Annotated in this window: 44 protein-coding genes (2 of these 44 running past the window's edge); 25 read left to right on the top strand and 19 right to left on the bottom strand. The window is 54.6% G+C overall.

Going from position 1 to position 57,671, the window contains the following annotated elements; genetic code table 11:
• The 3 genes in view from A3709_RS09650 to idi are tightly spaced (each overlapping or abutting the next) and all read left to right on the top strand, a layout consistent with a single transcriptional unit that may run on beyond the window.
• Nucleotides 1–1,113: the 3' portion of a lycopene cyclase family protein gene (locus A3709_RS09650; RefSeq protein WP_066053612.1), read on the top strand. The gene continues 54 nt to the left of window position 1, outside the view; 1,113 of the gene's 1,167 nt are visible here — the last part of the coding sequence; its start codon lies off the left edge, out of view; its stop codon occupies nt 1,111–1,113.
• Nucleotides 1,110–1,976 carry a Brp/Blh family beta-carotene 15,15'-dioxygenase gene (locus tag A3709_RS09645; protein WP_066053609.1) on the top strand — a complete coding sequence of 289 codons (867 nt, stop codon included), beginning with the start codon at nt 1,110–1,112 and terminating at the stop codon, nt 1,974–1,976. Before A3709_RS09650 ends, A3709_RS09645 begins: the two co-directional genes overlap by 4 nt.
• Nucleotides 1,963–2,550, top strand: coding sequence for an isopentenyl-diphosphate Delta-isomerase (gene idi, locus A3709_RS22590; RefSeq protein WP_197484141.1), 588 nt, complete (start codon nt 1,963–1,965; stop codon nt 2,548–2,550). Before A3709_RS09645 ends, idi begins: the two co-directional genes overlap by 14 nt.
• A gap of 934 nt (nt 2,551–3,484) precedes the next feature.
• On the opposite strand, the gene A3709_RS23155 is transcribed toward idi, so the two are convergent.
• The gene (locus A3709_RS23155) at nt 3,485–3,652 is read right to left on the bottom strand and encodes a hypothetical protein (protein WP_156507650.1); all 168 of its coding nucleotides are present in this window, start codon (nt 3,650–3,652) and stop codon (nt 3,485–3,487) included.
• Between the two features lie 42 nt (nt 3,653–3,694).
• Here A3709_RS23155 and A3709_RS09630 point away from each other — a divergent pair, with 42 nt between their 5' ends.
• Together A3709_RS09630 and A3709_RS09620 are read left to right on the top strand one after the other, a co-directional pair.
• The gene (locus tag A3709_RS09630; RefSeq protein WP_066053601.1) at nt 3,695–5,152 is read left to right on the top strand and encodes an NAD(P)/FAD-dependent oxidoreductase; all 1,458 of its coding nucleotides are present in this window, start codon (nt 3,695–3,697) and stop codon (nt 5,150–5,152) included.
• Between the two features lie 711 nt (nt 5,153–5,863).
• Nucleotides 5,864–6,115, top strand: coding sequence for an efflux RND transporter permease subunit (locus A3709_RS09620; protein ID WP_066053595.1), 252 nt, complete (start codon nt 5,864–5,866; stop codon nt 6,113–6,115).
• Nucleotides 6,116–6,193: 78 nt separating this feature from the next.
• On the opposite strand, the gene A3709_RS09615 is transcribed toward A3709_RS09620, so the two are convergent.
• From A3709_RS09615 to A3709_RS09605, 3 genes are all read right to left on the bottom strand, one after another.
• Complete coding sequence (locus tag A3709_RS09615; RefSeq protein ID WP_066053593.1) at nt 6,194–7,186, bottom strand: cytochrome d ubiquinol oxidase subunit II; 993 nt, start codon at nt 7,184–7,186, stop codon at nt 6,194–6,196.
• Nucleotides 7,183–8,535 (bottom strand): cytochrome ubiquinol oxidase subunit I, encoded by a 1,353-nt coding sequence (locus tag A3709_RS09610; protein ID WP_066053591.1) that lies wholly within the window; start codon nt 8,533–8,535, stop codon nt 7,183–7,185. The genes A3709_RS09615 and A3709_RS09610 overlap by 4 nt, the downstream gene beginning before the upstream one ends.
• A 159-nt stretch (nt 8,536–8,694) precedes the next feature.
• Nucleotides 8,695–9,861 (bottom strand): DUF6607 family protein, encoded by a 1,167-nt coding sequence (locus A3709_RS09605; RefSeq protein ID WP_156507649.1) that lies wholly within the window; start codon nt 9,859–9,861, stop codon nt 8,695–8,697.
• A gap of 1,138 nt (nt 9,862–10,999) precedes the next feature.
• On the opposite strand from A3709_RS09605, the gene A3709_RS09600 reads away from it, so the two are divergent.
• Entirely contained in the window at nt 11,000–11,560 is a 561-nt protein-coding gene (locus A3709_RS09600; RefSeq protein WP_066053585.1) for a demethoxyubiquinone hydroxylase family protein, read from the top strand.
• Nucleotides 11,561–11,929: 369 nt separating this feature from the next.
• Here the strand turns inward: A3709_RS09600 and A3709_RS23150 are convergent, their stop codons facing one another.
• A complete protein-coding gene (locus A3709_RS23150) occupies nt 11,930–12,082 on the bottom strand; it encodes a hypothetical protein (RefSeq protein ID WP_156507648.1) in 153 nt (50 codons plus the stop codon).
• An 897-nt stretch (nt 12,083–12,979) separates the two neighbouring features.
• Between A3709_RS23150 and A3709_RS09595 the strand changes: the two genes are divergently transcribed.
• Both A3709_RS09595 and A3709_RS09590 read left to right on the top strand, forming a co-directional pair.
• Nucleotides 12,980–13,273 (top strand): hypothetical protein, encoded by a 294-nt coding sequence (locus A3709_RS09595; RefSeq protein ID WP_066053583.1) that lies wholly within the window; start codon nt 12,980–12,982, stop codon nt 13,271–13,273.
• A 1,274-nt stretch (nt 13,274–14,547) separates the two neighbouring features.
• Complete coding sequence (locus tag A3709_RS09590) at nt 14,548–16,701, top strand: tetratricopeptide repeat protein (protein ID WP_082850028.1); 2,154 nt, start codon at nt 14,548–14,550, stop codon at nt 16,699–16,701.
• Between the two features lie 457 nt (nt 16,702–17,158).
• Here the strand turns inward: A3709_RS09590 and A3709_RS09580 are convergent, their stop codons facing one another.
• Nucleotides 17,159–17,770 (bottom strand): TetR/AcrR family transcriptional regulator, encoded by a 612-nt coding sequence (locus A3709_RS09580; protein ID WP_066053580.1) that lies wholly within the window; start codon nt 17,768–17,770, stop codon nt 17,159–17,161.
• Nucleotides 17,771–17,905: 135 nt separating this feature from the next.
• Here A3709_RS09580 and A3709_RS09575 point away from each other — a divergent pair, with 135 nt between their 5' ends.
• Complete coding sequence (locus tag A3709_RS09575) at nt 17,906–19,069, top strand: cytochrome P450 (RefSeq protein WP_066053577.1); 1,164 nt, start codon at nt 17,906–17,908, stop codon at nt 19,067–19,069.
• A 712-nt stretch (nt 19,070–19,781) separates the two neighbouring features.
• Here the strand turns inward: A3709_RS09575 and A3709_RS09570 are convergent.
• The 3 genes from A3709_RS09570 to A3709_RS09560 all read right to left on the bottom strand — a co-directional run bounded on the left by A3709_RS09570 (nt 19,782) and on the right by A3709_RS09560 (nt 29,489).
• Nucleotides 19,782–22,142, bottom strand: coding sequence for an arylsulfatase (locus A3709_RS09570; protein WP_231871159.1), 2,361 nt, complete (start codon nt 22,140–22,142; stop codon nt 19,782–19,784).
• Between the two features lie 100 nt (nt 22,143–22,242).
• A complete protein-coding gene (locus tag A3709_RS09565) occupies nt 22,243–27,918 on the bottom strand; it encodes an SdrD B-like domain-containing protein (protein WP_156507647.1) in 5,676 nt (1,891 codons plus the stop codon).
• Between the two features lie 812 nt (nt 27,919–28,730).
• Nucleotides 28,731–29,489, bottom strand: a complete 759-nt coding sequence (locus tag A3709_RS09560) for a glutathione S-transferase family protein (protein WP_066053569.1) — start codon at nt 29,487–29,489, stop codon at nt 28,731–28,733.
• 167 nt (nt 29,490–29,656) lie between these two features.
• Between A3709_RS09560 and A3709_RS09555 the strand changes: the two genes are divergently transcribed.
• The 10 genes from A3709_RS09555 to A3709_RS09500 all read left to right on the top strand — a co-directional run bounded on the left by A3709_RS09555 (nt 29,657) and on the right by A3709_RS09500 (nt 41,501).
• The gene (locus A3709_RS09555) at nt 29,657–30,643 is read left to right on the top strand and encodes an AraC family transcriptional regulator (RefSeq protein WP_066053566.1); all 987 of its coding nucleotides are present in this window, start codon (nt 29,657–29,659) and stop codon (nt 30,641–30,643) included.
• Between the two features lie 117 nt (nt 30,644–30,760).
• Nucleotides 30,761–31,180 carry a thioesterase family protein gene (locus tag A3709_RS09550; RefSeq protein WP_066053563.1) on the top strand — a complete coding sequence of 140 codons (420 nt, stop codon included), beginning with the start codon at nt 30,761–30,763 and terminating at the stop codon, nt 31,178–31,180.
• Nucleotides 31,181–31,335: 155 nt separating this feature from the next.
• On the top strand, nt 31,336–31,533 hold the full coding sequence (locus A3709_RS09545) for a hypothetical protein (protein ID WP_066053558.1): 198 nt from the start codon (nt 31,336–31,338) through the stop codon (nt 31,531–31,533).
• 743 nt (nt 31,534–32,276) lie between these two features.
• Nucleotides 32,277–34,496, top strand: a complete 2,220-nt coding sequence (locus A3709_RS09535) for a fatty acid cis/trans isomerase (RefSeq protein WP_066053553.1) — start codon at nt 32,277–32,279, stop codon at nt 34,494–34,496.
• A gap of 183 nt (nt 34,497–34,679) precedes the next feature.
• Nucleotides 34,680–36,476, top strand: a complete 1,797-nt coding sequence (locus tag A3709_RS09530) for an alpha-L-fucosidase (RefSeq protein ID WP_082850053.1) — start codon at nt 34,680–34,682, stop codon at nt 36,474–36,476.
• 823 nt (nt 36,477–37,299) lie between these two features.
• Nucleotides 37,300–38,397 carry an OmpA family protein gene (locus tag A3709_RS09525; protein ID WP_082850023.1) on the top strand — a complete coding sequence of 366 codons (1,098 nt, stop codon included), beginning with the start codon at nt 37,300–37,302 and terminating at the stop codon, nt 38,395–38,397.
• Nucleotides 38,398–38,550: 153 nt separating this feature from the next.
• Complete coding sequence (locus tag A3709_RS09520; RefSeq protein WP_066053547.1) at nt 38,551–38,910, top strand: cupin domain-containing protein; 360 nt, start codon at nt 38,551–38,553, stop codon at nt 38,908–38,910.
• A gap of 121 nt (nt 38,911–39,031) precedes the next feature.
• Nucleotides 39,032–39,328: a sterol desaturase family protein gene (locus A3709_RS09515; RefSeq protein ID WP_066053544.1), complete on the top strand. Its 297-nt coding sequence runs from the start codon at nt 39,032–39,034 to the stop codon at nt 39,326–39,328.
• Nucleotides 39,329–39,853: 525 nt separating this feature from the next.
• Nucleotides 39,854–41,149, top strand: a complete 1,296-nt coding sequence (locus A3709_RS09505) for a cytochrome P450 (protein WP_156507646.1) — start codon at nt 39,854–39,856, stop codon at nt 41,147–41,149.
• A gap of 31 nt (nt 41,150–41,180) precedes the next feature.
• A complete protein-coding gene (locus A3709_RS09500) occupies nt 41,181–41,501 on the top strand; it encodes a 2Fe-2S iron-sulfur cluster-binding protein (protein WP_066053540.1) in 321 nt (106 codons plus the stop codon).
• Between the two features lie 78 nt (nt 41,502–41,579).
• Here the strand turns inward: A3709_RS09500 and tatA are convergent, their stop codons facing one another.
• The 3 genes from tatA to A3709_RS09485 all read right to left on the bottom strand — a co-directional run bounded on the left by tatA (nt 41,580) and on the right by A3709_RS09485 (nt 44,727).
• On the bottom strand, nt 41,580–41,747 hold the full coding sequence (gene tatA / locus A3709_RS09495) for a twin-arginine translocase TatA/TatE family subunit (RefSeq protein WP_082850052.1): 168 nt from the start codon (nt 41,745–41,747) through the stop codon (nt 41,580–41,582).
• 68 nt (nt 41,748–41,815) lie between these two features.
• A complete protein-coding gene (locus tag A3709_RS09490; RefSeq protein ID WP_066053535.1) occupies nt 41,816–43,693 on the bottom strand; it encodes a PhoX family phosphatase in 1,878 nt (625 codons plus the stop codon).
• 179 nt (nt 43,694–43,872) lie between these two features.
• On the bottom strand, nt 43,873–44,727 hold the full coding sequence (locus tag A3709_RS09485) for an SDR family oxidoreductase (RefSeq protein ID WP_066053949.1): 855 nt from the start codon (nt 44,725–44,727) through the stop codon (nt 43,873–43,875).
• 232 nt (nt 44,728–44,959) lie between these two features.
• On the opposite strand from A3709_RS09485, the gene A3709_RS09480 reads away from it, so the two are divergent.
• Nucleotides 44,960–46,396, top strand: a complete 1,437-nt coding sequence (locus tag A3709_RS09480; protein ID WP_082850021.1) for an MFS transporter — start codon at nt 44,960–44,962, stop codon at nt 46,394–46,396.
• Here the strand turns inward: A3709_RS09480 and A3709_RS09475 are convergent.
• Nucleotides 46,380–47,120, bottom strand: a complete 741-nt coding sequence (locus A3709_RS09475; protein ID WP_066053530.1) for a DUF547 domain-containing protein — start codon at nt 47,118–47,120, stop codon at nt 46,380–46,382. The two genes, A3709_RS09480 and A3709_RS09475, sit on opposite strands and share 17 nt — an antisense overlap.
• Before the next feature lie 48 nt (nt 47,121–47,168).
• Between A3709_RS09475 and A3709_RS09470 the strand changes: the two genes are divergently transcribed.
• Both A3709_RS09470 and A3709_RS22580 read left to right on the top strand, forming a co-directional pair.
• Entirely contained in the window at nt 47,169–47,606 is a 438-nt protein-coding gene (locus A3709_RS09470) for a DUF1499 domain-containing protein (protein ID WP_066053527.1), read from the top strand.
• Entirely contained in the window at nt 47,603–47,920 is a 318-nt protein-coding gene (locus tag A3709_RS22580; RefSeq protein ID WP_082850020.1) for a hypothetical protein, read from the top strand. The genes A3709_RS09470 and A3709_RS22580 overlap by 4 nt, the downstream gene beginning before the upstream one ends.
• Here A3709_RS22580 and A3709_RS09460 read toward each other — a convergent pair.
• The 5 genes from A3709_RS09460 to A3709_RS09440 all read right to left on the bottom strand — a co-directional run bounded on the left by A3709_RS09460 (nt 47,917) and on the right by A3709_RS09440 (nt 53,741).
• On the bottom strand, nt 47,917–49,377 hold the full coding sequence (locus A3709_RS09460; protein WP_066053521.1) for a deoxyribodipyrimidine photo-lyase: 1,461 nt from the start codon (nt 49,375–49,377) through the stop codon (nt 47,917–47,919). The genes A3709_RS22580 and A3709_RS09460 overlap by 4 nt on opposite strands.
• The gene (locus A3709_RS09455) at nt 49,374–50,288 is read right to left on the bottom strand and encodes a GIY-YIG nuclease family protein (protein WP_066053518.1); all 915 of its coding nucleotides are present in this window, start codon (nt 50,286–50,288) and stop codon (nt 49,374–49,376) included. The genes A3709_RS09460 and A3709_RS09455 overlap by 4 nt, the downstream gene beginning before the upstream one ends.
• Nucleotides 50,285–51,115, bottom strand: coding sequence for an endonuclease VIII (gene nei / locus A3709_RS09450; protein ID WP_066053515.1), 831 nt, complete (start codon nt 51,113–51,115; stop codon nt 50,285–50,287). The genes A3709_RS09455 and nei overlap by 4 nt, the downstream gene beginning before the upstream one ends.
• 120 nt (nt 51,116–51,235) lie before the next feature.
• The gene (locus A3709_RS09445; RefSeq protein ID WP_369795139.1) at nt 51,236–52,459 is read right to left on the bottom strand and encodes a trans-acting enoyl reductase family protein; all 1,224 of its coding nucleotides are present in this window, start codon (nt 52,457–52,459) and stop codon (nt 51,236–51,238) included.
• Between the two features lie 28 nt (nt 52,460–52,487).
• Nucleotides 52,488–53,741, bottom strand: coding sequence for an MFS transporter (locus A3709_RS09440; protein ID WP_066053509.1), 1,254 nt, complete (start codon nt 53,739–53,741; stop codon nt 52,488–52,490).
• Between the two features lie 107 nt (nt 53,742–53,848).
• Between A3709_RS09440 and A3709_RS09435 the strand changes: the two genes are divergently transcribed.
• Nucleotides 53,849–54,316 carry a DM13 domain-containing protein gene (locus tag A3709_RS09435; protein WP_066053507.1) on the top strand — a complete coding sequence of 156 codons (468 nt, stop codon included), beginning with the start codon at nt 53,849–53,851 and terminating at the stop codon, nt 54,314–54,316.
• Nucleotides 54,317–54,321: 5 nt separating this feature from the next.
• Here the strand turns inward: A3709_RS09435 and A3709_RS09430 are convergent, their stop codons facing one another.
• Nucleotides 54,322–54,834, bottom strand: a complete 513-nt coding sequence (locus A3709_RS09430; protein WP_066053504.1) for a DUF427 domain-containing protein — start codon at nt 54,832–54,834, stop codon at nt 54,322–54,324.
• 202 nt (nt 54,835–55,036) lie between these two features.
• On the opposite strand from A3709_RS09430, the gene A3709_RS09425 reads away from it, so the two are divergent.
• Complete coding sequence (locus A3709_RS09425; RefSeq protein WP_066053502.1) at nt 55,037–56,962, top strand: NAD(P)/FAD-dependent oxidoreductase; 1,926 nt, start codon at nt 55,037–55,039, stop codon at nt 56,960–56,962.
• A gap of 71 nt (nt 56,963–57,033) precedes the next feature.
• Nucleotides 57,034–57,671: the 5' end (the start) of a hypothetical protein gene (locus tag A3709_RS09420; RefSeq protein ID WP_066053499.1), read on the top strand. 751 nt of this gene lie beyond the right edge of the window; the window shows 638 of its 1,389 coding nt (coding positions 1–638); it begins with the start codon at nt 57,034–57,036; the stop codon falls past the right edge of the window.

Below are 57,671 nucleotides of genomic sequence, written 5' to 3'. Positions count from 1 at the left end.
TCTTTAGCGCGCAATCTAGCCGTCGCCGACCTGGACCAGCGTGTGCTGATTCTTGAGCCGCGGAGCCACTATCGAAACGACCGCACCTGGTGCTTCTGGGAAAGTAAATCGCACGCTCTGCAGCATCTCGTATCGAACCATTGGAACGAGTGGCTAATGGATACTGCTGATGGCGAAGGTGTCTCGCACCGCTCTTACGCTTACTCATACCAAGCCATTCGTAGCTCTGATTTCTATCGGGATGCACAGCTGGCTATAAATAACAGTGGGAGATGTGAGCTGAGACTGGACACCTCGGTAACACATTTCGAGAGAGGTGAGCGGGATATCTTTGTACACACAAACGACTCAGTTATTCGTACGCGAGCAATCGTAGATACCCGCAATGATCCGGCTATACCGCTGCAAAAACCGCACTTGTATCAGTGTTTCAGCGGCGTTGAAATTGAGACAGACAGAGCCATCTTCAAGTCCGCGAGCGCCGGACTGATGACCGATATGTCGACAGACGCCGACGGATTCAGGTTCCGATACATTTTGCCATTTTCGGGGTCGCGTGCATTAGTCGAAACGACACGGTTTAGCCCGTCGCCTCGCACTGTCAGTTCTCTAGATTCAGAGTTAGAGCAGGATCTCAATGCCGTGTGCGGCCACACTCAGTTTCAAATCAAATACCGAGAAGGCGCAATACTGCCCATGGGTTGGCCACAGCCAAAGAAAGTGCCAGACCAAACGGGGCGCATTGTGCAGGCCGGTATTGCTGGTGGCGCACTTCGACCGTCATCAGGCTATGGCTTTGCACGTATCCAAACTTGGGCTGAGCTCTGCACTCGTCACATTCGTCAAACAGGCCTTCCCTGTGGGCATCCGCCCCAGCCAGGGATCGAGCAGTTCATGGATCGTATTTTCTTGCAGGCGCTAGTTGATCGTCCTGATCAAGGAGGTGTGTATTTCTTGCAAATTGCTCGCGCACTAGGCCCCAGGCGCTTTGCAATATTCATGTCTGGAAAAGCAGGCATGTTCGACTGGCTGCGCGTTGCCTGGGCACTGCCCTCGCTTCCCTTCATGCGGGCTGCCCGCAAAACTATGTTATCCCTTGGAAGCGCGTCATGATTCTGCGAGCTGACAATATTTTCTTCATATTCGTAGGCCTAGTCTGCCTTGTAGCGTGGGCAGCTGTTGATCTAAGCCTTTCGTTTCACTCACAGATCGCGCTGGTGGTGATCGTCGTAGCAGTGTTTGGGTTACCTCACGGGGCTTTGGATGTGGTGATCTCGCAGCGTCTCGGCCTATTTAGTACTACCAGGCGCTTACTAGGTTTTCATGTGTTTTACCTCGTCCTAGTAGCTTTAGTTCTCGTTATTTGGTCATTCGCACCGGCTTGGTGCCTAGCCGGCTTTTTGTTGATTTCTTCATGGCACTTCGGCGGCGACTGGTGTGGAGTCACCAATCGTGCAGGTTGCTGGATACTGGGCATCATGGTCTTAAGCCTGCCAGCGGCGTTTAACGCCGAGCAGGTGGTCGTCTTGTATTCGACAATCACGGGCGAGTCTTTGCATAGCTTAGTCGCCGTACAGGGCATGTTGGCCCCGATAGCGCTTGTGGGTGCCGTCGTCGTGAGCTCGGCCGCCTTAGGTCGCAACCCTCATCTTGTTGTAGAGATGGTGATGATCTTCACGCTAGCCTGGACGCTACCGCCTCTGATGTATTTTACAGTTTATTTCTGCGGCCTACATAGCATGCGTCACCTTCTTAGCACCGGGTTTCTTCCAAACTCGCGTACAGTAGTCGTAGCATCTGCGTATACACTGCTTGCTATTGCTATTGGTGTTGCGCTGGCCATTTCGCAATGGGACGCAAATGAGGCGTTAGGTATCCCGCTCAAGGCGACATTCCAGTTACTGGCAGCGTTGACGGTGCCGCATATGATATTGATCGATGGTTTTGTCAGAGACATTCCTTATGCAAGTGAATGACCACTATGAACGCGTTTTACTTGTGGACACAATGGACCGAGTAATTGGTTATGCCGGAAAACTCGATGCACACCGAAACGGTAGCTTGCACAGAGCTTTTTCTGTATTTGGTGTCGATACGGAGGGACGAGTACTAATCCAGCAGCGTGCGCTGTCCAAGTATCACTGTGGCGGTCTGTGGGCAAATACCTGTTGCGGTCATCCCCGTCCCGGTGAAACCGTACAGGCAGGTGCAGTGCGTCGACTCCATGAAGAGTTTGGGCTACGGGCTTGCCTAAGGCCGCTGACGGCTACTCGATATTGCGTCAATGTTGACCCAGGGTTGGTCGAGCACGAAATAGCACATATTTTTGTTTGCCGAATCGACGCAAGCCCTCAGCCAAATCCAAGCGAGATCGCTCAGTACAACTATGTAACATGGGAAGAACTGTTGGAAGATGTACGTGTCCAGCCTGCCAAATATGCACCTTGGCTGCATCACTACCTGACACATCTTTCATCGGAGCTTGAACGGGCTCTACGGGTTTGCGCACAGGAAGATGATCAAACTCAAGGCCTTAGTGCTAACAAATAATCTCTCGGCTACACTGCTGCCGCCGTGAAATTAAAAGCATTCAGAAGTAATAGCAGCGCCGAAACTTATAACTTCTAAGTATTCGTTAGCCTAAATAGATGACCAATATTCAACGCTTCAAATAGAGCTATAGCAAATATAATCACTGGGCAGGGCGTAACTACGTAAGCAAGCACAGCCGATGATGATGGTGATCGCTAAAAGCATACTTTTTATCATCGCTTGTTCTTATCTGAGACTACTTCTCTGTTTGTGGTGTTCCCTGCAAGAGCGTGGCCTTACAGTCCTTCCTTCCACAATGAGCGCTGGCAAATTCGGGGCAGCGACGTTTAAAAGAGTATCTTATGACGACGCGACTTGTTCAGACGCGTTGATCACATTGATGAACCGCCGGCGGTTGACCTTCAGCAATCTCCCTATTAGCTTGCGCTGTAGTAACTTATAACGCAGCCGAGACACTAGGCAACGTGATTTCCGGTGGTGTAGCGCGACTGATAATAAAGTATGAAATCTGGATATAGGATTTAGCAATGAACTTATTCGAAGAAGAAAATACCAGAGTAACCGGTGCTGCTAGCATTACTTGCATGCAAGTAGAAACGGTTTTTGCCTAATCGGCAATGGCTGTCGTACGAGCAAATATTGAACATGACAAACTGGATGAACCGGTGGTAAATATCGCTGCACTCGACGTTGAAGCGATCGTCTCAGTTCTAGGTGACGGCTCTGGCGAGTCATTGGCGACAACGCGATGGGCTGCCAGCGGTCAACTTGATAGTTTACACAAGCTGTGTATCAACGAAACCGTTTACACCAGCGAACAAGTTTAGGAGCAGACCGAGCATGAACATGTGTGGCTACTGCGAGTGAATCATTGGGGCATTGTTCACGGTATAGGTCAGTTCGTACCGCAGACCCTATGCCTCCGAGAGCGCTAGGTGAACGTGTTTTGAAAGCTGACATACACAATAATTTCTATGTCTTCCGCCTGCAGATAATCCTTGGCGCGGGCCAAAAAGTTCGCGGTCATATCAAGCCCATCGGGGCAGAAACTCAGCTTTCGCTGCTCCCGCGAGTTGAGGAATGATACGACGGAACCCATGGAGCGACTTTTGATTACAACTTCAATTATTGTGGGGGCACTATGATAGATAAGCTCAACCTACGTATTGCTGTAATCGGTGCAGGTCCCGCTGGCATTGCCGCAGGGCGAGAGCTATTGCAGCGAGGCTTCAGTGACTTAACAATTTTTGACTCCCTGAGCGCCCCCGGAGGCACTTGGCATCTTCACTCCTACCCCGGTCTAGCTTGCGACGTTTGGGCTCACTCCTACTCGTTTTCGTACGCACCCAACCCAAACTGGTCAGCTAACTTTGTTGAACAGCCCGAAATTCAGGCGTATCTGGCAGAGTGCGCCACGGAGTTCGGGCTAGATCCTCACCTCACCTTGAATACCCATATCGAAAGCGCCGACTATCAAGGAGATGGAACGTGGCAACTGCAAACTAGCACGGGAGAAAGTTACGTTTTTGACATTGTCATCAATGCTATGGGCAATCAACACACACCTCGATTCCCAGACGTACCGGGCCTAGACCTTTTCCTCGGCGACAGCTGGCACGGCACGCGTTGGAACCACGACGTAGATTTAACCGGAAAGCGGGTAGTTGTGGTCGGGTCTGCGGCTAGCGCCGTCCAGATCATTCCCGAGATCGCTCCTAAAGTTGGTCACCTGACCGTATTACAAAGGTCTGCCAACTGGATCATGCCGCGCGGTAGAAAGTTCTACACTCAGAGGCAGATACACAGGGCGAGACGCTACCCTGCACTTATTAAGCTCATTCGGAAATGGCAGCGATTGCTAATGGGACAGGTAGAATATGCAGTCACCAAGGGTCATAAACGTATGGGGCAGTTCGAATCCCGGGTGCTAAGATTTATAGATAGGACTGTGGACGACCCCGTCACTAAAAAAGCGCTCGTCCCATCTACCCCTTATGGCTGTCAGCGCGGTCTGGTGTCTGATGACTTCTACCCAACTTTAAACCGACCCAACGTAGATTTGGTGGCCAGCGCTCTAGAGGAGGTTACTCCGAGCGGTATTGTTACAGCGGAAAAACGCGCCATTGAAGCAGATATTATTATCTACTGTACCGGATACCGCATACTCGATTTCGACCGCATCAAAGTTACCGGGGTTAGCGGTACGTCTATGGCGGACGCAATGGGCGACAATCCAAGGGCCCACAAAGGTATCGCAGTGCCTGACTTTCCAAACTATTTTTTTGCGGTAGGTCCGAATGGTCTGGTACTAAACGTCTCGTATTTTGTAACCGCTGAGCAGAATGCCGAAACGATCGCACGGTTACTGGTCGAGAAGGAAGCGGGGAATGCCAAGGCCATCGAAGTCAAAAAGACAGCGTTTGATGAATACAACGAGTGGATGGCCGATCGTTTTGGTCGGTTTACCTGGGGGGCCAGCGACTGTCACAGTTATTACCGCAATGCGGCCGGTCACGCCCCTTTCCTGTTTCCAGGAAATTTCAAGGAATATAAGGGGCTGCATGAGGAGATCAGCTTGGAAGATTACAACACTACTTAGATTTGTTCTCAACGATGGTCGAGCCTGAATTTCAAATAGCATATGCCTGCTAATAGGAAATGACAGAGATGTCTAACAAGACAGCTCTTCATGACAGGCCCGCAGGCAGAATCAGCAAGGCCATTGCCGAAATTCAGGGTTCTTCGACCAGGATACTCGCCTCAATTGCTAAGAAAGTGACGGCCTACTAGCCTTGCAAAGTTATTCGCTGAGACGTTGTATCAACGCGGCAAGGCTTGCGCCTGTTCCACTGACTCTTGTTTATACGTAATTCACTCATGCACAATCTACGGGGCGCACAGACCTAGACTTTGCTGTCAGAAAACTCGGCTCCGGGGGCTGTGTCCGTGCCCATGCCCGTTTCCTCCCCGATGTTGCTGCTTATTGCGTTTTCCCTGATCCCCAAGGGCTACCGCGCGGTCTGCCCGAGCCGAGTGAGGAAGTTAATAGACGCGATCTTTGTGACCTTCGGTGCAGGGCCGGGTGCAATTGCCAGTGTCCAGGTAGTGAAGGTTATGGCATTGCTCCCTATCCGAGCGCAGGAGCGTTATGCAGTAATCCTTGGATCGCAGCTAGTAGTCCTTATGGCGTGCGAGCATTGCCAGGCGTATTGTTGGGCTTTCTAGCCGCGCTGCCCATGCTGGTTGCAGGCAGCTTCCCCATCAAGGGTCTTACACGTCTGGTTTAGTCACTTGGAAAAGTCTGATCCTGATGGGAACGATCGTCAACAGCCCGACCCTGGTAGATCGTGCAGTACAGAATGTCTCAGAGGCTGGGATGGCGGCCATCGAAGCCATATCAGAAGCGGTGGAGATCTGCCTGAGGCCCACCGCCATGTCAACACTAACAGCCCTGTTTGGACTCGCGTCATTCGTGTTTCTGCCCGGCGCGGGTACCAAGCTCTATCGCGGCGTTGACCTTATCGTCATGTCGGGATTCTCGGGGCTGCCCTCGTCACACTGACCATGCTGCCTGCGCTCGCGGTGAGCGAGCTGCAGCTGCAAGCCCGGCGTAACGCCTCATGACAATCGCGGTACGCGCTCAGTCGTAGCGCAGTTCTGTTGCTTTGCCGCCGAATACGCGGTAGACAAACACAGAGTAGGCTGCGATCAAGGGCAAGGTAATAGCCACCCCCCAGAAAATAATGACCAGCGACCCGGTGGCCGCCGCCGCCTCGTACAAGTTCATCTGTCCAATAATGATATCGGGATAGATACTGTAGGCCAGGCCAATGGCCGCCATCAGGCATATTACCACCAGCGCAACGAACACCAGCCAGCCATAGCCCGCGTGCAGTATCTCGGGGCGCTGCAAAATCCAGCCGATGCCGAAGTAAGCGATGGCGCAACTCACCGGTATCGGTAGCAGCCCGATCACGCTGGGCATAGTGAACCAGCGACTGGCAATGCTCTCACTGACCAGTGGCGTCGCGATAGACACCAGCAACAAAGCCAGACCCATGGGTAACCACGCCCGCCGGCACCATCGCACCGCCTTGTCGAACAATGCATCCTCGGTCTTGATCATCAGCCAGGCGCCTCCCAGCATGATATACAGTGCCGGCAGCGTTAGCGCTATCAGGGTGGAGAACGCGAGACTGGTGCCCGTGTTCTGCAAGCCGGTGATGTAGGCGCCGAGCATCCAGCCCTGAGCCATAGACGCGGTTAACGATCCCGCGCAGAACGCCGCATTCCATAATGAGCGCCGGTCGTCCCCGGCCTTAACGCGGAAATCGAACGCCACTCCGCGCAACGTCAGCCCGAAAAGCATGATCGTCACCGGTATATACAATGCAGTCAGTACAATGCCATGCGCCTTCGGAAAGGCAATCAGGAGCACGCCCACACCCAGAACAATCCACGTCTCGTTGGCATCCCAGAAGGGCCCTATCGAGGCAACCATGATGTCTTTCTCTCGATCATTACCAAAAGGCAACAGGATGCCGATGCCAAGATCAAACCCATCCAGCAACACGTATATCAACAGCGCCAAGCCCATGGCGAACACAAAGAATAGCGGCAGAAGTTCGATCATGTCGCGACACCTTCCACCGGGTTTACCTTGCGTCGCGGCAACAGCGCCAACGATCCAGCAGGTTTAGTCGCGAGGTGACGCAGGGCGTGGATATAGGAGTAAAGCAGGAACACGTAGAGTCCGATATAGCCCAGCAGCGTGCCCATGAGAGTGGCACTGTGGTGAGAAGCCGCGACTTGAGATGTCGACAACAGGCCGTGCACTACCCAGGGCTGCCTGCCAATCTCAGTGACATACCAACCTGCCAGTGTCGCAACCCAGCCGGAAAAGGTCATGATCGACAGCGCGGTAATGAGCGCGGTGCTCGGGGAACGACCGCGGGCAAAAGTCCAAGCACCCCACCAGGACACGAGCAGCATCAACCCGCCCGTCGCCAGCATGATGCGAAACGACCAGAAGACCGGTGCCACCGGGGGATGATGCTCGAAGGCTTCGAGCCCTTCAACTTCACCATCGAGCCGGTGGGTCAGAATCAGGCTTGCTGCGTTGGGAATCTGCAAGGCAAAGTCAGTGCGTTTCTCTTCCTCGTTGGGGATGCCGATAATCGTGAAAGGCGCGCCCTTCTCGGTTTCCCATATCCCCTCCATCGCTGCGATTTTTTCCGGCTGGTGCTCAAGGGTATTCAAACCATGCAGGTCACCGACGAGCACCTGTACGGGGATCAGGACGGCGGCCACGAAGACACCGGTCTTCAGAACTTTCCAGGTTGCAGGCCCATCAACCCCGCGGCGCACTCGCCAGGCCGAGACGCCGGCGACCAAAAATGCACTAGTCAGGAAGCTCGCGAGCATCATATGCGCTAGCCGGTAGGGGAAGGAGGGATTAAACACTATCTGCGCCCAGCTCTCGGCATAAAACTCCCCGTTCTGGATACTGAAACCTGCCGGGGTCTGCATCCAGGAATTGAGTGCGAGAATCCAGAATGCCGACAGAGACGTTCCAACGGCGACAAGGGAAGTCGCAATGAGGTGAACCCGATTGGATACGCGCTGCTTGCCGAACAGCATGATGCCGAGGAAAGAAGCCTCCAAGAAAAAGGCAGTGAGCACCTCATATCCAAGCAGTGGGCCGGCAATGTTCCCCGCACGCTCCATGAACCCCGGCCAATTGGTGCCGAACTGGAAACTCATTGTGATGCCGGAAACAACCCCCAACGCGAAGGTCAATGCGAAGACCTTGACCCAGAACTGATACGCATATTCCCACGCCGCATCACCAGTCAGAGTGAACCGCACCCTAAAAAAGAGTAATAACCACGCTAGACCAATGGTGATCGCCGGGAAGAGAATGTGAAAGCTGATGTTGGCCGCGAACTGGATACGGGCCAAGACAATAGGGTCGAATTCCACGCAACACCTCCAGCACCGTTGTTTAGCCACTATTATACGACGCTACGCCTGTAAGAGTATGGTTTTCATTTATACAGGTCATAGACAGGATTCATAAGACCGGGGATAGACTCCCCGTCCGAGTATGACATGCGTCATAATGGCACCGCACAGAAAACTTTAGGGTGGGAAAGTCACATAGCGAGCCATAACTGCCTCAAGGTTAGCTTGCTCGGAACTCGCACTCCAGTCGATGCCAGGCTCTTCGGCCATTTGGAACAGGGTCATAAACATGTGTGCGCCATCAGCTTGCTTGGCGATCACCATGTGGTCTTCGCGTGCAAAGGTTTCGCTCCAGTACGCCCTGACTTTAGCCCAGAAGGGTTTAGTGCGTTCCCAGTAGTCATCGCCCGGCAGCCAGTTGAACTCAGCGATGCGCTCGTAGCGCGCCAAGCCGTTCTCTCGGGCAAGCACCTCTGCGGCTCCACCCCGGCCATTAAGTACCACCTTTAAGTTCTGTTCTTCCTGTACCCAGCCAGTCGGCGTTATCGTGTGATGGTTAGTGCCAATCAAGACGTCGTAGTCCTGACGCACGCTAAATTCCCTGCGCGGTAATGGTCGCCAAGTCTCATCACTTTTCCAACTGGAGAAGTTGGCCGTGTGCTGCCACTCACCTGCCGCCATGTAGCGAGGTGAGTCATCCACCTGGTAGACGGCCTGTACCCAGTGCCCGCGGCGTTCAGCCCTAACCGCTTGCTTTTTCCACTCACGGTTTCCCTTAAACGTGTGCATCGTGGGCGCCTCGAACATCCAATCCTGGCGCCAGTGTTTGACAACGATTGGATCCATGGCCGAACCGTCCTCTTTCTTCACTTCCATCACGAGGATATGTTGTAGCTGGATTATGTCCGGTTCATCGGTGACCACATAGACGTACTCAGTCCCCCAAGATTGATAGGGATTGCTTGGCGCATAGCCGTGAGTAAAGCCAATAGTCTCAATGAAATCGAAGCTTGTTCGGTAAGGGCCTGCCATGCTCAGGATAGCGCGCCTGTCACGTTCTTTTTTGCTTATCCCAGGCTCCTGCAGACGCAACCACTCTGGTGATGGTTCCGTCACCAAAATTACCTCAGCTCCCTGCGTGGTACCGCCGCGCGGCGCCATGTCGCCCGACACCGCGTACTGCCATGAGAACGTATATTGACGCTCGTTAGGATCTGCTCCGATATCTTCTTTATCAGCTTGGCCGTAACCGCGAACACCGGCGCTCGCCAACAGTGCCAGCGTCGCTCCCAGTGCGGCTGCGAATAGAGCACTCTTGCGCTGCTTACGACGAAATAGATTCAACAAGGTCCCCCCACAAGTTTCATACTCAGACCGATAAAGGCCAGCTCCTAGCATACGCTATCAGCCCTAAGACACGAACTTACAGCCACGAAACCGTAGCTCGAATCAGTTCTCGCTGCTCTTTCTGTCGAGATGCTGTCAGGGATTTATGTGCAGAGGGCTTATTAGTTAACAACACGAATCTACCCTAAAGCCTCAACGTTAAGGCCAACACGTTCAATATGTTCGCGATATTGATAGACAGCTTCTCGCAGGGCTCATCCATCGCCGTGGAGTAAACCGTCCATGGCTCGGCGTGTCGGGTGGCGCAGTGCACCCGGACAGGCGAGCGCAATATTCGAAGCTGTCACCCGTTGCTTCTCGTAAGATCGCAGATCGAAGTCTCAAGCCCCTCTGCGCTCACCATATCTCGCTGTTTTTCGTGCTTTTTCATGGTGCTGCCAAGTTAACTGGGACGAAGCTGTCGAAATATCGAACATCTCCTGGCCATTGCTGTGTAATGATGTAGGTGAAGCAAGGAGGAGCGTAGCTGATAAGAAACGGAGCCATCAGGCTTAATCGCCTGACAAAATCGGCGAAGACCAGGCTATCTCCCCTATCATTGCTGGCATATCTGGGGCGGGCTCGTTGCCCGGTATCGTCCTGGAGCTGAAGATCGCTGTATCCAAGGGTTCCAGATCCATATCAGGGTGATTACCCTCTGCTAGCCGACTCAATGTGGTTCCGCGTTCGCCCTGGCTCCCCGGCTTTAGGAACCAGAGATTTGTCGAGAAAGGGCTCATAGTGGAAGCATACTACGCTCCGTTCTATACGGCATGGGCCTAATACGAATCACTAGTTTTTCACCACCAGGTGAAAACCCACTTCGTCGCGAAGCTCCGACGGACCGGGCGCTTAGTTTCTCAGCCAATATTGAACTCAACATTCATACGGAAGCAGCTCAAGCTATCGCGACACCGTGTAGCAAACAAGCCACAGCGACCGGGGTTATATTGTTAAGGATGCCACTATGACCAGGATTCGTCCGCCTATAGTCACCTAAGTGGCCAACCTGGTTTCGAATTGGACAAATCATCAATCGCCGCAAACCGCATCCGGCGGCTAGTCGTACCTTGTGTAGATGCATAAAGGAAGCGACATGAGACAAAACGTGACCGCCATCGGCGCACTCCCGGACCCTAGAACCCTGCCTACATGGCTCCAGGCCGAACTGCGTTCAGATCACGCAGGTGAAACAGGGGCCGTGTGGATTTACCGCGGTATTCTTCGATGCAGCCGCGACCCAGTGGTGCGCGATTTCGCTGAGCAGCACCTGGAGACCGAACAAGACCACCTAGAGCTTTTCGAGCAGTGGCTTCCTCGATCGATCAAGAGTTTGTTGCTCCCTGCATGGTGCGCTTCCGGCTGGATACTGGGGGCACTCGCGTCGATCGGGGGTCGCAATGGTGTCTTTGCGACCATCGACGCCGTGGAGACTTTCGTGGTGAAACATTATCAGCAGCAAATCGACCGGTTGACGCTCAACGACCTTCACCCGGAGGTGGCGCTAATCCTGACCCAGTTTATGCGCGATGAAGGCCACCACTGCGAGGACGCTCGGACCAGGCGCAGCGGAGACGAAGGGCCTTTCTACATCGGCTGGAGAAAGCTCGTGGAGTGGGGCTCAGCCGCCGCTGTCACAGCTGCGCGCACCATCTGACCATTATACTGCCCAGCGGCCTCCGGAGGGTCAACTCCCCCACGCTTTAAAGAACCCCGGCGTGCACTGCCAAGATCGGCGCCCAATGACCCGAGGCGCTTGTGCCGAACAGAATACTCACGATCATGAGAATAATTAGGACCTGCCAAACTCCGATGCCACTCATATCCATAGCTCATTTACCCGTAGATCGACTAAACCAAAAGGAACGCCCGCGATGGCGCCCTTCGGCTACAATAAGAGGTCAGCCTCCGACCACACAGCCACCGTTGCGCGCGATCACGATGGTGCTGTCATTCGTGTCGTCACCCCATAGGGCTAAGCAGGTAAGTTACTAGCCGCCGTTCGTCGTTACCGGGGTGCCGCTTGTTAATGAACATGGTGCCGGCAATATCGTGTGGTGATAAGGCCGGTAGTTTCATCGCCAATCAGACCCGTGATCAGGCGTTTGATTTCTAGGCTTTGGGCATACCCCATGTCGTAAGCGATATACACCAACATTTGGTTGTTAAGTTCTTTCATGCAGCCATCCGGAACCACCCACAGGCCGTCCGGATCGCTGTAAGCAAGCTAATCTACTCCACACTATGTGTACCGACTAATAGACTGAAGTCGGTGAGTGAAACCTGATTTGCTCGAGTATAACCAAGCTGCTGATGGGCTCGGATGTTCCCCGCCAAGGTTCACTGCCCCACTGTGTTTGACTTCAATCCTGTTGCATTCGACTTAGCATGGTGTCACCAGGCACAGGAATGTCTATGCTCTATCCACGGCCACTCCAGCGTCCACACGGGTAAAAATCAAGTGCATTTAGGTCCCAACTACTCGCGGCAATCTCGGCCCTACGCACCTCAGGTGCCCTCTTCGCGCATAACTCAATCAAGCAACTGGCCGACGACATCCAGCGTCACTTGACAACGTGTGGCCAAGTCGAGGGGACGCTTACATTAAAAACAATTTTTGCGTGTAATTGCGGTTCCGTATCTATATTGAGCGCCTTTCAAAGCTCACATTTACTCCAACTGCACGTCGTACACGCATATTTTATATCTCAGTATTTCTATGTATTGGAGGTGCAACCATGTGACCACGCTCGGCCACCTTTAAAGAGAAATACACATGTGTATCCCAGACTAGCGTGGACTCATATTTCAAGATTGAGTTGTTTGGGCCAGCCGGTTTCAACGCAATCCCAGTTTGATAGATACCCATTTAGCAAATGGCTTTATTGTTAGTTTCACTTGCTCACAGGCATGCGCGATTTCTGCAGGAACGACATACCATCGCAAATGTACTAGGTGAACACTTTTGATTGCATGAAACTACATTGACCACAAGCGTAAAAGCCATTCAGGCCCAAAAATCCAAGCACGAGTGGCGACCGTATCATCTATGAATATTCTCGAATGAGGGTAGACCATGAAGAAAATTGCTCTACGCGTTTATGACGCTTACAACTACGTTTTCGACTCCAGTAAAAATCCACTGCGGCACATACCTGATCCCACTAGCCGAATGTTCATCATGACGATACTCGCGTTTATGTGGAGCGGTGCCTTCGCGGTATATTTCGGTAGTATCATTTATTTTGGGCTCAGCGTGGCTGCGCATATTGTGCTCATTCTCATGTTTTTCTTCACGATGGCGGTGTTTTATGACGCCGAGAAAAACAAGAGTTCCTGGTTGCTCAAGTTACGCGAGAAAGACCTGTAACGGTCATGCCCTGTCGGGCTGCGCTGACTCAGGTGTATAGGTACCTCCGATAGCGGAGGTACTAGCTAGCGACAATCTCTACTTTAAGGTGCGGCATCCAGAGAGAATATGGTTCGGTGCGGGCCTATGTTATTAATTGGTAACTTTGAACAATAGTTACTCAACCACGTGGACCTTTCGCGATAGCAGGGAGAGACGTGTCGGATGTGCACAAGGAATCACATAAATGGTGGTTTCATCACGGTCATGGGGAGCTCGGCCTAGCAGCGTTGTTATGCCACTCCCTAGAGTTCTTGCGACCGGGAGAGCTGTCACTACAGTAATAGCGCTGGACGCAAAAGCCAGCTCCTAATGCAAGTGCGAATTGCAATGACGGTAAGTGCAAGCCGCACTTCCGTGGCTCTCCAAATACGGCGCCCTGGATCACTCATTTTTGGTCGAGATGACGTGTGATCCGCGACGGGGCGAGCGACCAATTCTATATAACCCCCCCCTCTATCGCAAAAAGCCTAAAGCTTATTTGGTTAGAGCACCCGACTCATAATCTGCAGGTCAAAGGTCCTAGTCCTTCTGGGCCAACACTCGGTTTCCTATGATTTTAACAGACTGCACCAGCCGACTATGGCCGCATGGACCAGGTAAACAATCACCTACTAAACCCCATGACAGAACTGAATATCCCGTCCCTGTTTATGCAGGGCATGGCGGCGCTCCGGTAGATGATCCCGCTAGCCATCCTCTGATTCATTACAAACACCTGCTAGTTCAAGCGCAAGCTCGGGAATCTATAACCAGCTCATTAAACAAGTACCTACACCCAGAATGCTTGCACGGTTATGCACAAGGTCAACCTGCCAGTCCGCAGTGCTAACATCAAAATCGACCATAAAGCTGTTCTTTCTTCGGGCATCCGATACAGACAAATCGCTATAAACTTTGAAGCGCGGACGCCTAAAGCAGGAAATGGCCACCAATCGAGCGCAAATAACGAATATAGAAGCCAATCCGGATAAGCCCATTGCTCCAACTGCAGTTAGAAAATAGTAAAGCGGGAAGCTCCTCCCGCAGCCTAGACCATGTCGCCTGTACTGGAAAATATTCAACCGCCTGGCGCTGTGACTGGCGTCCGACATGCAGACAGCTCCCTGCGATAAAACTATACTTAGCACACACAATGCGCCACAGCCGACTCGGAGTGACCTGCATCTGTCTAGGTTCGCCTGCGGTTGTAGGACCGACACAGCGAAGCAGCATACCAGCTCAAGGTCCGATATATGTCCATCAACGTCAACAAGTCCCTGCGCAGAGCCAAAAGCCTGGCCCACAGTGGTAACCTTCATGGTGCCGCCGAAATCTACCACGGCATACTCGAGCGGTTTCCTGGGAACAAGCAGGCCAGAACCGAGCTCGCCTCTCTCGGCCTGCAGAGTGGTAAGAAGGGGGCTGCGAGTGTCGGGGCGCCACGAGAACTGGTATTTAACGCCGTAAAACTTTATGAGGCTGGTCGCCTAAAGGAAGCACTGGCGCAGGCTAAACAGCTGTCTTCCCGCTATGCCAACGACCCGATGATTGATAATTTCCTCGGAGTGGTTAACTCAGCTTTGGGCAATGCTGAAGCAGCGGTTGATTGTTACACACGGGCAATCGATCTCAAGCCGGACTACGCTGAAGTCTATCGCAACCTGGGCGTGGCCTTACAGCAACTAGGAAGACACTCACAAGCCGCTGAAATCTATGCCAAGGCTATTCGCCTGGAACCCGCCAACGCGCAGGCACACTATGGCCTGGCAAGCGCATTGAAAGAAACCGGCGAGTTCGAAAAGGCCGTTACCAGCTACAGCAGGGCCATCAAACTGCAACCAAACTACGCTGCGGCATATAATAATCTCGGCAATACATTGCAATTCCTCAACAGGTACCATGAGGCAATCAGAAGTTTCAGCCGCTCAGTAGAGTTAGATCCGGTCAGCGCTGAGGCTCACGCTAACCTCGGACATGTATACAGTGTTCTAGATCGCCACGAGGAGGCCATCGCCAGCTACACCGCAGCGCTGAAGTACAACCCCCGCTTCGATGACGCCCGAGCGAAATTGCTGCACCGGCAATCGCTGCTATGCGAATGGGGCTCAGAGGGGACCAGGGCCTCACTGATCGCCCAACTGGGGCTGACCAAAGAAGTAGTGGAGCCTTTTTCCATGTTGGCACAGGATGACGACCCGCAGAGACAACGACAACGAGCACGTCTCTATGCAAGGAAAACATTTGGCCAATACCGAGAGTTATCGACGCTCGCCAGACCGAAAGACCAACTGCGGCGGATGAAAATCGGCTATTTTTCCGCAGACTTTCACAACCACGCTACCATGTTCCTAATGGCGAAAATGTTTGAAGTGCACGATAGTGAAAGATTCAGCATTCACGCGTTTTCCTTTGCTCCCGACCATGACGACACCATGGGCAAACGCCTGCAGCAGACGGTGGACGTATTCCACGACGTGCGCCATCTGGGCGAACAAGCCATCGCTGAGCTGGCTCGCGCCGAGGGGATCGATATCGCCGTAGACCTAAAAGGCTACACCAAGCGTGCTCGCACGGGCATCTTTGCCTATCGCGCGGCCCCGGTGCAGATAAGTTATCTGGGCTACCCAGGCACAATGGGCATGCCGAGCATGGACTATCTGGTAGCGGACCCAGTGCTGATTCCTGAGAACGAGCGCACCAGCTACTCGGAAAACATCATCTACCTACCCCACAGTTACCAGGTCAATGATAACGAGCGAGTAATATCCCAGAACATACCAACTCGTGCTGAGGAGGGATTGCCCGAAACTGGCTTTGTATTCTGCTGCTTTAACAACAGCTACAAGATCACCCCTAGAGAGTTCGATATCTGGATGCGACTATTGGGTCGGGTCCCCGGGAGTGTGCTCTGGCTGCTCGACACCGGAAAAACCGCGCGCGAAAATCTTCGTCGCGAAGCGCAGCAGCGAGGTATCGACCCGCAGCGACTCGTCATGGCGCAGAAACTGGACCTCGCGGACCACCTAGCCCGGCACTGCCTGGCCGATCTGTTTTTGGACACCTTCGCGTACAATGCGCACACTACCGCCAGCGATGCACTCTGGGCAGGGCTGCCGGTAATAACTCGGCTCGGCAGGAGCATGGCCGCCCGAGTGGGTGCCAGCCTTCTACAGGCGGTAAACTTGCCAGACCTGGTCACGCATTCCGACGAGGAGTACGAACAACTCGCGCTGACACTGGCGGCAAACCCCGAGCGCCTTGCCGACCTCCGCGGGCGCTTGGCCGACAACCGACTGAGCACTCCTTTATTCGATACTGAGCTGTTCACACGCCACCTGGAACAGGCATACCAACAGGCATACCAGCGCTTCTGTGACGGCAAGGCACCTGCAACTCTGTTCGTGTAAGGTAAATCCACAGCGTAAAACACGCTGTTGTGATCACCACTATGTATTGCCCGGCCGGGCTATTTCTGTTGAAAGTACTACTGGCGTTGTCGTTGTTCCTGATTGCTGCATTCCATAAAGTCGCCGACACGTTGCTCCGGATCGCCAGGCAAGGGTATCCCAAGATAGTCATCGATAGTTGTCGACAGGCTCTTTCAATTTGCGAGGATATGACGCGTGATCCGCGGGTGGGCGAGCGACCAATTCTTTATAAACTCCGCTCCCTCGCAACAAGCCTACAGCTCAGTTGGTTAGAACGTCCGACTCATAATCGGCAGGTCGAAGGTTCAAGTCCTTCTGGGCCCACCATTTTCAGCAAAAATCATTGGCTTATCACTGCGTAGAGCACGCGACTATGGTCACTGTCTCTTTGACTGGTGTCAGCAGATGTAGCGCTGGAGAGCGCAATTCCGGCACCTTAACCAGGCAGTGCCCGCTGCCAGGCTCTTTCCCCGAGCAGCTTTCGAAGAGTAAACGAAATAGTATCCATTGAGATGCTGATGCTATCGCTACCAGAATTCACCATGTACAAGCTACCCAACAGTAGCCGGTGAGTCGCAGCCAGACATTTCTCTTTCTCGACAATCTTGATATCAGCAATCACTGGCTCAACAAGGCCCGGCAATAAACTCCGAATTCCGCTTCGTGAACCAGACATGCTTTCATTTTTAGCAACAAGTACAGGCAAAGCTGCGCGAATAAGGTGTGGGTGAGCGTAAGCCTCCACGAGAATACTGCGTACGGTATAGCAGATCCTTTCGCCAACGGTCACGCCGTCTCGCGGTTGCTCAAAAAGCTTGGCTGAGAAACGCCGCCCCCATTCCAGGGTCAGGTCTCTGATGATGAATTCTTTTGTCTCGTAATAGCGATACAAGGTAGCTCGACCAATACCGGCTCCCTTTGCGATATCCATCATATTCACGCTTTCTTGATCCTCTGTATCCAATAGATTCCATGCTGCATGCAGGATCTTCTCCCGCGTGGCCCGCTGGGTACGGCTCATACTTTCGTGCTGGCGTTGTGCGGTCATGAAGTTCGGCCCAATGTTGATCGTTAGAAGAACCTATTAGTTGGGATAATACCTATTTATGAGACACGCGTCTTGACACCTTTCTCGGCCTCGATAAAAATGAGACACGCGTCTTATTGCGATGGAGGCAAAAAAGTGATTGATTGGTATTACGATAAGTTGCGGGGAGGCGAGTTTGCAGCTGAACTCCACAACTTGCGGCACCAGGCGGATATTGTGCCTGCAATGGCCATGGAGGGCTCCATGTCGATCTTCTATATTGTCGGCCACAAAGCCCTGAGCGATGCCTTCAAGAGCGCTGATTGTTTTCCACCAGGGCATGCCTACCAAATTATTTCCTTACCCTTTATTGGCGAGACCTTCATGTCAATGAATGAGGATCAGCATCGAGAATGGCGCCCTCCAATGACGCCGTCTGTCCGCCGCCATGCCATTGATGAGATAGATGAAGACTTACTGGACTCTATTGGCCATGAATTACTAGATCAGATTGAGCCACAGAACAACGTAGATTTCGTTACCGCATTTACGCGCCTATTTGCATTTCGTGTGATCTGCCGACTGCTAGGCCTGCCGATAGAGAAGGAAGGGGAATACTATCAGTGGTCTATGAATTTAATGTTTGGGGGGCGGGACCTGGAGAAGAGCCAGGCTGCGGATAGGAAACTTACATCCATTGTAAGGGATGTCATTAATGCCTGGCGTAAAGAACGGCAGGAGGACCAAATAAGTCGTTGGTTGGATACCGAAATTCAAGGACAAAAAATTAGTGATGAATCTATGTTTGCTCACGTCCGGTTGTTCTTTACGGCAGGCGCTACCACTACGTCCGACGCCATGAGCAACCTGTTCCATGCATTGCTGACCCATAAGGATGCCTGGCAGCAATGTGTGGAAGAGCCAGAGATGCAGGTTGGTGCCGTCAATGAACTTCTTAGGTGGAACCCTCCTGTCGCGGCGCAACCGCGCTTCACGCCGGCAGATCGCACTATTGAGTTTAGTGGTGTCAATATGTCACCCAATAGCGCGGTTCTGTTTGGGATTGCTGCTGCAAACCGCGACCCTCGTGTTTTTCCCAATCCAGATATCTTCGATATTAGTCGAAAAGCAAAAAACCTTTTGACCTTTGGCCCAGGCTTGCGTACCTGCCCGGGCATGCATCTGGCTCAAAAGAATTTGGCGTCTGCGCTGCGAATAGTGGCTGATCGGTTCCCTAATATTAAGTTGGCAGGTGAGGGAGCAATACCAGAAGGCATCCTTTTGAGAAGTGTTCCAACACTGCCGATATCGTTAAGTTAATAACCTGAGACTGACAATCTAATTCATGCAATCGAATGAGACCTCAAGCCACTGCATGGGCAACCAGGAACTTCGGGGCCTGCCCGGTTGATTTGAATCGCCGCATGCCACTCTCTGTGCGAGGTCGGCTAGAGAGATTGTTCGGCTCAAGTTCGGAGTTCGGTTTTGAAAAGCTGTTAGAAATCCTGGACATAGTGCCAGCAGGCACCGAAACCGACCCTGAGCAAGTTCGGGATAGCTTCGTTCCTAGCTGTGAGTTCGGTATCGGCCAACAAAATCCCGTAACTTTCTTCAGCTTACTGTTCCAGCCTGGCTCTGTTCGAGCTCCTCATAATCGGCAGGTCGAAGGTTCACGTCCTTCTGGGCCCACCATTTATCTTGCCATTCATAGATATAGATTTAGCTAGGGCGCCCGATTATTCCGGAGATATCGGTTACATCTGGTTATCCATAGTCGATGGGTGCAAAGTCTGACCTTGCCCATGGTGCTGTGGTCTGCGGTTACAGGCTTTTGTGATCATAGCTTTGTTTTTTGATCTGGACTTCCAGGGTACAGAATCCAGCTTAAACACCGGCGGCCATCTGGCGTTGTTGTCACCCGATTCCAACGCCAGATAACTGATCTCCATATCACGTGCCAACAACCCCCGGCGCTCCACAAGCCCCACAACTCGGTGACTGATGGCATGCACCAATGCCACCGATGCCGCAGTTACTCAATCGCGATCACCACCTTATTGATGGTACCGGTAAAGCGCGTCTCAACCGGCCCAACGCCGATATCCTCAGCTACGGGGGTTTGGTTATCTAGGCCTACATCAGCGGTCTCATCGGCTGAGAAGATGAGCGGCTGGGTTCGTTCAATACGACCTGAGGCCACTTTCTTGCCATTCACCGTGATCGTCGCATCGCCACCCTGCCCCAAACCGCCACCGTCATAATCGAAGTCCATCACGATAGTGGCCGGCCCCGGGGCGATCGGCTTCTTCCCAGCCACGGTAAATCGCTCAAGACCGAGGAAGTTGTAGGTGTAGATGGGTCTACCATCCTTCATGTAGAGCGACCAGCCACCAAAGCGCCCACCCTGTGTCAGGATCACGCCTGTTGTACCTTTATCGACCTCTACCTCCGCAGTGATTGTCTTAGAGGTGTTCTTGGAGTTTAAGAACGTATTCTCCAAAATGCCGTTCATGCCTTCATAAAGCGTGAGTGACTTGCGATCGCCCAACAAATCAGGACGTCCAGCGATGGCGGGATTAACGCGCTCTACAGAACGATCATCGATCGGTAATACGTTGTACTTTTCCGCCTCCTCCATGAACTTTGCTTCCATGGCTGCTACACGCTCGGGGTACTTATCAGCCAGATTGTTCACCAAGCTGAAGTCCTCTTTTGCGTTATAGAGCTCCCACACATCATCTTCGAGTGGTTTCTGCTCGCCCGTCTGCCAGGGAGCCCGATGCAGCACACGTGCGAACCAGCCGTCCTGGTACAGTGCGCGGTTACCGAACATCTCAAAGTATTGAGTGGTATGCCGCTCGGGTGCGTCAGCATCGTTCAGGCTGAAAAGCAGACTGGTGCCAGCCATGGGCTCCTGAACTGTACCGTTAACGCTAGTAGGCTCGGGCAGGTTCGCTGCCTCAAGAATAGTCGGCGCAATATCGATCACATGGGAGAACTGACTTCGAATCCCGCCACCGCCCTCGATTCTGTCAGGCCAATGAATGACCATGCCGTTGCGGGTACCACCGAAATCAGATGCAACCTGCTTAGTCCACTTGAACGGCGCGTCGAAAGCCACCGCCCAACCCGCCGACATATGCGGAAAGGTGTATTCCCCCCCCCAATCGTCAAGTCGCGGCAACAGATCTTCGACCTTCTCGACAACCTGATTAAAGTAGGTCATCTCGTTGTACATTCCGATAAAACCGCCCTCTGCGCTGGTGCCATTATCACCGGCGATATAGATAATCAGAGTGTTATCCAGCTCACCGATATCCTCCACGGCATCAACAAGCCGCCCGACGTTAACATCAGTGTGCTCCATAAACCCAGCAAACACCTCAGCCTGCCGCGCAAACAGCCTGCGATGATCCTCAGGTAAATCTGCCCATGCACTGAGATCCTCGGGGCGGTCCGCCAACTTCGTGGTCTCTGGGATGATGCCCATCTCTTTCTGCCTGGCGACAGTCGCAGTCCGAGTCTGGTCCCATCCCTTGTCAAACTTGCCTTTGTACTTGTCTGCCCACTCTTTAGGGACGTGGTGCGGTGCGTGGACGGCACCTGTCGCGAAATAGATAAAGAAGGGCTTGTCGGGCGTCATGGACTGCTGTGCCTTCATCCAACCAATCGCCTGATCGGTCATGTCATCAGTAAAGTGATAGCCCTCGACATGCGGCGGATTCACGCGGGTCACGCCATCGTAAACAAGCGGGTACCACTGGTCTGTCTCACCACCGATAAACCCGTAAAACTTGTCGAAGCCCGAGTGAGTTGGCCAGCGATCAAAGGGACCTGAAACGCTCGTTTCCCACGCTGCTGTCTCATGCCACTTACCGAAAGCTCCCGTACTGTAACCGTTCAGCCGGAGCATCTCAGCAAGAGGGGCAACCCTGTTAGGAACCTGCCCGGTGTTACCCGGAAAAGCCGTCGCGGTCTCCATAATGGAGCCCGTATTGGTCGAGTGGTGGTTGCGGCCCGTCTTCAATGCATTACGGGTCGGCGAACAGAGTGCCGTCGTGTGGAAGTTGTTGTAACGCAAACCGCCCTCTGCCAAACGATCCAATGTGGGCGTGTTAATGGGGCCACCAAACGGAGTGGTTGCACCGAAACCAACATCATCAATTAACACGATGATGACATTAGGCGCACCCTCGGGCGCTTCCACCGTAAACAGGGGTGGTGCCTCAACATTGCGGACATCCAACTCTTTAAATTTTGGCGGCGCGGGCTCGGCTATCGGCAGGTGCGAGCGATCCATCTCATAAGCGTGAACGCTCACTGAAAGTGCCACTAGGGCGCCCGATATCCAAAGGTCAAGACAACGCTTCGAGAGTGAAAAAAATTTCTCCATGATGCCGCTCCTGTGTTGAGTCTTTAGTACAGCTTTTAACCATGTACAGACGCGTGCTAAGGCTTCCAGAGAGACTTGGAATTTCTATGAGCAAGCATCCTCATTGCGTCGTGAAACCACCCGATGACCGAGTCTTATAGGCACCTGTAACCAGTATGAGCAGCGCCAGAATCCATAACATTGCTCGCGGAGCCACAGGGACTATGTGTGGGGGAACACCAACATCCCTTAATATATCGGCAGGAGGCGTGGGCGATTTAGGAGGCAAAGACGGCTCGGGCGGCTCAGGCGGCTCAGGCATAGTCTCCGGCGGCTGAGTAAGACATGCAGGCGTGGCAGGTGGGTAGTCAAACGTTTGCTCCACTGCAGGGTTAACACTAAGACGCAATATTAACTGTGGCACCCGATCGTCAGCGACCTGCACCCATTCACCTGAATTTAGCGCCCAACCAGGCCAACCAACGCCATTGCCAGATGCGTCGACTACCATGCCCGGCCATAGTAAACGCCCACCCGATGGCTGGTTTAGTAACCGCTGCACCAGCCTGCCACCAGTGCTGAACAACTCCACAGTTACATCGTTACCTCTGTAGTTTTCGAGCTTATAATTGATATACGCGGCGTTCTGGATACATGCAGCAGTGCCGTTCATACCCAAAGCAACCGACGAGAGGTTTTCGCCAAAGTTGTTCCCTGTGCTGTTTTCGCCCGGCGCGAGAATGATCTCGCTGATAATATCGCTCACAGAATCATTCCCGCGCGTTACACCATCGACGCTGCCCGCAGTATCTTTGCCATCAGTCCAATCGACCGGTTGCGTCTCGGTTACTGTGTAATCACCTGGAGGTAGGTTGTCGAAGATATAGCTCCCATCCGGACTCGTTATCACCGCCAGATCAACCGGACCAGATAGCGTTACCGTCACACCTTCGATCCCATTCTCATCGACGGAGAAAATGCCGTCATCATTGGCATCGAAATACACGCTACCAGTGATGCTGACTGGCGCTATCTCTGTAAAATCGTTACCGGGTGAGCCGCTGACCTCGTCTTGCTCACCACTATTATTAAGAATGATTGCTACGATCTGACTGGTCGGAGAGCCGTTTATAGGGTTAGACGCAGTACCTGGTGTGCCTGTACTGTCGCCAAAGGTTTCTATCGTTCCGGCGACAACGAGTCCGTTAAGAGATCCGTCTGGCTGAATGGGTTGGCATACGGAATATGAACCAGCAATCAGCTCACTGAATAAATAATTTCCACTTACATCAGTCAAAGTAGATTCAAGTAAAGCGCCGCTACACTGAGAACCACTGCGCAACTCGATAGGGTTACCCACGATCGGAGTTGAATCACCGGGCAGGAATTGCCCGTCCGGGTATAACTGGTTGTCTAAGAAAACTTTGCCGGAAACATAGCCCAAAGTACTAACCTTGAGTGGAGCTTCAGCAGGAACTAGGTTGGTTCCAAAATCAGTGACCAAGGCTCCCACCGGGACTTCGTTAAGGTACTCACCAGAGATCGGCGCAACCACTTCTACGGTGACCATGCAGCCTCCTGCAGGCACAACCGTCTCGCTCTCGACAGCAACTGCAGTATCACCGGCGTCAGCATCGACAATACCCACCCCACCGGGACAACTAGTGGTCACGTTTGGAGGGTTGGCTACTACCATCTGAGCGGGCTGGACGGGCAGGTTGTCGACTAGATCAGCCAAAAGCGTCGCATCGGCGTCATTGTCGTTGCCGATTACAAGGCTCAGTGTTGAGGCAACGCCAGGCGCCACTGCGGGCGGCGAAAACTCTTTGGATACTGATGGCATTTTCGCCACTACAATCTGAGCCTGCGTGCCCGGCAGGTTATCAATACCCTCCAAGCTGGTCACATCCCCAGCAGCAATTTCATTTGTGTATGTGCCTGGAATGTTACTTACCACTCCCGCCGTAATCGTACAAACCGCTCCCGGCTCACCCGTGGGTGGTAATGTCGCACCGATCAGGCGCAACTCGCGACCAGCAGGGACACCAATTAGAACACCTTCTAGGCAGTCAGTCGCAATGTCCGGTGACTCTGCCAGCACCAGTCCATCGGGCAAACTATCAATTAGATTTACCTGTGTGAGAGTCCCGGTATTAGGGTTCTCGATACGAATAGTCATTAACGCGTTCTCTCCAGGCAAGCGAGATGCAACGCCGGTCGTAAATTCCACGGGATCACCTGCATCCAAAGTCAGGTCATCAAATGCTTTATTGACGATCAAGCGTTGACGTACTTCCAGATTGGCCGTCGCCTCAGGGTGGGGGATTGGAACACCGTTGGAGGTGAGCGCATCTGCCTCAATAACATTGAGGTAGCTGTTTTCCGAAATGGAGAACACATCAACTTCGACATAGCAATACGCTGCCTCATCACCCTGGGCAGGTCCAATGGCTCCTCCTTGAAGACGAACGCTCTCCTCGCTTGGGAAATCGACCACAGCGCTACCGCCACAGTTTGAGAACGCGTTCGGCTCATCTGCAATGAAGACTCCAACCGGCAGGTCGTCGACAAGTTCCATAGCGGTAATGCTTTCGGCCCTCGCATTGAAGATCGTTATCCGTAATGTCGACACTTCATAAGGGCCAACTACAGACGGTGTAAACGTCTTACTCACACCTGCATCTGAGGTTGTACTCAACGTGCTCTGGGCAAATGAGCTCGCATTGGTCGCGCCTTGATCAGAGATCATACTGCTCTCAGGAATAGTATTAATGATCGCACCCACGGTTGTTGAGATAACTCTCGCCTGCACTATGCAGCTCGCGTTGGCTCCTAACGATGCACCCGATAAGCCAAGACGGTCTGAACCTGGCACCGCAGCCACGATACCTCCGGGACAATCGGTACTTGCTTCGGGGGCTGGTGCCAACTTCATACCGTTGGGCAACGCGCCGATCGTACCATCGAGGCTAAAGTAGTCAGTAACCTCCACATTAGTAAGATTCTGATCCGCATTGGTTATGCTAATGGTTAGTAGCGCCGATTCGCCGGGCACTACCGTACCCGGCGAGATGGACTTGGATATCAGCGGAAACTCCAATGGGATGTAGTTCAATGTAGCACTGACTGGATTACGGTTAAGTAATCCACCATCAGCCGTAACACCACCTGGAGGTATTTCATTCACCCAGCTAGCATTACCGGTGGCAATAACATCAAAACGCAATTCACAACTGGCAAGCGGAGCCAGGGTTGCGCCGCTAAAGCTAACGCTACTATTGAAGGGGACAGCATCTATGATTGTTGGCCCGCTACAGGTGGTATAGCTGTTGTCAGGATCTGCCACCACCATACCGGTAGGCAAATCGTCGGTGAGACTAATTCCTGTAATCGGGCGTGCGTCATCAAAACTGGCCAGCTCAATGCTAACCGTAGATCGCCCCCCCGATCCAACAGATTCAAGGAGAAAATATTTATTCACCGAAAGCGCGTCTATATAAGTAAGGGTCGCGCTGTCAGATTCATTCAGGACACTGGTAGATCCATTTGCGTTCTGACGCACAGCAGAGCCGTTTACTGTATTCGAATAACTGCCAGCAGGCCCAACTGTGTCGATCGCAACGCTACAAGTACCGGGACTGTTGCCGTCGCGCGCAGGGACACTACCTCCATTGAGAGCAAAAGAAGTAGAACCAGCGCTGACAGTGATATCCCCACCACAGGTGTTCGTGAGGTTCATTGGGTCCGCAACGCGCAGTTGCTGAAAAGGGCCTGCTGATGGAAATGTATCACTGAGTGTAAGGTTTATAAGATTGGTGATTGACCTGTTGCTTACGGTAAAACTCATTCTCGCAGGAGTACCTTCGTTGAGTGACAAGCTATCCTCACCGTCAAACTGTTTGACCAGAGTCATGGTTTGGACTGGCATCACTCCGATAGAGCCGGAACCAACATTGTTGCAGATTCGGGGTGAGGTTCCGTAGCACACGTCGCCAGCGGCAATTTCATTTTGAGTGTTGCCGTTACCATCTGGATCTAACATAACCCAAAACGAAATCTCGCAACTGCCAGGGGTGTTAGCTAGCGAGCTACGTCCGGGAATACTGGATATGGTGAAAGTCAATGACGTCTGTCCGGTAACCGCGCCGTTCAGGTTAAGTTCACCGCACTCACCACTTAAGGAAGGCGCAAAACCCTCATCTAGCAGCAGAGTCGATCCGTTCTGAAGTCGATCTGTGACGTCAACGTTTGTAAGAGAGCTAGTAGAGTAGTTTTGGACCTCTATCATATAGTTCACAGGGTCACCGGGGGCCGCATCGTCCGCAGCGACAGACTTCAATACCCGCAGACGATCTGCGACGAGAACGGTTGCCGACCTCGCTTGACTCACCACACCAGCGATCGTCTGAACCGCACCCTCGGGGATAGCATTGGTGTAAGTCGTGGGTGTATCGTCACTGGGAGTAATGCCCGAGTAGGTGACGTCGACTGTGCACTTGCCGCCTCCGGGAATCGAGAACCCAGAGAGACTGAAACCGTTGCCCGCATCAACCAAGGATGCAATTCCACCGCAAGAATTAGAAATGTCGGTTGCGGCAGCTATGGAAAGGTGGCCAACAAAGGGTTCTGCAGCAATTGGGCTGTCGGTAAAGCTAGTTACGGGTAGATCGTCTGTTCCGCTGTTGGTGAATGTGATACGAAGAGTATTGGGCTCCCCGCTAGCCACCACATCGGGCCTGAAACGCTTATCGACTGCCAAGGGTGAGCGAGCCCGAACTTTCGTTGAAGCGTTGTTCACCGGCCTTAGTCCTTCTGCACTGATGAAGGCGTCAGAAGCGACGACATTAGTTCGACTGACTGTGTGTACACCGTTGGAATGACGGGCCTGCACAGCTACATCAATTGTACAGCTACTGTTCGGCGTCAGGTCGACGCCAGATACCGTTACCCGTGCATCAGCGCCGGTCGTCAATCCGACAGAGCCGCCGCAACTACCGGAAGCCACTGCGCCGGTCGGCTCGATGATTGCGCCAGCACTACCAGCCACAGGGAAGATATCAGTGAACCTAATATTAGTCAGGCTGATGTTCGGATCTCGATTGTGCAGCGTGAACCGCAAAGTGCTGGAGCTTCCTCCAACGATCAAGGTGTTTCCAGGTTTCTTCCCGACAAAACCTTTACTCCACTCCGGCGCCACTGTAGAACGCAATGTGAAGCCCTGCCCCCCACCGGTTTCATTGTCGCCCAGGTCAGAGTTAACCGTGCCAGCGAGTAGCGAATACGCTAACGTCGTGCTCTCACCGTCGGCAGAATAAGCCACTATAGGAATATCGAGATAGCACTCGCCAGAACCAGCGACACCTTCTTGTCTAACTGGAACAGTCAAGTTGCTAAGCGATATACCTGGTTCACCGGGAAGGGTAGTCAGAGTCCCGGAAGTGCAACCTGGGCCGCTAATCTCTGCCTCGCCGTCGACCAACAAACCGCTGAGGGCGCTGGTCGGTAGCGAATTACTGAAATTAACGCCAGTAATTTCAGTAATGGTCGATCCGTTAGACAGAGTAACTCTGAGACTGGTCTTCTCACCAGGGTACACAAGTGTACTGTTCGGCGCATTCAGACCAGCGTTTACAGACACGCTAAAGTTAGGATTCGTGACTTGAGCGGACACTGTCATTGACACCGCCATTACCACTAGGCCACACATCAACTTCGTAAGCTTGAAGAAACCTTGTCTCAATGAAGTTTTGACGTGTTCACGGGCTTGATGTGTGCAAGCATTGAGAAGGGAGTTCACAGCAACCTTCCCGATTGGAAAGAGCTGGGCACAGCTGGTGGTGTTGTCTTTGTTGGGGCTCGTTCCCCAGAATGTCCATATTTACACGGAACTGGGAACGCCTCCGCACCTTGCGCTGATAGCTGGGGTGGCTTGCCCAACGGCAGGCGGAACTTCAATGACGTACAGTTAATCGCAGAACAGCGAGCCGATATCGGCGACACGAAAGCCGACCAAAACTGCCTCTGACTGCTAAGTCCCTGCATGGATGGCACCGTCTGTTGTGGCGAGACCTCAGTTTTGCAATATCAATGCCAGCGACTGGAATTTTTTTTTATCCGTTTAATATCAGAGGTTTGTGCTATCTAGATGAAAGTCTTTCATCTGTACCACAGCTTGGAAGTTCTCAGTTTGCCAGCAAAATTCGGACTTCATCTCGCAATTTGCGAGGCACAACGCTGCAAGCGAGCAACGTGATCAGAGAGAACCCTTTTCAAATATCCGCCTGCCTAATTGAGATAGCGCTCTAGAATGGTGACGCGGCTAGCCATCCCGATCAGCACAGAATGATAAGACATACTCGTCTATTGAGTGATCTAGCGCTTCGGCACCAGTTTGGAAAATCGGCACGAAAAGCCGCTTAGGAACCTTCCAACTTTTACCACCGACCCGGCAGATCGAATTCGACCAGGTTCGGAATAGCTTCCGTTTTTGCGGCGCTGCGCTCCTGACAACAGAAAAGCTGCCAAGTTTCTTCCACCGGCTCTAACTAATTTCTATCTCGCGTTTAACTGTCTGTCAGGTGATCGAACGGCCCATCCTGCCACGGTGATTTATTCCAGCGAATTGACAATCATAAAGTCCTCCACCAACAGAGGATTTTTCGGCAGGCAGTGGGACATTCTGCGTAGCCAATCCTGCAAATCGGGAACCTGAGCAATTGCCAGCTCATCTTCAAGACCAACCATGTATGCGAATACGATCTGGGGAAAGATCGCGAAATCGACCAGCGAGGGCTCTGATCTACCTCCGAAGTGGGGTCCTCCCCCGAAGTGCTGAAACAGTTCAAAACCCACCCGATCACGCATCGTCTTGGCGGACTCGGTAGTGTCAGAACAAAGGACCATCCGTTTAATAAAAGGTGCCGTCTGCAACAGTTTGGGCCAGGCATTGCGCACCTCATCCGACAGGGGTGTCTGGCTGCTGACGATATTTGCCATACGCCACGCCATGGCACGCAACCTTGAGTTCATTGGTGTTTCATAAACAGTTTTGAAACCACTTACGATAAGGCTCTGGGAAACCCATTGGTCAATCAGCAGGATTTCTTCTCGCTCCTCGCGAGTCTTGCCGAACAAAGGCCTTTCCGGGAACATTTCATCCAACCACAGAGCCAGGGGTGTAGAATCCAAACGCCACTCGCCATCGATCTCCAGCACTGGGACCTGAGTCTGACCGGTAAAGTGTATCTGGCTGTTTTCTATCGGATTGACGGGCACGAATTCGAAAGGCAGCTCTTTGTAATACAAGCAACAACCCACTTTTCGCACATAAGGGCTTGTGGAGTATCCATAAAGCTTGATGTCCGCCATAAACAACCTCTTTTCAATCTCGAAAATAGTGCGGGTGCTTAAAAAAGCCGAGTCTCACTAAACGCTGTCAATAATGACACGTTTTTTTCCCCGTATTTCTTGTCATTTCTCTCTATAAGCCCTGACCATTCATGCAAGCGAGTGGTCATTGGCATACCATGGAGAGAATGGACGCCCTCACACATATTCTGAAAACCATAGGACTCTCCGCCAAGACCTACTTCTGCGAGGGTTTGAGCGGGCCCTGGAATATGCAATTCCAGTATCGTCCTGAGGGAATTTTCCATATCGTGTTGCAGGGGCAATGCTACTTACGGGAAGGTGGCCAGAAAGAGTCAATTCTGCTTCAGGAAGGTGATGCTGTCGCTTTTCCAACTGGTGGAGCTCATTGGATCAGCGATACTCCCGACAGCCAAAACCTACCGTCAGAAAACGTGGTTACTGTCAGCGGGGATGAGGACCTGTTACTGCTGAAAAATGGCGACGTTAGGGCATTCACATCCAATGACTACTCTTCGGAAACGCCCAACGAAACACCTGGCTCTGACACAAGCACAGTGCTGTTTTGCACGACGCTATCATATGACGCCAGCCTAAAGCACCCCTTCCTCAGAAGTCTCCCCTGCTTCATACAGGCAGGCCCCCGAACCAATGACGAACGCAGAACACTTAAACTTCTGACCGGCTTACTCGCCGAAGAATCCGCCTCATCCTACCCTGGCAAAAGTCTGATGGTAGATAATCTTAGCGAGGTTTTATTCATTCAAATGCTGCGTTCACACATTCGCGAAGCACAACGCCCCAGCGGTTATATGGCAGCTCTGGCTGACCAAAACATCGGTCAAGCCTTGAACCTCATACATACTGAAGCGGAAAAGAAATGGTCGGTTGAATCGCTGTCCCGCACAGTCGCCATGAGCGGCACAACATTTACGCGGAGGTTTGCAGAGCTGGTCGGTGTTACACCCAAGGCTTACCTGACAAATACTCGACTACTGAAAGCTCGGATAAAGCTTCAATCTACCGCTGAATCAACTCTCAGCATTGCTGAGAGCGCCGGCTACGCTTCAGAGGCCGCGTTTAGCAAGGCCTTCAAGAAACATTTCAACACGACCCCCGGGGAGCTACGCAAACACTACCAAAGAGTTCGTTAAACCTTCGAAGTTGAGCCTGAGAGATGCTTTTGCATAATCGGACTCGCTAAGTACCTCCCCAATTACCAAGCCTACCGGATATTGATAAACTTTAGCAGACACAGGATGTAACCGAATATGAGTAAGCTAGAAGAAGACTATCCGATCATTCTCATTCAGGATGTGGTCTGGGGCGATATGGATGCGTTTCAGCACGTCAATAACACGGTGTATTTTCGTTACTTTGAAGACGCTCGATGGAAGTTCTTCAATCGGTCCGGGGTGAATGCGTACAAGGAGAAGCACAATATCGGCCCCATCTTAGCGGCAACAAAATGTGATTTCAGACTGCCGCTAGCTTTCCCTGATCGCATCCATATTGGCGCGCGATACACCGTTCCATCGCCTAAGAAAATCAATATGGAGTATGCGGTCTACAGCGAAAAACTCGATGCTATTGCCGCTGAGGGTGAGGGACTTCTCGTATACTATGATTATGGTCAGGGGCAAAGCTGTGACGTGCCGCATGAGATCCTGAGTCGTATGGAGGACGTGTGAACCACCAAGAATCCCGATACGAATCTGTGGCAACATCGTGCCCAGTCACACTGGCAGTCCCCACTCAGAACGTTTAGTCTTTTTTCTGACAAGGATAAGGCTAATCTCTCGCCACGACAGCGAGTGATACAGTCATCAAAATAAAAGGCGCCAACATGTTTTCCAGAGCATTTCTATTGGTAATCACTACCATGGTCGTCTCCATTCCAGCCAAGGCCGTGGAGGTCGATGGCAGGGAATGGCTACAGCCTATGGAATTTCTCAACCTGTCATGGCTGGATGTTGCCGCCATTTGCGATTCGAATACCGGCGCGTGTAATGGCATGTTGGGCGCCATCGATGTCACGGGCTAGACATGGGCCAATGTTAATGACGTAAACGCCCTGTTTAATTCTTTCGGAATCTCACCGCCGCTGGTAGGACCAGAATCAATCAGCGAAATCGACTCGGCGTGGGCGCCCGCCTTCTTCGCCGCCGGTTTCATATCCACAGGTTGTAGTGGCACTTGCATCATTGCTATGTCTCGTGACACTAAGAACATAGGTTTCCCTGTGGCAGCACCCACGATGATTGATGGGGCCGACGGTCTTCAGGACACTGCTGACAGCAACTTTGGCGCCCCCGAGGACAATCCCGCTTCGGACATAGGCGCATGGCTGTTTCGAGACATTCCCACGCCTTCTCCACCGCCGGCTCCCGCGCCACACCCGGTTTCGGTACCCACATCTTCGGCCATTACACTGCTGTTAACAGCACTAGCACTACTGGCTATCGCGCTCCGTCGTATCAGCGGAAAGAGAAGCAGGGCCATACGATAGCTGGCTCTTAAGCCAAAGCGGTGAGTCAATCTGCTCTGCTTTGGGTCATGAGGCAATAAGCCCGATAGAACCACCAGCTCGGCGTCTAACCTTTTTCAGGCGGGTGATCTTTGAGTATCGCGGCCGCTCTATGCCTGTATTTCATAGCGCTATTAAGTCTAGAGGTCTGCCCGCTGCAGTGTGAGATCAATTCCGTTCTATACTTGGGTTTCCCGCAAACCTACAACTGTCACGCCATGCCGTATTTGAAACCCCCGTTATTCGCTTTCGTTTTTTGCATGCTCAGCTCCTTGGCTGGCGCCGCCGACAAGACGCCATTGACGGCGACCCAGGTGTTGGAGCAGCGGTGCGTCGTTTGCCACGGCTGTTACGACGCTCCCTGTCAGCTGAAGCTGGAGGCGCACGACGGCGTGGTGCGCGGTGGCACACTGGCCCCCGTGTACGATGGCGGACGGCTGCGCGCCGCGGAACTGACCCGGTTGTTTGATGACGCCCAAGCGGAGCAGGAATGGCGCGACAAAGGCTTTCACCCTGTGATCGACCAGGAGAAGCCCGAGCAGGGCGTTATGTACCGCATGCTGCAGCTGAAGCAGGACAACCCGCTACCCACCGAAGGAGATCTGCCCAGTCACTTTGATTTCTCACTGTACCGGGAACAGACCTGCCCCAAACAGAACGAGTTCGACAGCTACGCCAGCAAGCACCCGCAATGGGGTATGCCGTTCGGTCTGCCCGGCCTGAACCCAGAGGAACACACCACCCTGACCACCTGGCTGCAAAGAGGCGCACCCGCGCCAGAGCTGCCGGCCCTGACCGGCGCGGAAAAGGCCAATTGGCAGGATTGGGAAGCCTTCCTTAATGCCAAGGACAACCGTACACAACTCGTAGCCCGCTACCTTTACGAGCACCTGTTCCTGGCAGCACTGTATCTCGAAACAGAGGAAAATCCTGCCTGGTTCCGCTTGGTTAGATCGCGCACTGCCCCGGGCGAGCCACTGGACGTCATCGCAACAAGGCGGCCCTATGATGATCCGGGCACTGATCGCTTCTATTACCGTCTACAGCGCATGCCTACCTCACCGCTGGCGAAAACGCATATGCCCTATCGATTCGACCGGGCCCGGCTCAACTGGTATCGGGACCTGTTTCTGGGTGGTGACTGGCAACTGGACGCACCGCCAGCCTACGACCCCAACCAAAGGGCAAACCCATTCAAACGCTTTGAACCAATCCCGGTTTACGCCCGCTACCGTTTCCTCCTCGAGGACGCGCAGTTCACTATCATGAACTTCATCAAGGGCCCAGTGTGTAGAGGGCAGATAGCCCTGAATGTTATCGACGATCATTTCTGGGTGATGTTCGTCAATCCAGAGCGACTGGACCCCGTCGAGGCCGGTAATTTTCTGGCGCAGGAAATGGACAACCTCTACCTACCCACGCCGCGTACAGGCACGCTACTCGATCTGTTTAGTTGGCGAAGCTACGCAAAGGCAAACAGTAACTACCACCAGGCACGGGCGAACTACATCGAGAACCATTCCAGCGGCGAACTGCGCAATCTGGACATCGAGTCGATCTGGGACGGGGAAGGCCACAACGACAATGCCGCGCTAACCGTATTCCGGCATTTCGACACCGCGTCAGTGGTCAAAGGATTTGTGGGCGAGACACCCAAGACCGCCTGGGTCATTGGCTATACCCTGCTCGAGAAAATCCATTACCTGCTCGTGGCAGGCTTCGATGTGTATGGCGCAGCGTCACACCAGTTGGAGTCGAGGCTGTATATGGACTTCCTGCGTATGGAAGGCGAGTTTAACTTTCTGCTGTACATGCCCGAAGAGAAGCGGGAAGCGCTGTGGAAACACTGGTATCGAGATTCACGCAAGGGCAGCAAGCAGTATTTCGCCGACAACAGCGGTCTGAACGTGAGAACCTCAGACATCCACTTTGAAACCGACGACCCAAAAACCGAGCTGCTACAGAAGCTACGCGAGCGTATTCACGGCGCCCAGGCCGAGCGCTACGATTATCGACAGTCAGCCAGTGCCGATATAGCAAAAGCTTTTAGCGAGCTAGAAAAAGCCACGGGAATACACAACAGCTTCTTGCCTCAGGTGAGCTTTATCAACGTGATCGGCGACCAGCGCGACGATGTGTATACGCTGGTGAACAATGCTGGCTATTCCAATATTGCCCAGCTGTTCAGGGAGCAGGAACGGCGCCTGCCTGCAGAAGACACGCTCACCGTGGCGCGCGGCTTTCTCGGAGCCTACCCGAACTATTTCTTCCAAGTGAATGAGAAGCAGATTCCGCTATTTGCCGCAGAGCTGAAGGCGATGAAGTCTCGCAGCGACTTTGCTGCTTTAAAAGCACGCTACGGAGTACGCCGTAACGCTACGTGGTTCTGGCGGGTGAGCGACAAGTTCCACCGGATATCCCGAGCACAGGATAGCATTGAATTTGGGTTGTTTGATTACAATCGCTACTCGGCGCGGTAAAACCTGATTATTCCGAAAGAATCGGTTAAGGTTAGCCGTGCGGCACATGACCTCACGAAAGCTTGCTGAGGCGATTGAAAAAGAAAATTAACCAATGTCATACCGGTCTTCGCATAATGCTAACCTCGCGTCAGTAAGGCACGTTGGGTGACGATGGCCCGTGTCCGCATGAAGGATAAGCTAATGAGCCAAACAGCCTTTGACTTGGAGATCTTTGGTAAACGCATTCTTGTTTCGCTCCTATTACTCGGTTACTGTGTCGCCGGGTTTACAGCGGAGCCCGTCTTCCAGGGTCCCTACGCCGGCGAGACAGAACAGCAACGCGATGCACGCATGGCCTGGTGGCGTGAAGCACGATTCGGGCTGTTTATACACTGGGGCGTTTACGCTGTGCCCGCGGGCAACCACAAGGGCCAACAGATTGACAATATTGGTGAGTGGATCATGCACTATGGGCAGATCCCGGTCGCCGAGTATCAGCAGTACGCCAAAGGGTTCAAGCCCGTCAATTATGCCCCCGATGCCTGGGTGCGTATGGCCAAGAACGCCGGGATGAAGTACATCGTCATTACGGCAAAACACCATGACGGCTTTGCGCTCTTCGATACGACAGCAAGCGACTGGAACATCGTGAAGGCAACGCCTTATGGTAAAGATGTTCTCAAGCCCCTGGCAGAAGCGGCCCAGAGACACGGCATAAAACTCGGTTTCTACTACTCGCAGGCCCAGGATTGGGTCCATCCTGGTGGCTCGACATGGGAGGGGCGCTGGGATCCAGCGCAGGAGGGCAGCATGGATGACTATCTCCGCGATATCGCCGTCCCCCAGGTCAGGGAGTTGTTGACCAACTATGGCGAGGTGTCGATTCTCTGGTGGGACACACCCATCGACATGACACCCGAGCGGGCCTCCATGTTTGACGGGCTGGTCGACCTTCAGCCTGGAATCATTGTGAATGACCGGCTGCTGTACGGCGTTGATGGCGACCTACGTACACCCGAACAGCACATTCCCGCAACCGGCCTGGATTTCGACTGGGAAGCCTGCCAAACCATGAACACCACCTGGGGTTATAAATCCTACGATGACGACTGGAAATCGAGCGAACAGCTCATCAGAAACCTGATCGATGTCGCCAGCAAAGGCGGCAACTATTTATTAAATGTCGGACCCATGGCAACGGGTGAGATTCCACAGCCAAGTATCGAGCGGTTGAGCGATGTCGGGGAATGGATGAGCATCAATGGCGCGTCGATACATGGCACGACCGCCAGCCCCTTCGTGCGTCTTAAATGGGGGCGGGCCACCAAGAAGGAATTTTCCAACGCAACAGTCTTGTATCTGCACGTGTTCGACTGGCCGGGCGACGGCATCCTTAGAGTAGACGGCTTGCACAGTGAAGTTACTGGCGCTTACTTCATGGCCGATTTTCAACAACAAATCCCCGTCGAAAAGACCGCAACCGGCACCGTCCTGCAACTTCCGGAAAAACCGCTCGACAAGACTGCGACGGTCATCGTGCTAAAAGTCAAAGGTACGCTTGAGGTCGAGAGAATACTCCCAAAACAGGACAGCGATGGTGCCCTCGTGCTGACCCTGGACGACGTCAATATTCATAACCCTGGTTACGGGGGGAGATTGGAGTTGCGCCAGGAGGATGATTCACCAGCCTATCTGGACGGGTGGACGGACTATCGCAGCCAGATAGATTGGTTGGTGCAGATCGACAAAGGTGGGACGTTCGAGCTATATGCCGAGGTTAGCGCGAAAAATTCCGCCGGATTCCTGATGATAGTAGACGATACAGAGGCCCCATTCAGCCTAACACCCACTGATAACGAGGCGCGATTTCAGCAGCAGTCGCTCGGCCGAGTGACTCTGATGCCAGGTGAATCAAAGATCCAGGTACATCCGCAAGAATTACTGTGGAACCCAATCCAACTCCGCTCAATTACCTTGATACCGGTGAGCGAAGAGTAGTCGAAATAGCGCGATTTATTGTCGACCGGTCCAACAAACCTGGATCGCAGCCATCTCTGCGGTGTTAGTCACGCGGGGTTGGTGGTAACTTCTCCGAGCCCTGGTGTCTGTCATAGACTTGAAGTAAGGGATAAGACATTCTTACCTGCGAATCACCTTTCACAGCCTTTAGGGCGCTGTATGCCCTCTCGAAAAATTTTGCTCGCCACACTGGCCCTGTGCTTCTCCGGCACCGTGTACGCCGAAACTTATGACGTGGTTATCGCCGACTAACTTGCAGGCAAGGATGGCCTGCCGTCCACCGGCATTCCCTATGTGCTGGTCAATGGCATTGTTGTAGTGGACGATTCGAAAGTGCTAGAGGTTGTCCCGGGCCAACCCATTCGTTACCCCGTGGAAAAAAAGGGCGCTTCAAGCCTCTGGAAAAAGCCAGCTACCTGGACAACCTGTTGGCGCCTGAGATACCGCATATTCACGACGCATCAATCTCAGCCGGTGCTCCGGAGCACGACAGCGAGTGAACCACGCATTGCGCTGCCTCTGCATCAGCTAAAGCAGAGACAGCAGCAATATCAAACAGATTGAGCGGCCTGCACGCGGGTTAGCTCTTCCCTTTCTTGCGTCTTTTCCACTTCCAAACTACGCTGAAAAAACAGCCTCGAAAGGCCACTCAGGCTTTCACCCCAATTCTGGCAAACGCCGACGGGATGATGCTCCGCTGAACAACGTGCACCAAGTTGGAGCAGCCAACCATTCTCGGGTATTCGCGTGGGCCTCGTCGGGGCAGCCATTGGCCTTAAGTTCTTATAGGAGACCGCACAATATGAAACAGCCCTGTATATCGCTAATGACAAGCATTGGCGCACTCATCCTTTTGACCGCATGCGCGGGCAGCCCGCGAACGCCATCCGACGGTGGCACCCAGGCCGTCGACCTCAACGACTTCACGCCCAAAGTCGATACCTTTGTCGTGCTTTTGGACAGTTCAGATTCCATGGAAGAAAGTGATGGCCAGCAAGACAAGTTTCAAACGGCGCTGGATAGCGTCGCCAGCTTTAACCAGGCCGTTCCAGCCATCGACATCAATTCAGGATTGGTCTTGTTTGGCAAAGGTGCCGGCAACTGTACTGGCCACAGCATGGCCAAGCAGATCTACGGCGTAAGCCCTCACAACAAAACTGACTTTCGCAACGCTCTGAACGCAATCGAGTGCACTGGAGGTAGCACTCCCAGTGGCGACGCACTAGGCCAGACAGCCTCAGCATTGGCCGAAGCCACGGGTAACCTGGCGGTGTTCATTGTCAGCGATTTCGAGTGGGAAGAGTCCGCCTCCGCGCTGTCTGCCGTGACCAGCATGCGGGGCACACATGGCGACAGGCTCTGCGTCTATGCCATTCCCGTCGGCGACTACCGAGATAAAGGTGCGTTGATCGCGGACATTACTGGCGGTGCCAGCTGCGGCGGGGTTACCGCGGCCTCAGACCTGGCCTCGCCGGATGCAATGACGGCTTTTGTGGCAGACACCCTCATGGCACCAGTACCGAAAGTGACCTACGAAAAGCAGACTTTGTCAGCCAACACTCTGTTTGCGCTGAATAGCGCTGCGTTATCTTCTACAGGTCAGGCAGACCTACGCAAACTCGCCGCATACATTAAAGAGCATGGCTCTGACTTGAAAGACCTCAAGATCACTGGGCACACCTGTAATCTGGGCGCTGAGAGTTATAACGAGGGACTGTCCGTGCGCCGTGCTGAGACCGTGGCGAACTTCCTTGCCCAGCAGGGTCTGCCCGCCAACCTGATGGACGTTAGTGGCATGGGCGAACGAAGCCCCAGCGTCAGTAACGACACTCGTGAGGGCCGCGCTCAGAATCGTCGCGTCGACGTTCAGATCGGCACCATGAAACCCCAGGGAAACTAAGGCTTTCGCCAACAATTCCACGGCTAACCGCGTGTCGGTTAGCCGTGTGACCGTTCAGTTGAACCCGCTTTATCCGAGGCATACCTCTCTGAGGTAATAGTCAGCGTCGCTCCCCACCCCTATGCTTTACAGCAACGCAATGGAGAACCCAACATGGCCAAGACGCTAAACGACGTTATCAATTTCGCGACAAGTACAGCTGAAACAGAGCGCTACCCTACCCCTGAGGAAAAGCGCCTGCGCGGCACGCCGATGCAACATGCTACAACCCACTTTGCTGTCGACGAGACGTTTTTCGCTGGGGAATGGGGCGCGGAAGAAGGCTGCTGGAAAGTGGCTTACTCGGAGAATGAGTACTTTCACATTCTCACGGGTAAATCCATTCTGCGGGACAGCGCCGGCCATGAGGTCGAGCTCAACCCCGGAGACAAGCTGTGCATCCCTGCCGGCTTCGAGGGTGAATGGGAAGTGCTCGAGCCGACCACCAAGGTGTTCGTCATCTACGAACCCTAGGCCAGTGCGGAGCCACTTGCTGTGATTATCGATAATCTCACAATATACTTTTGGCATAATAACCACAGCATCGCCGGCGCCAAAAGTGGTGCCGGCAAATGGGTACCGGTCAATTGGACCGATGTCTTTCGCGCAGATCAGCGGCATTGTCCTTGCCGCGTCCATTACCATATCAGTGGCTGAGATGCTCTACCTGACTGTCGTCAGTAACCAGGAGAGCTTTGTACACGCCTACGCAGCGCCGCTCAAAAATGTCGTGTTTGTAGGTATTCCCGTCGAAGTAATTATAGTGATCAGCCTGATCGATGGTGTCTGGGGTAAGTTCCTGCATATCAGCCCTAAACTGGTACCAGGGCGCTACGGGCCACTGGAGTACGTGGTGCCAACCCCCAGCTGTCACCGTTTCCACCACGGTTAGAACCTGCTGTATATGGACACCGACTACACATCTATCACCTTGTTCTGGGACTGGCTATTCGGCACCCTGCAACCGCTGATAGACGAAGAGCCTGTAGAGCACGGCATCACACTTCAATCGAAGTTCAGAGAGTCACTAAATGATTGCATGGACGGGAATAGTGCAGGCGCTGGGCCCTTGCTGGGTGGCAATAGCTATACCACCGCCTGTAATGGCTCAGACTCTCAGGGCTCGATAATCACACCCCAGTAATTACCACCCGAGTAGCGTCCCTTGCCTCCATGGGCCCCGCACCCGCCTGGCGATTGGGGCGCTACGCCACCCGGCCGCTGGCTAAAGACGATGCGACAGTAAAATACGTCACCCCCCTCAAAGCCGCGCGAATCTTCACCTGACAACAGCTGCCCATCTGTAGCCCAAAACGACTTCCAGCTCATGATGCCCAAGCCTGTTCCCGACAAACTAAACTGTTGTATAGTCTGCTGCCAATAATGTTAACGATGACAACAAACGAGGCTGATGATCATGGATAACGCCGCAGATCAGAACGTAGAAGCCAACCCGGAAGAGTTTTACCGCTCCCCCACCACCACGCCGGAGGCCGACCCCTGGGCGCTGGCGCTGGAAGATATCGACCTTGCCACAGGCTCAATATTCCAGGCCCAGAAACACCACGAATACTTCAAACGCTTGCGCCAGGAAAACCCGGTCCACTACCACGACAAGAACCCGGAGATTGGCCCCTACTGGTCACTCACACGCTATGAAGACATCATGGCTGTGGACAGCGACTTCGAACGGTTTTCCTCCGAGCCCTCCATTGCCTTGTACGATGAAGTGCTGGGCGAGGAACGGGCACCCATGTTCATTGCCATGGATCCGCCCAAGCACAATGAGCAGCGCGGTGCGGTCACACCCGCGGTAGGGCCTGTCAGGCTCAAGGACCTCGACAAACTGATTCGCGAACGCACGGTGGAAGTACTCGATGAATTGCCTGTTGGCACCCCCTTTAACTGGGTGGACAAGGTCTCTATCGAACTGACTACGCGTATGCTCGCAACCTTGTTCGACTTCCCCTTCGAGGACCGTCGCAAACTCACCTATTGGTCTGAAGTGATCACTACCCCGCCTATTCTTATGGGCCTTACAAATGAAGAGCGACTAAACCATCTCGGTGAATGTCTGCAGACCTTTACTTCCTTGTTCCATGAACGTAAGTTCGAAGGCAATGAAAGTCAGGACTTCATTTCACTGCTGGCAAACAACCCGGCCACAGCCGACATGAATGGCGTCGAGCTATTGGGCAATCTGATGCTGCTCATCGTGGGTGGGAATGACACCACCCGCAACTCCATGTCAGCGGGTGTTATGTTTATGCATGACAACCCGGCGGAGTTCCAGAAGGTGAAGGACAATGAGGCACTGATCCCCTCAGCCGTATCTGAGATCATTCGCTACCAGACGCCACTGTCCTACATGCGCAGAACCGCCAAGGAAGACGTGGAGATCGGCGGCAAGCAGATCAAGAAGGGCGACAAGATTGCCATGTGGTATGCCTCGGGCAACCGCGACGAATCGTTCTTTGAAGACGCCGACAAATTTATTATCGATCGGGCCAATGTCCGCCGCCATATGGCGTTTGGGTTTGGCATTCACCGCTGCATGGGTAACCGTGTGGCCGAAGCCCAGTTGCGCATCGTATGGGAAGAGATCCTCAAGCGCTTCGAAAGGCTGGAAGTGGTCGGCGAACCGGAGCGCGTCGAACACAGCTTCGTTCACGGCATTAAGGACATGCAGGTCATCGCACACCCGAGGCAATGAAAAACTCGCTGATACACCAAGGAGACAAGTAATGGCTAAAATCTACGTCACTGACGCCAGTGGTACCGACCAGGTGGTCGATGCGTCCAATGGCGATTCCCTCATGAATGCCCTCCTGGAAGCGGGTGTCGATGGCATGCTCGCCGATTGTGGCGGCGGCTGTGCCTGCGCCACATGCCACTGCTATATCGAAGGCGACGGCATGAGCCTCGTGGGCGAAGTCAATGCTATCGAAAACGTGATGCTCGATTCAGCTGCCAGTGAGCGCCGTGAGAATAGTAGACTGTCATGTCAGATTGATATCAGTGATGCGCTCGACGGACTCACAGTGACCGTGGCTGAAAACGGCTAACCGTCCTGCGCCCCTTGAGTATAGCGCTTGCGGGTTATCCTAGGAACGGACAGAACAGCGGGCGATCTTGATTGCGGACTACCCCACCCTTTCCTCGGGCTCCTCATCCCCGACACTTTTTCTAAAGCCCCGAATAGCGCTACCTAGATCGCTACCCAGCGAACCAAGGCGCTTGCTGCCGAACAGCATGATCACAATCATCAAGACGATAAGAAGTTGCCAGACTCCGATACCACTTATACCCATGAAGCTATCTCTTTTTTGGTTGAAAAAAAGGGCACCACCAACGGCGCCCACATCCTTCACTTACCGGCTTAACTGCCAACCACACCGCCACCCTTACGTGTGATCACAATCGTGCTATCCCGTGGAATGGTCACCCCATCCGGCTCTGCGGGGAAATTACTGGCCAACGGATCACCATTGCCAGGATGCTGAGTATTGATAAACATGGTGCGACGATCCGGCGTAGTCGTCAGCCCGGTAATTTCATCACCTGTAACACCGGTGAACAGGCGCTTGATATCGAGATTCTGAGAACCGCCCTCGTCGTACACACTGCACACCAGCATCTGGTTGTTCAGGCCCTTCATCTGCCCGCCATCAGTCTGGATGAACATGCGGCCGCCCGGATCCACCCACAGGCCATCGGGATCGCTGAAGGTGCGCTCGTCGCCCTCGGCATGGGTGTCCTGGGCAATGGAGAAGATATCCCAGGTGAAGCGCTTACCCACATGCTGGCCTTTGTCACGCCAGCGAATGATATGACCATCTTCGTTAGGCGTTAGCGGGTTAGCTGGATTGGGCTCTTCCCGGCGACTGTTGTTGGTAAGCGTGCAATAGACATCACCATTCGGTGCCACGGTGGTCCACTCGGGCCGATCCATAGGCGTGGCGCCTAACAAGTCGGCGGCCACCCTCGCGTAGGTTAATACTTCGGCTTGGCTGTTGAAGCGCGCTGCCAGCACCGGATCGTTAATCGTCAACCACAGCCATTCACCAGTGCCATCTTCGTTGAACCTGGCGACATACAGGCGACCCTGATCGAGAGGGCTGAGTCCTTCTGCCCGCATCTCCTGCCAGTTGCGGGCGGAGACAAACTTATAGATGTAGTCAAAACGCTGGTCGTCGCCCATGTACGCCACAATACGTCCGTCTTTGCCTTCAACAATCGCTACGCCTTCGTGCTTGAAGCGACCCAGTGCAGTACGTTTCACCGGAGGCTGGTCCGGCGCCATGGGATCAATCTCTACGACCCAACCAAAGCGGTTGTCTTCATTGGGGTGTTCAGCGCTACCCAGGTCGAAGCGTCGGTCCGTCGTGTGGGTTTCCCAGCCGTAGCCAAAGCCCTCGGGAGAAAAGCCGTAACGTTCCTGTTCTTCAGTGGGTGTCCAACTGCCCTGGCTGTCGCCAAAGTATCCGTTGAAGTTCTCTTCACAGGTCAGGTAGGTACCCCAGGGCGTGAAACCACTGGAGCAATTATTGACTGTGCCTTTTGCGCCAGATTCGGGAGCCAGCAAAGGCGTGCCTCGCGCCGGGCCTGAGAATAGTACCGGTGTATTCGGCGTAATCCGGCGGTTGTAAGGGCTATCCACAACCACTTTCCAGCCCTGCATGCTGCGACGGATATGCACCATAGCCACTCCGTGGGCTGCTTGTGACAGGCGGATGTCTTCATCGTCTTCTGGCGCTGACTTGCCCAGTACGTGGCTATTGCGACCAAACTCATGGTTAATGGCAAGAATCCCTTCCTTGTTCTTGCCGTCAAATGGGAAGAAGTGCATGCCATCATGACCCACACCCACCATGCGCTCCTGGTCTGCCGCGCTGGGGCGAGTGTTGGGGTCTCCAGTGTACTCTGCAATCCCGGACTGCAGGGGCGTACCCCAGGGAATCAGCACCTGATACTCGTAGTCACTGCTGATCGAAGGCATGGGTCCCGAGCCTTCACTCACCGGCACCGGCGAAAAGTTGATTCTGCCTTTCCGCAGCCGCGTCTCTCCCACATTCCGCGATCCAAGCCCATTATTCTGGGTCAGTGTCATGGTTTGACCCAGACTGGGCGCGATAAAGGTCGCAGCCGCCAGCCCAACCGTACCAGTGAGAAATGAACGTCGAGATGAAGCCGCCTGTACGACTTCAGCGAATGTGCGGTTACCCGAAGAATTGCAACTGTCTTCATCGTGGCTCATGAAGTTTCTCCCTACTTTTCATTGATAATGTGAGCAGAGCCATGGCGCCGGCGCGGTCATTGCCTGCCAGTCATCACAGCGAGAGAACAGCGTAGAAGCTGCACATGTCGTTACGGTGACGCTTAGGTGTCTATCCGGTGACAATTTGGTTTCACACCACGCGCAGAGCGCGAGACTGCTTAGGGATAGCGAAAATCTGTTGCCGTCTCGCTAAACGCCCACAGCTGCTCTGCAGTGGCGTCATCAAGCACCCATGACTTGGGCTTCACCTGTTTGCAGTTGGAAAAGTAACGGCCGCTGACATCTGCGACGGCATCACTCTCGCACAAGTACATGGACGTCTCTGCGCCTCGATCAGGGCTGCGAAAGAAGGGCTTTAGCAGCGCGGGCAACCAATGTGAGAAGAAGCCTTCGTTTTGGGTACCCAGAGACGTTGCCACTGCGCCGGGATGCAGGCAATTCACCGTAATGGTGGTATCTGCCAGACGTTTCGCCAGGCTCCGGGTAAAGAGAACGTTAGCGCCTTTCGAACGACCGTACTCGCGAAAGGTTTTATAGCCTCGCTCGGCCTGCATATCATCGAAACCCATACCGCTAACGAAACGATGTGCATCGGAGGCTACGTTCACGATGCGGGCCGCGCGACTTAGCGCCATTCGCGGCAATAGCAAGCCCGTCAACAGAAACGGCGCCAGGTGGTTAACCGCCAGCGTCTCCTCATAACCGTCGGTAGTAACCCTACGCTCGGTGTTCACCACACCGGCATTATTGAGCAGAATATCCAGCGGCTGCTCCAGCGCCAGGCATTGCTCTGCGGCGCGGCGAACACTGTCCAGATCCGCCATATCCATAATGACAATCTCAGGCCTAAGGCCGCTGGTAGCAACGATTTCTCTGGCCAGTTCATCACCTTTTTCGGCATTGCGGCAGAACAAAACCAGCGATGCACCTCTGGCGGCGAGTTGTAATGCACAGCTTCTGCCAATGCCTGCTGTGGGGCCGGTGATGGCAATATGGCGTCCTTGTACTGTCATGGTGTAACCACCCTCAAAATTGTTCTCGCTTTGCGACACGCGCTGCGTTTGCGCGAGTTGCCTTCGAGTATGGCAAAAGTCCCGCTCAGGCTCCACGCGAACAGCGTTTTCCGAGCACCGCTAATGACCGGAAGCTGGCCAATACCAAGGCCGATCCTGCACTGGCCTTAGCAGCCCTGATCTGTTTTTATAGTGCGCAACTAAAAATAACAGTGGATACTTTCAACTGCCAATGCTCACTCCCCGGACAAGGCTGCTCTATGGCGTTGGTGGCGGCATTTATGCGGTCAAGGAAGCAGCCTACGGCATTTTCATCCTGTTGTTTTACACCCAAGTCCTCGGTCTATCCGGGTTCGTCACGGGGTTCATCATCGCCCTCAGCCTGGTGTGGGATGGCATTTCAGACCCGCTGATTGGCGGATGGTCAGACAGGCTGCGCAGCCGCTATGGCCGGCGCCACCCATTCATGGTGTATAGCACGGTACCGATTGCCATCGGATTTATCGGGCTGTTCTCACCTCCGGCAACCGTTGTGGCATCATCCAGCTTACTCGCCTGCTGGCTGCTGTTCTGGTCGCTGTGGGTTCGCACCTTTATCACCGCGTTCTCGATTCCACACCTCGCCTTAAGCGCAGAGCTAACCCACGATTACCACGAGCGCAGTCAATTGATGAGTATGCGCCTTGGGTTTATGTTTCTTGTCACCCTGTTTCTGCCAGCCGCTGGCTTTGTGTTTATCTTCGGGGCAGAACCAGAAGTTGATGGCCGATTTATCGCCCAGAGTTATCCCTGGTATGGCCTGATGTCCGCAGCGGTCGCGGTTATGCTGGCGGCTGTGACGATCATGGGTACTCGGGAGCACATGAGTCAACCCAACACAGAGGGTGAGGACTATGGCCTGCCGAGGCTGCAGGATTATCTCACCGACGTTCTACAGACATTACGCAACAAGACGTTTCGCACCTTGATTGCCTACGACGTGGCAGCGTCTATCGGTTGGGGTTGTGCTGCCACATTGAACATCCTCGTGGGCACCTACGTGTTTGAATTCAGTTCCGACGACATGGCTATTATTCTCGCCGTCCCAAGTTTGATTGCCGTGTTGCTGGTGTGGCTTTCAATCAAGCCTATCAGTGCGCGCTGGCAGAAGCCGGAGATCATGCGTTATGCCCTCTGGGCCCTGCTATTCAACAGCCTGTGGCTACTGCCACTCAAACTGGCGGGCGCCCTGCCAGAGAACGACAGTCCCGTCATTCTTGCACTGAACATCATCAACCTCACAGTGCTCATGTTCTTCTTTTTACTGCGTATCACCAGTGCCATGTCGATCGTCGCCGACATTTCCGACCAGCATGAACTGGAACAGGGCGGCAGACGCGAGGGTGGTTTTTTTTCGGTCATCACCTTCACCAACAAGGTATCATCACTGGTGGGCCCCCTCTACGGTGGCATCGTGCTGGATGTGATAGGCCTCAACCAGCAGGACCTGCCAGGCAACGTTGCCGAACCAGTGCTGGCGGGCCTGATGATTTCAGTACTATTGGTCGTGATTCCCACGCTCTTGATTGCGCTTTTCTACGCCTACAAGATCAGCTTCAGCCGCGAGCAGGTGGACGCTATTCAAGCGGACCTGCAGTACAGCAAGTCGGGCTCTATAGCTCGCCATTGAGGCTCCAGTCGTAGTCCAGGTATTCAACCTTCAATTTTTTCTCGCGCAATAGCGGGGCGAAATCGCCTTCGACATAAGACGCAACGTAGGCCTGCACTGACCCCGCCGCTGTGACGAAGTCCTCTTCGAACCATTTGAAGATACTACTGAGTTCAGCGCGGCCCTCATCGGGCCAGAACTTGTTGCGTGCTTCGTCGTTGATAAATTGTCGGGCCGCGCTGTCGAGCTGCTGATCAAGCGCTTGTACGGTGTAGGCCTCTGACTGCAAGATAGGACAGGACATGCTGGCGCAAACGATAGCGAAATGAATCCGCGGCTCACCGAGTGGGAGAATCCTGTCATGCTCTAGCGCGTGAAGACTCAACGGTTCGCCCGCAACCGTGTACTTGTCGCGTTTGAAGTACAGGTAGCGCCCCCAGAGCGTGGCAGGTGAACGACCATCAAGAATGCCCCTGGCGGCGAGAATGTTGTAGGTATTGATGTAGAAAACGAGCTTCTCGTCTCGCGTCATCTCGCTGACGTCAGCAGCGGCAATCTCCTCTACTAGCGCATCAAAACGAGCATTGTTGTCCCACTGACTGTACCGCACATAGCCATTGTTGACGGCCTCTCCCAGCAACTCGTTCCAACTGCCCACGTCCAACTGCGCCAACGCGGAATAAGGCAAGACGAAAAGCACCAAGATGAGGCGCGCGGCGATTTTCTTCAGACAGATTTTGGACATAACAGAGCCTCGATACACCTTTTCCTGCAGCGCAGGTACATTAACCGTATGGGAAACATTTATTCAACACTGGCTTTGACCGCGCTATTGCTCACAGGTTGCACCAGTCCTCCTGAAAAACCGCCACCGGGCACCTCTCTACCACCCTGTGGGCCACTCCCGAACTGCGTAAACACAGAAAGCAGCGCAGGCGATCAGGCGATCGAGCCGCTTCAGGCCAGCTTCACTCAGTGGCAGGCGTTAAAAGCATGGCTGGCCTCACAGCAAAACTGGACCATTACTGCAGACGATGGCGACCTTGTTCAAGCAGTAGCAACCACCCCCGTCATGCGCTATCGCGACGATGTCCTGCTCAGGTACGATGCCGCCCGCAACGTTGTTCACGTGCGCTCCTCCTCGCGCCTGGGTATTGGCGATATGGGGGCCAATTACGCCCGGGTAGAGCAGTTGCGCAAGCAGCTAGCGTCGACCCCGAGTCAGCCTTGAACGGTAACGCAGTCACGCAGTTCCGGCGAGCCGGGCGTCGGGGCCACTGCCCCTGTTGCGCGCGCGAGCTTCCACTGACATTTCATCACCTGATCCCGCGCAAGCTCCACCGGCGCAAGCACTATCAGCGACACTACGACAAAGCGACCCTCGCTCAGGGGATTTATGTTTGTCGTGACTGCCATGACGGCATCCACAGGGCCTACTCGGAAATGGAGTTGGCAAAAGGCCTGGCGACGCCAGAGGCACTGCTGTCCGACCCGGAGCTGGCTCGCCACTTTGCGTGGGTGTCCCGGCAGCGCCGTCGCAGCTAACCGGTTAGCGGTCGCCGCTCGACGTGGCGATCGAGGATACGCGCTGCCTCTGAACTGACGTGTGGATTGTCGCGCATGGCCCACAGTCGATCCCGTGCCCGTCGGTACGTCAGGCGGTGGTCAACAATGGGCTCTGGATATTCCGCCAGTTCCAGCACGCGCTCCATCGGCGTCGCCTCACTGGGGTCATGCAGCAGATGCAGCGGGACGTCACGCAACTCGGGCAACCAGCGGCGAATAAAGCGCCCATTGGGATCATGTTCCTGCGACTGCTTTACCGGATTGTAGATTCGGATCGTGTTTGTCCCTGTGACCCCGGCTTGCATCTGCAGTTGGGCATAGTGAATGCCGGGTTCGAAATCGAGGAACAGCGACGCCAGGTGAGCCGCAGCATCCTGCCACGGCTGCCATAGGTGATGGCAGAAAAAACTGACCAACATGGCTCGCATGCGAAAGTTGGTGTGGCCGGTTGCCTGCAGGCAGCGCATGTTGGCATCCACTATGGGGAAGCCGGTGCGCCCCTCACGCCACGCAGCTTGCAACTCAGCATCGGGCGGCCGGAGCATGTCCCGGTAGCCCCGGTTAACGTCTTCGTACTCCATACGGCGTTCCATCTCGAACTTTTGAATGAAATGGCAATGCCAATGCAAGCGCGATTCGAAGGCCGCCATCGATCGGTCCCATCCGTAGCGCTGTCGATTGGCTTCCAGGCTCTGGTAAACCTGTCGTATGGATAGATTGCCCCATGCAAGATAGGGAGAGAGCCTTGAACAATGTTCCCGGCTCGCTGTTGGACTGGACACATTGCCTTCATAGTCGCGCCCACGGTCACTGAAAAAGGACTGCATGCAGGCATCTGCGGCATCGGGACCGCCTGGCTGGAACTCAGCATCTTCCGTCACCCAACTCGCGGGGGGGCTGCGTAGCAAGAGTGCCACCAAGGGCCCGTCACGACGCCAGGGCTGGGGCTGCAAGTGTTCAAGGTTCGGCTGTATCTGGGGCGAGTTCATCAGTTCGCGCCAACGCCTGTTCCAGCCTCGCCGGTCGCGGCGCCCCCGCTGGATACCGTTGGTTGCTGTTTCCTGCCATGTAGCACCTACTGCTTTGAGGTAAGTGGCAACGGCCTTGTCTCGTTGAAAGGTTATCTCAAGGCCCGTCTCTTCGTGGCTGTATACGGCGGCCACGCCAAATTGCTCGTGCAGCAATCGAAACACCGACAGAGGATTAGCGCTGAACACGTGAACTCGCGCACCGAAACATCGTAACGACGCATTGATGTCGCGCAGGGACTCGCCGACAAACCGCCAGTGCCGCGATGAGTAGCGGGGGTCATTGACAAGTTCGGGCTCAAAGCAATACATCAGGAAGACCGGCCGGCCTGCAGCAATCGCATTCGTCAGTGGCGCGTGGTCGCGCAACCGCAAATCGCGCTTGAACCAGACCACGGAAATACTCATGGAATCAGCTCGCCTGTTGGCCAATCCACCGCTTTCATTGACTCAAGATCCAGCAGGTCACATTCGCCCCGGCCAAGCGTCGCCCGCAGAATACGATGGGTATCACGGTCGAACATTGTGCCTCCCGCTCCGTCGACTGCCCTGGCCGCTTCGGGTGACGCATAGGTGCCGAGATACATCCAGTTGTGCAGCAAATGGTATTCCTGCGCAGGCTGGTGCATATCCGGTTTTTCGGCCAACTCGCGCAGCAGCACCGGGGTCGTGATTGGCCATGCACTGAGGCGCCGGGATGCCAGAGCGCTTTGGAGCCGCGCGTTGTGAGCATCCGGCGCTTCGCCCCCCACACAGGCGCCCTGGCAGCGTCCAATCTGGCGCTGGAAACACGGCCCCTTGCCGCGCTCGAGCCCAAGCACTCCGGGACAGAGCTGCTCTGACCTGGCGAGCTTATCCATGGCCTGGCGGGCGTGATAGCGGCTACTGTAGGAACCGTAGGCTGCACGAACGTCCAGGCCTTCCAGACTGAAGCTCTCAAGCTCAGGTTGCAGGAACCCCGCGGCATTGGCAGTTAGCACGATCGACCAGAGCCTACGGACGGAGCGCTGGCGCCGATTGTAGAGGGGTATTTCACGTTTAATGGCCGCATTCTCAAGTAGCAACGCCCCGGCCTCACCGGCCGTGGGGCGAAAGTCGATGCGCCGGGTGCCATGCAACATTCGCTTCTGCCGCTCAGTCTGGCTGGAGCTGGCGTAGTGGGAGCGAATGCGACTGCGCATATCAATGCTCTTACCCACATAGAGCACCTGGCCCTCACCATCGAGAAATCGATATACGCCGGGACATCGCGGGGGCGCTTCCACGTATTCATCCCCCAGCGAGTACTGCGGCTTGCATGCCGACTGCGCCAGCGTCATCCAGCATCCCTCGGCTGACAGCTGGGACAGGTGTAGAGGCGCCGACTGCCCACTTCCTCGCGGCGAATCTCGCTGCCACAGCGATAGCAGGGATAATCAGCGCGCCCGAACACGTAGAACCGTCGCCACTCACGCGTCAATCCCTGGCGCTGCAGCGAGTTCGACAGCCGCGGCGCCAGTGTGATTCCACCGGTATCGTAGCTGCGTCGGCTAATATCAAGGGTGCTCCTGGCCAGCCTGCCGCGTTCACCGCGGGTCAGGTCTGCCGCGGTGCGCTTCGGGTCCAGGCCGGCATCGAACAGAATTTCGGAGCGCAGGTAATTGCCATTTCCCGCCAGAAAGGCCTGGTCCAGGTAGAGAGCTGACAGCGACTTACCAGCGAATCTGGCATCCTCCAGCCGCGCCGCCACGGCCCGCCAGGTGAGACGGCGGTCCATAATATCGGGTCCCAGTTTTTGCAGAAACGGATGTTCGGGCAGCTCTGCCGTTGGCCAAACACTGATATCAGATGCACTGTAGAGAATGGCGCTGTGGTCGGCAGTCTGCAGCAGGAGGCGCATTGAACGAGTGGTGTTGGGGAGTTTCTTGCCCTCGACCACCTGCCATACGCCATACAGCTGGTTGTGCGAGTAAATGCTGTAGCCATGATCGAAATGTGTGAGCATCGCCTTGCCCCGGGTTTCTACATCCACCACCTTTTGGCCGCGTAGCTGGCGCGCGTATTTCCGCAGGCGTGGCAGGCCGAATCGCACGGTGTCGACCACTTCGCCGACAAGCACGTCGCCTATAGCGTCGGCTGCGCGCCGTATTTCCGGGCCCTCGGGCATGATCCTCTCCCTGCGCTGGCGCAATAAATAGACAGTTGCTGAAGATACGTCCAGGTATTGGCCACTGACCAGACAACGCCCCCAATTGAAGTCGACAGAGTCTGGTCTAGTGGCAAGAGATCAGGGTACGTCTGCCACCCGCTCGAAGGTCAGGCCGGCGCTCTCCTGCAGGCGCTGAATAAGTACACTTCCCATAGCTGAGGCCGGCGTCCAGAAACCACCCTCGCAGTCCAGGTCGTCACGGGCCAAACATATTGCGGCCTCCGCCAGCATCTTGGACGTGGAGCCGTAGCCCGGATCCCGGTCGCCGGTGACGCGAGCCACCATGTCGGCACTGCGATCAGTGGGGTGGACACCGTACAAGTAAATATCGAAGAACCCCTTCTCGCGCTGCTCCTTGCTGGGCCCCTCTCCCGGGGCAGGCAGGAAGCGCCTCGCAATGGCCCGCAGTGGCGCAATGGCCAGCGATGCGGTCCCCGCCGTCATCGCCAGCCCGGCGAGTTTTGACGTCACCGCTCCCTGTCGGGCAGGGGCGAGCATCGATTCGGAGTAACTAAAGTTTTCGCCCCATGCGAAATCGAGCAGGGCATTGCTGCGCCGTACGACACGGGTATTAATACCAGCCATAACAAAAGGCAGTGTCCAGCGCTGAAAGTCGTCATCGTAAAGTGCGCTGGTCTGATCATTGCCATCCGGCCCCCGCGGCGCCCCCTCGGGCAACAACGCATAGGGGTCAGCTACCACCTCGCGCACCTTCCGGTCCTTTCCCGCGGTCTCCATGATATTGATCATGCTGGCAACCGTGCCGCCACTGAACGCGCCACTGAAGCGATCAACCATGAGTTTCACTTGCTTGGCTGGCACACCATGTTCCGCCAGCATGGCCTCCTGTAGAAACAGCGTACCCAGGTCTGAGGGAATACTGTCGAAGCCGCAGGTATGCACGATGCGCGCACCGCTGTCCCGGGCGTCAGACTCGTGTCGCCGGATCATGTCTCGCATCCAGGGCACTTCCCCTGTGAGATCACAGTAATGCGTGCCCGCGGCGACGCAGGCAGCCACCAACTCACTGCCGTACAACGCATAGGGGCCCACCGTGGTACAGACTACCGATGCAGAGGCGACCATAGATGCCAGGGCATTGGAATCGCGGCTATCGGCAACAACAATCGGGGTATCTGGGGCATCGATGGCGTTAGCGATCTCACGCAGTTTGTCTTCATTGCGGCCGGCTATGGCCCACACCAGGTCTTCGCCATTGCCGTAGACCTTCTGGAGGTACTCCGCCACCAGCCGTCCCGTGAAGCCGCTGGCGCCGTATAGAATGATGTCGTAATCGCGCACAATAATTCTCCTTATAGCGATGGGCTTGTTACGCAGGGTTGCCGCCGTTGTCTCTCTCCGGCTGACCGATCAAATATAAGACCGCTGTCGCGACAGCGCACACCAGGGCAAAACCCGGCAACACCACCGGGAATGACAGCCAGTCCACGAGGCCGCCCATGGCCATTGCGCCCACGGCAGGAGCCCCCATGGCAACCATAGTCCACAAGCTGAGCACCCGCCCCCGGTAACTGTCGTCGACCACAAGCTGCGCCAGCGCCTGGCTGGACGTGCCGGCCATGGTTGCCGCCATGCTCAGCAACCCGACCAGCCCCGCGGCCACTTGCAAGTCACCCGCTCCGGCCAAGGCCAGCACCAACAATGCACTGACAACAAGGCTCAGTGCCAGCAGGCGCAACAAGCGCCTGTGCCCTCCGCCCTGGCGACTAACCACGAGGCCGCCGATGATGGAACCTGCGCCTGCAGCCGCCGTCAGGGTAGCCAATGTTGCAGAGTCGCCCTGCAGCAATACCCCGGACACCGCCGGCAGCAGTTCGATCACGGTACGGCCCAACAGTGCGTTGATAAGTGTGAAACCAAACACCAACCTGATCATTTCGTGACCGGCGGTGTAACGCAGACCAGCGCGCAGCTGCTGCCGGAAACCTATATCCTGCGAGCGCTGTCTTACCGGGGGTGCGACCCGGGTGTCCCACAGCGACGGCAGTGCCACCAGCATCAAGCCTGCGGCACAGCCATAGGCCCACGCGGAGGACGTCTGGGTCAAAATCCAGGCGCCCAGCGCCGGCCCGAGAATACGCGAGGTATTGAAGACCATTGCCGAATAGCCAATGGCGCTGGGCAGCGATTGCCGGGGCACCAACAGAGGCACCAAGGCAAGGCGTATCGGTGTATGCGCCGATGTGGTGACGCCCAGGGCTGCGGCCAGTACCAGCAGCGCGGAGAGATTGAACAGGTCGGCGGCAACAAGCACCCCCGCGATACCCGAAAAGAACGCATTCAGCGCAATGGTCAGCAGCAGGCCATTGCGTGGATTGATACGGTCAGTAACGATGCCAAATAGCGGTGATAACACCAGCGCCGGCGCCAGAGTCAGTCCCGCCACAACGCCCACCCAGGTCGCTGATTCCGTCAGCTCCCAGGCACTCCATCCCAACAGGAAGCGCAGCAGCCAACTCCCCAGCGTCGAAAAGACAGCGGAAGGAAAGTAATGGCGATAGGTTGCAGAGGCGAATGCAGAGCGGTGTGCGAGTTCGCCTGAGCCCCGCGGGGGAGTCGGCATTCGCACACCCTAGCGCCATCGCGTCAAAGGTCAAGCGCACCGGGCCCTGTTTCGCGCACCGAGGCCGCGACAGGTATATAGTGTAGGGGTAAACGGAGGACTCGCCCATGCGCGCACTATTGCTTGTTGCTTCCCACATTGCAGTGGCCATCTTCGGCTTTATGGCGGGGATTTTCGCACTCCCGATTCTTATGGCCCCGGATGCACCACAGGCAGAGACCGTTGCCGCTGCCCAGGTAGGCGCTACCTATACAGGGGAATTTCGACGTGACCTTAAAGACAGTGACTTCCTGCACTGGGGCGAAGGCGTGATCTCAGTCGGCCCCGATGCCATTACCCTGCTGGGGCAACTGGCGCCGGGGCCGGCATACAAACTCTATTTATCGCCCGAATTCGTCGAAACAGAGACGGGGTTTGAAGCCATCAGGTCGAGCATGGTGCAGGTAGGCCCGGTGGACACCTTCGAAAACTTTGTCGTGCCGGTCGGCGCAGACATTGATCTGGAACGCTACAACACCGTCATCATCTGGTGCGAATCCTTCAGCCAGTTTATTACCGCAGCACGTTATCGCTGACCTCTCTACCAGTGCCCGGTGCCCGGCCCGCCTTTCACCGGCCCGGCAATAGTGCTGGTCACCCAGCCGCCATAGAACTCACCCGGCTGAGGCTGCACCCGCTCCCCGTCCACAAAGCAGGCAATCCGTCCCGGGTAACATGACAGAAAGCCATCGATGGAGGCGAAGCGTTCCGACGGACCTTCATAGCTCCAGGCCACAGGCACCTTCTTCGAATCGTAGGCCAGCGCCCAATAAGTGGCCGCCCCCTTCCACTCGCAGAACGAGCGATCTGCCGTTTTTACCAGCAGAGACCAATCCACAGCGTCGGGCGGCAGGTAGTAAGTGGGCGGACTGGCGGTTTCCAGAACCCGCTGTGACTGGCGCGTGCTGACCAGCATCGCGGCGCCGAGTTGGACCTCCACCAGGCTGTCGCAGGCCACAACTTCAGGGGGACGCGGGTAATCCCACACCGACTCTTGCCCGGGGCCGGGCTCCTCAGCGAATGACGGCCGCTCCCTACCTGTGTACTTCCACATACCTGCTTCTCCTGCTCCTACGCCACAACGGGACATGACTTTTCATCGCGGGGTGTCGAAAGCGGCCTGTCACAATCAAAGTAAGTATAGAAGTCGGCTACGGCTTGTCGAGGTGCTCAGGCAGGCATGGCGAATAAGTCCAAGCTGGCCCCTACCCTTGCCAGCAATGTCTATACTCAGTCACAAGTACTAGGGAATAGGCATGGACTGGAACGTAGACCTTAATAAAATCAGCGATGCACAACTGCAGGCGGCACTTGCTGTAGCCAATATTCCGGCGCTGATGACCACGATGACGCACCTCACGAATGATTGCAGCCACCTGCGCGGTGATATACAGCCGCTGGTCATTCCACTGGCAGAAGAGGAGGACGGACTGACAGAGGCAGCACGCCAGACCGCCCGCCTGCTCGCATTCCACATACTCAGGGCATACCGCGACAGGGGCTGTCCGGAACTTGTCACGCCAAGCGATGCAATAATTGAACAGGCCATGCACTACACCACCGGCCATACCATTCCCGATGAGCAACTGCCGCTAATGCGCGAGGAACTCAATTTGTTCGGGGAGGACCGGCGTCGCGTACATATCCCTGCAACCTCAGTGCCCGACAGCTATCGGGTGTTGATTATTGGTGCCGGCATGTCCGGAATACTGGCCGCCATCCGCCTCCAGGAGGCAGGCATAGACTACCTCATCGTGGACAAAAACCCGGCGTTTGGCGGCACGTGGTACGAGAACACCTACCCGGGTTGCCAGGTCGATTCTGCGAATCATCTTTACAACTACTTGTTCGCGCCCAACCCTGAGTGGCCCGCGCACTTTTCCAGCCAGGCCTCATTGCTCCAATACTTTCAGAACGTTGTCAGAACCTTCGGTCTGAGCGCGCAAGCGCGCCTGGCAACGCGAGTGGATAGTCTCGCATACGACGAGCAATGTCACGACTGGAAAGCAACACTGGTAGGCAACGACGGCCTCGAGCACGAGGAACAGTTCAACTCGGTGATCAGCGCAGTCGGCCAATTGAACACACCGGCCATGCCGGACATCCCGGGGATCGATTCCTTCCAGGGCACCAGCTTCCACTCCGCGCGCTGGGAGCATCAGCACGATCTCACCGGCAAGCATGTGGCCGTTATAGGTACCGGTTGCAGCGCCACCCAATTTATTCCGGAAATTGCAGAGTCCACCGGGGAGCTGCTGGTTTTCCAGCGCACCCCAAACTGGCTGCTACCGATGGAGAACTACCATGAGCCCATGGAACCAGGGCTGCTGTGGTGCCTGCGCAACATCCCTTTCTATGATCGCTGGTACCGGTTTTTCCTGTTCCGTGCACGCGCTATGGATGGCCCACTGCCATTCCTTTACAGCGAACCCGGCTGGGCGGGGGAACCGCAATCGGTGGGCAGCGCTAACGCCATGCTGCGGGAGGGCATGGAGGCCTATATTCGCGAACAGGCCGGTGATGACACTGCGCTGGCCGATGCCTTGGTGCCCGACTATCCACCCGGCGGCAAGCGCCCGATTCTGGATGACGGCACCTGGATCAGCACCCTGAAAAGAGACGATGTCACGCTGGTCACCGAAGGCATCGAAGCTGTCACACCCGAGGGTATTAGAACGAACGACGGTACTGTGCATGCGTGCGATGTGATCATTTACGGCACCGGCTTCAATGCCCATGATTTCCTGTCCACACTTGACGTCAAAGGTAAAGAGGGATGTGACCTGCACCAGCGCTGGAATGGCGATGCCCGTGCCTACAAAAGTGTCACGATTCCCGAGTTCCCCAATCTGTATCTGCTCTATGGCCCCAACAGCAACATCGTCGTTGGCGCCAGTATCGTGTTTTTCAGCGAATGCGAGATGCGCTACATCATGGGCTGCCTGAAGATGCAGTTTGAGCAGGGCCTGGCCAGCCTGGAAGTCCGCCCGGAGCATTTCCAGCAATACAACCAGTGGGTGGATGAGCTCAACTTACAACGGGCCTGGGGTTCACAGTCTGTCAGCAGCTGGTATAAGAACGCCACTGGCAGGGTATCGCAGAACTGGCCGGGCACACATTTTCAGTGGTGGGAGCAAACTCGCGGGCCCTCTGCTGATGAATTTTTGGTTACGAAGGCTTAACGGATGCCGCTCCCTACCTACACGCTCTTAAGAAGGAAATTACCATTTAGTGATTGGGAGGACGCCGGGCGATGACAGCTCGCTACCAAGTCAGCCGGAATAGCTGCGCCATCCTGCTGCTGGTTCTGCAGGTTATGATCGGCGTGAATACTGTTCATGCCAGCAACTCAGTTTGCCGAATTGTCCCGCTGTTACCCGGTACACCCGACGATCCGACTAAAGCACAGACCAGCCGTTCTTACTGCGAGATAGATTTCTCACAACCATCGGTCGCGGTCTGCCCTAAAAACTGGAGCACCAGTGCAGCCATGCTGGTGTACGATCTTTCTGGAACGGCCTGGGAGGGTCGCAACACCGCCTTTGAAGCAGAGGTCTGCCCAGAGGGAAAACACGCTCGCGACAGAGCAAAACGTGAGCTTGCTGTGTTCAAGCACAGCATGAACTTTCGTGACACCAGCGGCACTTATGCGCCGGCGATTCTACTCTACGATCACTTCAGCCGCTGGTTAGGCACTGTTGTGCAGGTGCCAGCAGCGGCCGAGCTGCGCTTTGACAAAGCATGGTATGCACAACGCGTTGTGGCCCCAGGCTTAGCGCTGGCCGAGAAGCACCCGTCACGCCAAATGTTGCTCGCTGCCTGGCAGCACCTCCAGCAAGATGTGACTTCCAGAGATGACGTCAGCGAATTTACTCTCCGCCAGCCACCTGC

Origin of the sequence: Halioglobus sp. HI00S01 (genome assembly GCF_001635445.1) — a bacterium.
Classification (GTDB): Bacteria; Pseudomonadota; Gammaproteobacteria; order Pseudomonadales; family Halieaceae; genus Halioglobus; species Halioglobus japonicus.
Note: the sequence above shows the minus strand (reverse complement) of the source record. Positions and strands in the feature narration are given on the sequence as shown.

Excerpts from the sequence above, each read along its gene's own strand:
- A3709_RS09645 (WP_066053609.1), top strand. The coding sequence starts at position 1,110 with ATGATTCTGCGAGCTGACAATATTTTCTTCATATTCGTAGGCCTAGTC.
- idi (WP_197484141.1), top strand. The coding sequence starts at position 1,963 with ATGCAAGTGAATGACCACTATGAACGCGTTTTACTTGTGGACACAATG.
- A3709_RS23155 (WP_156507650.1), bottom strand. The coding sequence starts at position 3,652 with ATGGGTTCCGTCGTATCATTCCTCAACTCGCGGGAGCAGCGAAAGCTG.
- A3709_RS09630 (WP_066053601.1), top strand. The coding sequence starts at position 3,695 with ATGATAGATAAGCTCAACCTACGTATTGCTGTAATCGGTGCAGGTCCC.
- A3709_RS09620 (WP_066053595.1), top strand. The coding sequence starts at position 5,864 with ATGGGAACGATCGTCAACAGCCCGACCCTGGTAGATCGTGCAGTACAG.
- A3709_RS09615 (WP_066053593.1), bottom strand. The coding sequence starts at position 7,186 with ATGATCGAACTTCTGCCGCTATTCTTTGTGTTCGCCATGGGCTTGGCG.
- A3709_RS09600 (WP_066053585.1), top strand. The coding sequence starts at position 11,000 with ATGAGACAAAACGTGACCGCCATCGGCGCACTCCCGGACCCTAGAACC.
- A3709_RS23150 (WP_156507648.1), bottom strand. The coding sequence starts at position 12,082 with ATGAAAGAACTTAACAACCAAATGTTGGTGTATATCGCTTACGACATG.
- A3709_RS09595 (WP_066053583.1), top strand. The coding sequence starts at position 12,980 with ATGAAGAAAATTGCTCTACGCGTTTATGACGCTTACAACTACGTTTTC.
- A3709_RS09590 (WP_082850028.1), top strand. The coding sequence starts at position 14,548 with ATGTCCATCAACGTCAACAAGTCCCTGCGCAGAGCCAAAAGCCTGGCC.
- A3709_RS09580 (WP_066053580.1), bottom strand. The coding sequence starts at position 17,770 with ATGACCGCACAACGCCAGCACGAAAGTATGAGCCGTACCCAGCGGGCC.
- A3709_RS09570 (WP_231871159.1), bottom strand. The coding sequence starts at position 22,142 with ATGGAGAAATTTTTTTCACTCTCGAAGCGTTGTCTTGACCTTTGGATA.
- A3709_RS09560 (WP_066053569.1), bottom strand. The coding sequence starts at position 29,489 with ATGGCGGACATCAAGCTTTATGGATACTCCACAAGCCCTTATGTGCGA.
- A3709_RS09555 (WP_066053566.1), top strand. The coding sequence starts at position 29,657 with ATGGACGCCCTCACACATATTCTGAAAACCATAGGACTCTCCGCCAAG.
- A3709_RS09550 (WP_066053563.1), top strand. The coding sequence starts at position 30,761 with ATGAGTAAGCTAGAAGAAGACTATCCGATCATTCTCATTCAGGATGTG.
- A3709_RS09545 (WP_066053558.1), top strand. The coding sequence starts at position 31,336 with ATGTTTTCCAGAGCATTTCTATTGGTAATCACTACCATGGTCGTCTCC.
- A3709_RS09535 (WP_066053553.1), top strand. The coding sequence starts at position 32,277 with ATGCTCAGCTCCTTGGCTGGCGCCGCCGACAAGACGCCATTGACGGCG.
- A3709_RS09530 (WP_082850053.1), top strand. The coding sequence starts at position 34,680 with ATGAGCCAAACAGCCTTTGACTTGGAGATCTTTGGTAAACGCATTCTT.
- A3709_RS09525 (WP_082850023.1), top strand. The coding sequence starts at position 37,300 with ATGAAACAGCCCTGTATATCGCTAATGACAAGCATTGGCGCACTCATC.
- A3709_RS09520 (WP_066053547.1), top strand. The coding sequence starts at position 38,551 with ATGGCCAAGACGCTAAACGACGTTATCAATTTCGCGACAAGTACAGCT.
- A3709_RS09515 (WP_066053544.1), top strand. The coding sequence starts at position 39,032 with ATGTCTTTCGCGCAGATCAGCGGCATTGTCCTTGCCGCGTCCATTACC.
- A3709_RS09505 (WP_156507646.1), top strand. The coding sequence starts at position 39,854 with ATGGATAACGCCGCAGATCAGAACGTAGAAGCCAACCCGGAAGAGTTT.
- A3709_RS09500 (WP_066053540.1), top strand. The coding sequence starts at position 41,181 with ATGGCTAAAATCTACGTCACTGACGCCAGTGGTACCGACCAGGTGGTC.
- tatA (WP_082850052.1), bottom strand. The coding sequence starts at position 41,747 with ATGGGTATAAGTGGTATCGGAGTCTGGCAACTTCTTATCGTCTTGATG.
- A3709_RS09490 (WP_066053535.1), bottom strand. The coding sequence starts at position 43,693 with ATGAGCCACGATGAAGACAGTTGCAATTCTTCGGGTAACCGCACATTC.
- A3709_RS09485 (WP_066053949.1), bottom strand. The coding sequence starts at position 44,727 with ATGACAGTACAAGGACGCCATATTGCCATCACCGGCCCCACAGCAGGC.
- A3709_RS09480 (WP_082850021.1), top strand. The coding sequence starts at position 44,960 with ATGCTCACTCCCCGGACAAGGCTGCTCTATGGCGTTGGTGGCGGCATT.
- A3709_RS09475 (WP_066053530.1), bottom strand. The coding sequence starts at position 47,120 with ATGTCCAAAATCTGTCTGAAGAAAATCGCCGCGCGCCTCATCTTGGTG.
- A3709_RS09470 (WP_066053527.1), top strand. The coding sequence starts at position 47,169 with ATGGGAAACATTTATTCAACACTGGCTTTGACCGCGCTATTGCTCACA.
- A3709_RS09460 (WP_066053521.1), bottom strand. The coding sequence starts at position 49,377 with ATGAGTATTTCCGTGGTCTGGTTCAAGCGCGATTTGCGGTTGCGCGAC.
- A3709_RS09455 (WP_066053518.1), bottom strand. The coding sequence starts at position 50,288 with ATGACGCTGGCGCAGTCGGCATGCAAGCCGCAGTACTCGCTGGGGGAT.
- nei (WP_066053515.1), bottom strand. The coding sequence starts at position 51,115 with ATGCCCGAGGGCCCGGAAATACGGCGCGCAGCCGACGCTATAGGCGAC.
- A3709_RS09440 (WP_066053509.1), bottom strand. The coding sequence starts at position 53,741 with ATGCCGACTCCCCCGCGGGGCTCAGGCGAACTCGCACACCGCTCTGCA.
- A3709_RS09435 (WP_066053507.1), top strand. The coding sequence starts at position 53,849 with ATGCGCGCACTATTGCTTGTTGCTTCCCACATTGCAGTGGCCATCTTC.
- A3709_RS09430 (WP_066053504.1), bottom strand. The coding sequence starts at position 54,834 with ATGTGGAAGTACACAGGTAGGGAGCGGCCGTCATTCGCTGAGGAGCCC.
- A3709_RS09425 (WP_066053502.1), top strand. The coding sequence starts at position 55,037 with ATGGACTGGAACGTAGACCTTAATAAAATCAGCGATGCACAACTGCAG.